This window comes from Burkholderia sp. BCC1993 (assembly GCF_905339865.1).
Lineage (GTDB): Bacteria > Pseudomonadota > Gammaproteobacteria > Burkholderiales > Burkholderiaceae > Burkholderia.
Genome location: NZ_CAJPGZ010000021.1, coordinates 115,344 through 171,098 on the forward strand (window position 1 = coordinate 115,344; position 55,755 = coordinate 171,098).

52 protein-coding genes, 1 pseudogene and 1 riboswitch (2 of these 54 running past the window's edge) are annotated in these 55,755 nt (G+C 68.2%); of the genes and pseudogenes, 33 read left to right on the forward strand and 20 right to left on the reverse strand.

The window, feature by feature from the left end; all coding sequences use genetic code 11:
- Window positions 1-598: the 3' portion of an IclR family transcriptional regulator gene (locus U4Y91_RS30745; protein WP_124485494.1), read on the forward strand. Its footprint begins 146 nt before the window's first position; the window shows 598 of its 744 coding nt (coding positions 147-744); its start codon lies beyond the left edge, outside the window; it ends in the stop codon at window positions 596-598.
- A gap of 82 nt (window positions 599-680) precedes the next feature.
- Here U4Y91_RS30745 and U4Y91_RS30750 read toward each other — a convergent pair.
- A pseudogene (locus U4Y91_RS30750) lies at window positions 681-923 on the reverse strand (chitinase); the annotation flags it as partial.
- Between the two features lie 162 nt (window positions 924-1,085).
- Between U4Y91_RS30750 and U4Y91_RS30755 the strand changes: the two are divergent.
- The gene (locus U4Y91_RS30755) at window positions 1,086-2,231 is read left to right on the forward strand and encodes a lipid II-degrading bacteriocin (RefSeq protein ID WP_321808212.1); all 1,146 of its coding nucleotides are present in this window, start codon (window positions 1,086-1,088) and stop codon (window positions 2,229-2,231) included.
- A gap of 58 nt (window positions 2,232-2,289) precedes the next feature.
- Entirely contained in the window at window positions 2,290-2,625 is a 336-nt protein-coding gene (locus U4Y91_RS30760) for a hypothetical protein (protein ID WP_321808213.1), read from the forward strand.
- A gap of 204 nt (window positions 2,626-2,829) precedes the next feature.
- Here the strand turns inward: U4Y91_RS30760 and cobJ are convergent, their stop codons facing one another.
- The 4 genes from cobJ to cobG are packed head-to-tail and all read right to left on the reverse strand — an operon-like array spanning window position 2,830 to window position 7,277.
- A complete protein-coding gene (gene cobJ, locus U4Y91_RS30765; RefSeq protein ID WP_321808214.1) occupies window positions 2,830-4,569 on the reverse strand; it encodes a precorrin-3B C(17)-methyltransferase in 1,740 nt (579 codons plus the stop codon).
- Window positions 4,566-5,300 carry a precorrin-2 C(20)-methyltransferase gene (locus U4Y91_RS30770; protein ID WP_044843548.1) on the reverse strand — a complete coding sequence of 245 codons (735 nt, stop codon included), beginning with the start codon at window positions 5,298-5,300 and terminating at the stop codon, window positions 4,566-4,568. The genes cobJ and U4Y91_RS30770 overlap by 4 nt, the downstream gene beginning before the upstream one ends.
- The gene (locus tag U4Y91_RS30775; RefSeq protein WP_321808215.1) at window positions 5,297-5,923 is read right to left on the reverse strand and encodes a precorrin-8X methylmutase; all 627 of its coding nucleotides are present in this window, start codon (window positions 5,921-5,923) and stop codon (window positions 5,297-5,299) included. The genes U4Y91_RS30770 and U4Y91_RS30775 overlap by 4 nt, the downstream gene beginning before the upstream one ends.
- Entirely contained in the window at window positions 5,916-7,277 is a 1,362-nt protein-coding gene (cobG, locus tag U4Y91_RS30780; protein ID WP_321808258.1) for a precorrin-3B synthase, read from the reverse strand. The genes U4Y91_RS30775 and cobG overlap by 8 nt, the downstream gene beginning before the upstream one ends.
- Window positions 7,278-7,383: 106 nt before the next feature.
- Window positions 7,384-7,576: riboswitch (cobalamin riboswitch) on the reverse strand.
- A gap of 215 nt (window positions 7,577-7,791) precedes the next feature.
- Between cobG and cbiE the strand changes: the two genes are divergently transcribed.
- The 4 genes from cbiE to cobM are packed head-to-tail and all read left to right on the forward strand — an operon-like array spanning window position 7,792 to window position 11,616.
- Complete coding sequence (gene cbiE, locus U4Y91_RS30785) at window positions 7,792-9,027, forward strand: precorrin-6y C5,15-methyltransferase (decarboxylating) subunit CbiE (protein WP_321808216.1); 1,236 nt, start codon at window positions 7,792-7,794, stop codon at window positions 9,025-9,027.
- The gene (locus U4Y91_RS30790; RefSeq protein ID WP_321808217.1) at window positions 9,027-10,115 is read left to right on the forward strand and encodes a cobalt-precorrin-5B (C(1))-methyltransferase; all 1,089 of its coding nucleotides are present in this window, start codon (window positions 9,027-9,029) and stop codon (window positions 10,113-10,115) included. Before cbiE ends, U4Y91_RS30790 begins: the two co-directional genes overlap by 1 nt.
- Window positions 10,112-10,843, forward strand: a complete 732-nt coding sequence (locus U4Y91_RS30795) for a cobalt-precorrin-6A reductase (RefSeq protein ID WP_321808218.1) — start codon at window positions 10,112-10,114, stop codon at window positions 10,841-10,843. The genes U4Y91_RS30790 and U4Y91_RS30795 overlap by 4 nt, the downstream gene beginning before the upstream one ends.
- Window positions 10,844-10,887: 44 nt before the next feature.
- Entirely contained in the window at window positions 10,888-11,616 is a 729-nt protein-coding gene (cobM, locus tag U4Y91_RS30800; RefSeq protein WP_321808219.1) for a precorrin-4 C(11)-methyltransferase, read from the forward strand.
- Between the two features lie 262 nt (window positions 11,617-11,878).
- Here cobM and U4Y91_RS30805 read toward each other — a convergent pair whose 3' ends face one another.
- Window positions 11,879-13,063, reverse strand: a complete 1,185-nt coding sequence (locus U4Y91_RS30805; protein WP_321808220.1) for an MFS transporter — start codon at window positions 13,061-13,063, stop codon at window positions 11,879-11,881.
- A 135-nt stretch (window positions 13,064-13,198) separates the two neighbouring features.
- On the opposite strand from U4Y91_RS30805, the gene U4Y91_RS30810 reads away from it, so the two are divergent.
- A complete protein-coding gene (locus tag U4Y91_RS30810; protein ID WP_321808221.1) occupies window positions 13,199-13,711 on the forward strand; it encodes a MarR family transcriptional regulator in 513 nt (170 codons plus the stop codon).
- Window positions 13,712-13,862: 151 nt separating this feature from the next.
- Here U4Y91_RS30810 and U4Y91_RS30815 read toward each other — a convergent pair whose 3' ends face one another.
- The 3 genes from U4Y91_RS30815 to U4Y91_RS30825 form a co-directional block, all read right to left on the reverse strand.
- The gene (locus tag U4Y91_RS30815; protein WP_321808222.1) at window positions 13,863-14,567 is read right to left on the reverse strand and encodes a glutathione S-transferase N-terminal domain-containing protein; all 705 of its coding nucleotides are present in this window, start codon (window positions 14,565-14,567) and stop codon (window positions 13,863-13,865) included.
- 323 nt (window positions 14,568-14,890) lie between these two features.
- Window positions 14,891-16,015, reverse strand: a complete 1,125-nt coding sequence (locus U4Y91_RS30820) for a porin (protein ID WP_321808223.1) — start codon at window positions 16,013-16,015, stop codon at window positions 14,891-14,893.
- A 290-nt stretch (window positions 16,016-16,305) separates the two neighbouring features.
- Window positions 16,306-18,999, reverse strand: a complete 2,694-nt coding sequence (locus U4Y91_RS30825) for a LuxR C-terminal-related transcriptional regulator (protein ID WP_321808224.1) — start codon at window positions 18,997-18,999, stop codon at window positions 16,306-16,308.
- A 254-nt stretch (window positions 19,000-19,253) separates the two neighbouring features.
- Between U4Y91_RS30825 and U4Y91_RS30830 the strand changes: the two genes are divergently transcribed.
- The 12 genes from U4Y91_RS30830 to U4Y91_RS30885 all read left to right on the forward strand — a co-directional run bounded on the left by U4Y91_RS30830 (window position 19,254) and on the right by U4Y91_RS30885 (window position 31,011).
- Window positions 19,254-20,189, forward strand: a complete 936-nt coding sequence (locus U4Y91_RS30830; protein WP_321808225.1) for a universal stress protein — start codon at window positions 19,254-19,256, stop codon at window positions 20,187-20,189.
- A 33-nt stretch (window positions 20,190-20,222) separates the two neighbouring features.
- On the forward strand, window positions 20,223-21,203 hold the full coding sequence (locus U4Y91_RS30835; RefSeq protein WP_321808226.1) for a quinone oxidoreductase: 981 nt from the start codon (window positions 20,223-20,225) through the stop codon (window positions 21,201-21,203).
- A gap of 10 nt (window positions 21,204-21,213) precedes the next feature.
- The gene (locus U4Y91_RS30840) at window positions 21,214-22,062 is read left to right on the forward strand and encodes a TauD/TfdA dioxygenase family protein (protein WP_321808227.1); all 849 of its coding nucleotides are present in this window, start codon (window positions 21,214-21,216) and stop codon (window positions 22,060-22,062) included.
- Between the two features lie 120 nt (window positions 22,063-22,182).
- Complete coding sequence (locus U4Y91_RS30845) at window positions 22,183-23,238, forward strand: 3-keto-5-aminohexanoate cleavage protein (protein ID WP_321808228.1); 1,056 nt, start codon at window positions 22,183-22,185, stop codon at window positions 23,236-23,238.
- A 164-nt stretch (window positions 23,239-23,402) separates the two neighbouring features.
- Window positions 23,403-24,731, forward strand: coding sequence for an MFS transporter (locus U4Y91_RS30850; protein WP_321808229.1), 1,329 nt, complete (start codon window positions 23,403-23,405; stop codon window positions 24,729-24,731).
- 22 nt (window positions 24,732-24,753) lie between these two features.
- Window positions 24,754-25,329 carry an RBBP9/YdeN family alpha/beta hydrolase gene (locus U4Y91_RS30855; protein ID WP_321808230.1) on the forward strand — a complete coding sequence of 192 codons (576 nt, stop codon included), beginning with the start codon at window positions 24,754-24,756 and terminating at the stop codon, window positions 25,327-25,329.
- 279 nt (window positions 25,330-25,608) lie between these two features.
- Window positions 25,609-26,775: an ABC transporter substrate-binding protein gene (locus U4Y91_RS30860; RefSeq protein WP_321808231.1), complete on the forward strand. Its 1,167-nt coding sequence runs from the start codon at window positions 25,609-25,611 to the stop codon at window positions 26,773-26,775.
- A 49-nt stretch (window positions 26,776-26,824) separates the two neighbouring features.
- Entirely contained in the window at window positions 26,825-27,904 is a 1,080-nt protein-coding gene (locus U4Y91_RS30865) for an ABC transporter ATP-binding protein (RefSeq protein ID WP_321808232.1), read from the forward strand.
- Between the two features lie 145 nt (window positions 27,905-28,049).
- Window positions 28,050-28,922, forward strand: a complete 873-nt coding sequence (locus tag U4Y91_RS30870) for a sugar ABC transporter permease (protein WP_321808233.1) — start codon at window positions 28,050-28,052, stop codon at window positions 28,920-28,922.
- Window positions 28,922-29,845, forward strand: a complete 924-nt coding sequence (locus U4Y91_RS30875) for an ABC transporter permease (RefSeq protein WP_321808234.1) — start codon at window positions 28,922-28,924, stop codon at window positions 29,843-29,845. The genes U4Y91_RS30870 and U4Y91_RS30875 overlap by 1 nt, the downstream gene beginning before the upstream one ends.
- Window positions 29,846-30,073: 228 nt before the next feature.
- Window positions 30,074-30,511, forward strand: coding sequence for a hypothetical protein (locus U4Y91_RS30880; protein WP_124485474.1), 438 nt, complete (start codon window positions 30,074-30,076; stop codon window positions 30,509-30,511).
- A 287-nt stretch (window positions 30,512-30,798) separates the two neighbouring features.
- Window positions 30,799-31,011: a hypothetical protein gene (locus tag U4Y91_RS30885; protein WP_044843526.1), complete on the forward strand. Its 213-nt coding sequence runs from the start codon at window positions 30,799-30,801 to the stop codon at window positions 31,009-31,011.
- A gap of 344 nt (window positions 31,012-31,355) precedes the next feature.
- Here U4Y91_RS30885 and U4Y91_RS30890 read toward each other — a convergent pair whose 3' ends face one another.
- Complete coding sequence (locus tag U4Y91_RS30890; RefSeq protein WP_321808235.1) at window positions 31,356-32,321, reverse strand: D-2-hydroxyacid dehydrogenase; 966 nt, start codon at window positions 32,319-32,321, stop codon at window positions 31,356-31,358.
- Window positions 32,322-32,697: 376 nt separating this feature from the next.
- On the opposite strand from U4Y91_RS30890, the gene U4Y91_RS30895 reads away from it, so the two are divergent.
- The 5 genes from U4Y91_RS30895 to U4Y91_RS30915 all read left to right on the forward strand — a co-directional run bounded on the left by U4Y91_RS30895 (window position 32,698) and on the right by U4Y91_RS30915 (window position 37,420).
- Window positions 32,698-33,888, forward strand: a complete 1,191-nt coding sequence (locus U4Y91_RS30895) for a CoA transferase (RefSeq protein ID WP_321808236.1) — start codon at window positions 32,698-32,700, stop codon at window positions 33,886-33,888.
- 29 nt (window positions 33,889-33,917) lie between these two features.
- Window positions 33,918-34,883 carry a hydroxymethylglutaryl-CoA lyase gene (locus tag U4Y91_RS30900; RefSeq protein WP_321808237.1) on the forward strand — a complete coding sequence of 322 codons (966 nt, stop codon included), beginning with the start codon at window positions 33,918-33,920 and terminating at the stop codon, window positions 34,881-34,883.
- A gap of 15 nt (window positions 34,884-34,898) precedes the next feature.
- A complete protein-coding gene (locus U4Y91_RS30905; RefSeq protein WP_044843522.1) occupies window positions 34,899-35,282 on the forward strand; it encodes a VOC family protein in 384 nt (127 codons plus the stop codon).
- A 296-nt stretch (window positions 35,283-35,578) separates the two neighbouring features.
- A complete protein-coding gene (locus tag U4Y91_RS30910; protein ID WP_321808238.1) occupies window positions 35,579-36,406 on the forward strand; it encodes an alpha/beta hydrolase in 828 nt (275 codons plus the stop codon).
- Between the two features lie 120 nt (window positions 36,407-36,526).
- Complete coding sequence (locus U4Y91_RS30915) at window positions 36,527-37,420, forward strand: LysR family transcriptional regulator (protein ID WP_321808239.1); 894 nt, start codon at window positions 36,527-36,529, stop codon at window positions 37,418-37,420.
- Window positions 37,421-37,515: 95 nt separating this feature from the next.
- Here the strand turns inward: U4Y91_RS30915 and U4Y91_RS30920 are convergent, their stop codons facing one another.
- Window positions 37,516-38,973: an MFS transporter gene (locus U4Y91_RS30920; RefSeq protein ID WP_321808240.1), complete on the reverse strand. Its 1,458-nt coding sequence runs from the start codon at window positions 38,971-38,973 to the stop codon at window positions 37,516-37,518.
- 469 nt (window positions 38,974-39,442) lie between these two features.
- The gene (locus U4Y91_RS30925; protein ID WP_321808241.1) at window positions 39,443-40,615 is read right to left on the reverse strand and encodes a hypothetical protein; all 1,173 of its coding nucleotides are present in this window, start codon (window positions 40,613-40,615) and stop codon (window positions 39,443-39,445) included.
- 205 nt (window positions 40,616-40,820) lie between these two features.
- On the opposite strand from U4Y91_RS30925, the gene U4Y91_RS30930 reads away from it, so the two are divergent.
- The 4 genes from U4Y91_RS30930 to U4Y91_RS30945 all read left to right on the forward strand — a co-directional run bounded on the left by U4Y91_RS30930 (window position 40,821) and on the right by U4Y91_RS30945 (window position 43,215).
- A complete protein-coding gene (locus tag U4Y91_RS30930; RefSeq protein WP_321808242.1) occupies window positions 40,821-41,921 on the forward strand; it encodes a nitronate monooxygenase in 1,101 nt (366 codons plus the stop codon).
- A gap of 200 nt (window positions 41,922-42,121) precedes the next feature.
- Complete coding sequence (locus tag U4Y91_RS30935) at window positions 42,122-42,493, forward strand: GFA family protein (RefSeq protein WP_321808243.1); 372 nt, start codon at window positions 42,122-42,124, stop codon at window positions 42,491-42,493.
- Window positions 42,490-42,633 (forward strand): hypothetical protein, encoded by a 144-nt coding sequence (locus U4Y91_RS30940; RefSeq protein WP_321808244.1) that lies wholly within the window; start codon window positions 42,490-42,492, stop codon window positions 42,631-42,633. Before U4Y91_RS30935 ends, U4Y91_RS30940 begins: the two co-directional genes overlap by 4 nt.
- Before the next feature lie 126 nt (window positions 42,634-42,759).
- On the forward strand, window positions 42,760-43,215 hold the full coding sequence (locus U4Y91_RS30945) for a MarR family transcriptional regulator (RefSeq protein ID WP_321808245.1): 456 nt from the start codon (window positions 42,760-42,762) through the stop codon (window positions 43,213-43,215).
- A 118-nt stretch (window positions 43,216-43,333) separates the two neighbouring features.
- Here U4Y91_RS30945 and U4Y91_RS30950 read toward each other — a convergent pair whose 3' ends face one another.
- From U4Y91_RS30950 to U4Y91_RS30975, 6 genes are all read right to left on the reverse strand, one after another.
- Window positions 43,334-44,077, reverse strand: coding sequence for a GNAT family N-acetyltransferase (locus tag U4Y91_RS30950; RefSeq protein WP_321808259.1), 744 nt, complete (start codon window positions 44,075-44,077; stop codon window positions 43,334-43,336).
- A gap of 139 nt (window positions 44,078-44,216) precedes the next feature.
- Window positions 44,217-44,546: a DUF4148 domain-containing protein gene (locus U4Y91_RS30955; protein ID WP_321808246.1), complete on the reverse strand. Its 330-nt coding sequence runs from the start codon at window positions 44,544-44,546 to the stop codon at window positions 44,217-44,219.
- A 72-nt stretch (window positions 44,547-44,618) separates the two neighbouring features.
- A complete protein-coding gene (locus tag U4Y91_RS30960) occupies window positions 44,619-44,945 on the reverse strand; it encodes a DUF4148 domain-containing protein (RefSeq protein WP_321808260.1) in 327 nt (108 codons plus the stop codon).
- 90 nt (window positions 44,946-45,035) lie between these two features.
- On the reverse strand, window positions 45,036-45,362 hold the full coding sequence (locus tag U4Y91_RS30965) for a DUF4148 domain-containing protein (RefSeq protein ID WP_321808261.1): 327 nt from the start codon (window positions 45,360-45,362) through the stop codon (window positions 45,036-45,038).
- Window positions 45,363-45,428: 66 nt separating this feature from the next.
- Entirely contained in the window at window positions 45,429-45,848 is a 420-nt protein-coding gene (locus tag U4Y91_RS30970; RefSeq protein WP_321808247.1) for an organic hydroperoxide resistance protein, read from the reverse strand.
- A 271-nt stretch (window positions 45,849-46,119) separates the two neighbouring features.
- Window positions 46,120-46,584: a RidA family protein gene (locus U4Y91_RS30975; RefSeq protein ID WP_321808248.1), complete on the reverse strand. Its 465-nt coding sequence runs from the start codon at window positions 46,582-46,584 to the stop codon at window positions 46,120-46,122.
- 340 nt (window positions 46,585-46,924) lie between these two features.
- Between U4Y91_RS30975 and U4Y91_RS30980 the strand changes: the two genes are divergently transcribed.
- Entirely contained in the window at window positions 46,925-47,857 is a 933-nt protein-coding gene (locus U4Y91_RS30980) for a LysR family transcriptional regulator (RefSeq protein WP_321808249.1), read from the forward strand.
- A 192-nt stretch (window positions 47,858-48,049) separates the two neighbouring features.
- On the opposite strand, the gene U4Y91_RS30985 is transcribed toward U4Y91_RS30980, so the two are convergent.
- Together U4Y91_RS30985 and U4Y91_RS30990 are read right to left on the reverse strand one after the other, a co-directional pair.
- Window positions 48,050-48,757 carry an SDR family NAD(P)-dependent oxidoreductase gene (locus tag U4Y91_RS30985; protein ID WP_321808250.1) on the reverse strand — a complete coding sequence of 236 codons (708 nt, stop codon included), beginning with the start codon at window positions 48,755-48,757 and terminating at the stop codon, window positions 48,050-48,052.
- Window positions 48,758-49,622: 865 nt separating this feature from the next.
- Entirely contained in the window at window positions 49,623-51,089 is a 1,467-nt protein-coding gene (locus tag U4Y91_RS30990; RefSeq protein ID WP_321808262.1) for an efflux transporter outer membrane subunit, read from the reverse strand.
- Window positions 51,090-51,187: 98 nt separating this feature from the next.
- On the opposite strand from U4Y91_RS30990, the gene U4Y91_RS30995 reads away from it, so the two are divergent.
- From U4Y91_RS30995 to U4Y91_RS31005, 3 genes are all read left to right on the forward strand, one after another.
- Window positions 51,188-51,805 carry a TetR/AcrR family transcriptional regulator gene (locus U4Y91_RS30995; protein WP_321808251.1) on the forward strand — a complete coding sequence of 206 codons (618 nt, stop codon included), beginning with the start codon at window positions 51,188-51,190 and terminating at the stop codon, window positions 51,803-51,805.
- 76 nt (window positions 51,806-51,881) lie between these two features.
- Complete coding sequence (locus U4Y91_RS31000; protein WP_321808252.1) at window positions 51,882-53,009, forward strand: efflux RND transporter periplasmic adaptor subunit; 1,128 nt, start codon at window positions 51,882-51,884, stop codon at window positions 53,007-53,009.
- Window positions 53,006-55,755: the 5' portion of an efflux RND transporter permease subunit gene (locus U4Y91_RS31005; RefSeq protein ID WP_321808253.1), read on the forward strand. It continues 349 nt past the right edge of the window; 2,750 of the gene's 3,099 nt are visible here — the first part of the coding sequence; the start codon lies at window positions 53,006-53,008; the stop codon falls past the right edge of the window. Before U4Y91_RS31000 ends, U4Y91_RS31005 begins: the two co-directional genes overlap by 4 nt.

A 55,755-nucleotide genomic window follows, 5' to 3' on the forward strand; every position in this document is an offset into this window, starting at 1 on the left:
CGGCTATCTGTACGAGGTGCGCAAGCGCGGCGGCTACTATCCGACGCGGCGCCTGCAGACGATCGCCGCCGCGATCGACGCGACCGATCCCGTCGTCGACATCGTGCATCCGCATCTCGTCGCGCTGCGCGACGCGAGCCGCGAGACGGCCGTGCTCGGCAAGATCCAGGGCGCGTCGGTCACGTATCTCGACGTCGTCGAGTCGGAGCAGGCGATCCGCTATACGCGCCAGCCGGGCGAGCTGCGCCCGCTGCATGCGAACTCGATCGGCAAGGCGATCTTCGCGGAACTCGCGAGCGACGCGCAGCAAGCGCTCGGCGCGCAGTTGTCGTTCGAGCGCTTCACCGATGCGACGGTGGCCGACCTGCCGGCGCTCGTCGCGCAAACCGCGCGGTTTCGTGAACTCGGCTGGGCCGAGAACTTCGGCGAGAGCGCGCCCGAGCTGTCGGCGATCGCGGTCGCGCTGACGCTCGACGGCGACTGGTACGGGCTGTCGGTCGTCGGGCCGACCGAGCGGATCCGCCAGCATCGCGACACGCATGCGGCGCTGCTGGTCGATGCGAAGGCGCGGCTGCTGGCCGAGCAGGGGCGCGGGTAGCAAGGACCGCGAAGCGGGGCAGGGGCGCTTGCTTCGCTTCGCGGCCCGTTCACTGCGATGCAGGATGGCACCTGGGAGGGGTCGCATTCAGCGTGACATGCGCATTCGCGAGCGTGAATGTTTCGCCCTGAACGTCACTCATCCCGATCATCGGCGTAACGCCCACCATCTGCCGCAGTTGCGCATCAGTCTTCGGCTGGCCCGCCGACTTGATGCCGCGTCGAGTTGCGCGTAGATCGCTTGCGCGTCGCTGGTCACGGTCGCGCCCATGTCAGGGGGCGAGACCGTAGTCCGTCGTCATCAGATTCACCGCGTCGAGCGCGACAATCACGAAACTCGAAAAATCACAAAAAAATGATGACAAGTCGAAGTGACGCGTATACATTACATCGAGATTGCTCGACAATAATTATATAAACGATCCCCATATTTGCTTCCAAAACAAAGCTATTGAAGCATGAATTTTTTATGTGATATGGGGAACACAATGGCCGAAAAGAGAAACTCGTTGCTCGAAATTGATCACATGCCCAATGTTGCGAGGAAGCGGCGCAAATTGTTGGGTATGTCGATTGTCACCCCCGCAACCATGATGTTGAGCCCGCTGCGGAGCTGGGCCCAAGGCCATGGTCCCGCCGATGACATGATGCCTCCAATCAATATAACGGCGCCCCATGATTACAGCCTTCCAATGGCAACTCCGAATGGCCCCGCCGGCGGATATGTTTGGGCTCCTGGCATGGAAGATATTCGCGGTGGAATTTGGCAAATCGGGCAGTTCAGGCTGGTGAACGGAAAGAGGGTTTTTGAAGCCGCCGCCGCGAAAGATCCACTTGAAATGTTGCGCCAATTCGCATACGGCATTGAATTGGCAAGCAACCGCGTCATTCGAGCTCAAATTGCGACCTATGGTCTTTTTACGCAATGGTTGGCCAATAACGGCTGGCAGAGCATTGCTGGAGCCAGCCAGTACGAGCTCTCCAATATGCAAATAGGTGGCTTGACGACGGCATTTGGTATTTTTAGCAATTATTATTTCAGCCACCTTCCTTCGCCGCCGATATCCGATTTCAAGTTTTACGCTACGCCATTTTTCCCGTTGGCCGCATACGACTATTGGATTCGAGGAGACGGCAGCCCGAGATCCGTTGATTTGAGGTCCCTCCATCTCAAAATCGGAGCCGCCGAAATTGGTCCAATTCGAAGCATCATCGTTAACGACGGAATGGGACCCGGAACATACCCAATAGATGCGGCGTTCAGCACAAATCTTCTTAGCGATCACGAGTACATAGTCGGGTCGGCGTTAGGCCGAGTCAGCGGGCATGTTACCGGGCAGCTAACATTAGATATCGACGGAAGCTTCAATTTCAACGGGGAATATACACTCAACCCTGACAAATTCGATTTTGATGCATCGAATTCTCGGCCAGCGGTTCAGGAGGCGCTCACCACACTGATTCGAGTAATTGGCTCATTTACCGGGCATCACGATTATATGATTTACTTCACTGGTTCTCAGCCGTTGAACATTCGAGGCACCAGGGCCAGCATAAGAGCAACGAACCCCGGCGGTGGCGCAGTACACGTTCCCTCCATAGGGCGCGGACGAGAAAGGCCGTCAATCAATTAATTAATAATTTTTCAGAAATGTCGAATTACTGCTTCGATTTTTGATTGATGGAGGTGTGATGCCGAAAGCATATTTCTCCAAATTCTTTAAATTCATGCTCGCCGCTGTTTTTTTGATTGCGCTGCTAGCTGCATTACTGATAGGCGTTATGGCATATATTCGAGATGATGGAGGTGACGCGGCCTGCCCAAATCTCTCCACGTCCCAGATGCGGGCTTATCTAAGCAAGTATGCCAAGCATAACAATTTGTCGAATGTAACGTTTGATGAGGCTGCGGAGTATTTGGTGGATCTGCAGCAATGGAAAATTCCTTACCGCGTCGACAATCATCGTTATGTAGCAAAAATGACCTGCAAAGGCTTTGTGGTTGACAATGTAGGTCCTTTTGATTGACCCCCCAAAAAAACGTGGATTGACGAGTTCGGGGATATCGAATCGCCCGTTCAACTTCATGGCCTCCATGCATCATGGAGGGGCGGGCGAGCGACGAGCGGGAGGCATCGATTGGCAGAGATTCTTGCGCCCAAGCAACTGTCGCCGGACGATTCCACTAGCTAAGGGCGCAAGGCGGGACTGTCGCTCCATCCGCATCGAAGTTCAGCGATACCAGCGCGGCGTATAAACCCACTCACGCCCGTCGCCGATCGCGAAACGCCGCGTCGTCGACGAACCGACGATCACCATCGTGCGCATGTCCACCTGATCGCTGCGCAGCGCGCCGAGCGTCGTCGTCACGAGCGTCGCGCCGGGCCGGCCGATGTCGCGGCCGAGCACGACGACCGTGTCGGCCGCGCGGTGCGCGCGCACCGCATCGAGCGCACGATCGAGCTGCCACGGCCGCGCACGCGAGATCGGGTTGTAGAACGCCATCACCAGATCGGCTTGCGCCGCGTGCCGCAGGCGCGTCTCGATCACGTCCCACGGCTTCAGGTTGTCCGACAGCGAGATCGCGCAGAAATCGTGGCCGAGCGGCGCGCCGGCCTGCGCGGCGGTCGCGAGCGATGCCGATACGCCGGGTTCGATGCGCAGTTCGACCGCGGCCCAGCGCGGATTGCGCGCTTCGTCTAGTGCTTCGAGCACGGCCGCGGCCATCGCGAACACGCCGGGATCGCCCGACGAGACGACAGCGACGCGCCGGCCCTGGGCCGCCAGTTCGAACGCATGACGCGCGCGCTGCATTTCCTCGCGATTGTCGGTGCCGTGCACGCGCTGCTCCGCGCGGAACGGGCCGGCCATCGTCACGTAGGTCGTATAGCCGAGGATATCGGTGGCGTCCGCGAGCGCGCCGCGCGCCGCGGGCGTGAGCCACGCGGCGTCGCCCGGGCCGAGGCCGAGCACCGTCAGGCGGCCGCGTGCACGGCCGAGCGTGGCGGGGTCGACCGGTTGCGCCGCGACCGCGCAGGCGAGGCCATCGGACGTTGCGCGCAACGTATGCGCGACACGCAACGTGCTGCCGAGCAAGGCGGCCGCATCGGTGTCTCCAGCGCCATCGCTATTGCCATCGACATCGACATCGACATCGACAAAGCGCAGCGGCACGTCCAGCGCTCGAGCCGCCGCTTCAACCCGTGCATCGCCGAGCAACGTCGCCGGTGCGACGAGCGCGGCAAGCGCCAGCCGCGCGAGGCCGTGCGCGTCGAGCAGCGCGTCGATGCGTTCGGCAAGCGACGGCGCCGCGTCCGCCCGCACGCCGCGCGCATCGACACCGACCACCACGCTGCGCGGATGGATCACGAGTTCGTCGCGCGCGCCGCGCCATGCATCGGGCGTCACGCGGATCGCATGCGCGGCCGCGTCGTCGCGCGGCAGCGCGACGTCGTCGAGCCACGGCGCCGCGCCGTCGACGCGCGTGGCTGCGCCCGCGAGCAGGTCGGACACGAAGCGCTTGCCTTGCTGGAGATCGGCGAGCGCATAGCCGTCGGGCGGATTGAGCACGCACGCGCCGAAGCGCAGCTCGCCGCTCGTGGTGATCGCCGGCGCGACGCCGAGGCATGCGGCGATTTCGCGCGCGATCACGTTGACGCCCGTCAGCCCGCCGAGCAGCGGCACGACGGCCGAACCGTCTTCCGCGACCGCGAGCACCGGCGGCTCGACACCCTTGTCGGCGAGTGCCGGCGCGACGCAACGGATCACGATGCCGGCCGCACACAACGCGACGATCGGCAAGCCGCGCGCGTAGAGCGCGCGCAGGTGCGCGCCGAGCTCGTCGAACGGCACGTCGGCCTCGACGCGCGACGCGAGCCCGTGCACGGCGGCGCCCGGATAACGCGCCTGGATGCGCCGCGCGGTATCGAGCGCGCCCGCGCCGAGAATCACGATCGCGGGCGGAGTCGTCATCCTTGCCATTTTTCCCCCGGGACGACGAGCAGCGAGAAATACGGCGACGCCATCGGATCGACTTCGTCGAGCGGCACGATGCGCTGGGCCGCCATCGTCGCGCGCTCGACGTACAGCGCGCGCTTCGCGAGCCCCAGTTCGTCGAGCACGCGCCGCACCTTGTCGAAGTTGCGGCCGAGCTTCATCACGACGGCCGCGTCGGCCTGCGCGAGCCGCGCGCGCAATTCGTCCTCCGGCAGCACGCCGGACAGCACCGACAGGCTCTGGTTGCGATAGACGAGCGGCTGGCCGAGCACGGCCGTGCCGCCGAGCATCGCGCACACGCCCGGGATCACTTCGGTGTCGTAGCGCGGCGCAAGGCGATCGTGCAGGTACATGTACGACCCGTAGAAGAACGGGTCGCCTTCGCAGATCACCGCGACGTCGCGTCCGGCGTCGAGATGCGACGCGACGATCTCGGCCGCCGTGTCGTAGAAGTCGGCAATCACGGTCTCGTAGCAAAGCGGCGGCGCCAGCGCCTCGGTCGTCACCGGATAGACGAGCGGCAGTTGCGTCTGCGCGTCGCGCAGGTGCGCCTCGACGATTCCGTACGCATTGCCCTTCTTGCCCTTCGCGACGAAATACGCGACCACCGGCGCGGCCTGCAGCACGCGCAGCGCCTTGATCGTCATCAGTTCTGGATCGCCGGGGCCGACGCCGACCCCGAACAGGCGTCCGCGCGGGGCCGTCATTCGGCCTCCGTCGCGAGTGCGTTGACCGCGGCAGCGGCCATCGCGCTGCCGCCGCGCCGGCCGAGCAGCGCGACGTACGGCACGCCGCGGCTGTCGGCGTCGAGCGCCGCCTTCGATTCGGCCGCGCCGATGAAGCCGACCGGAAAGCCGAGGATCAGCGCGGGGCGCGGCGCACCGGCGTCGATCATGTCGAGCAGGTGGAACAGCGCGGTCGGCGCATTGCCGATCACGACGACGCTGCCGGCCAGATGCGGGCGCCACAGTTCGAGCGCCGCGGCCGAGCGCGTGTTGCCGAGATGCCGCGCGAGGTCGGGCACTTCCGGTTCGCCGAGTGTGCAGATCACGCGATTGCCGGCCGGCAGCCGCGCGCGCGTGATGCCTTCGGCAACCATCTTCGCGTCGCACAGGATCGGCGCGCCAGCCGCGAGCGCCGTACGGCCCGCCGTGCCAGCGCCGGCCGAGAAGCGCAGGTCGTAGGCGACATCGACCATCCCGCACGCGTGGATCACGCGCACCGCGAGTTTCTCGAGATCGGGCGGAACCTGCGACAGGTCGGCCTCGGCGCGGATCGTCGCGAACGACTGGCGGTAGATTTCCTGCCCGTCGCGAATGTAGTCAAGCATCGGTGGTGTCCTGGCTGTGGCGCGCGCCCGTCAGTCGGGCCGCGGCCTGGTCAATCGTCAGATGGCGCGCGAGCGGGGCGCCGAGGCCCGCGGCAGCATCGCGCCGGTAAAGGTCGTAGCGCGCGGGCGCGACCGCGACGAGCGTATGCGTCGCGGGGTGCGGCAGCGCACAGTGGCGCTCGCAGCCGGTCAGGTGCACGTCGACCGGATGGCCGACGCGCGCGGCCAGCGCGAGCGCATCGCGTTTCGTATCGGCGCGCGACTTCGCGCAGCCCGCGCTGCCGGTGCAGGCGACCAGCGCCGCCAGCGGGTCGGATGTCGTGCACACGAGCCCGAGCGACGCGAGCGCGTCGAGCACGGCCGGCGCACGTTCGTGCCGCACGCCGTGCACGAACACGCCTTGCCACGGCGTCATCGACAGCGTGCCGTCGCCGTCGGCGTCGGCCAGCGCCGCGAGCCGTTCCAGTTGCGACGCGTCGAGCCGGCCGAGCACGAACTGCGCGCCGACGCTGCAGCGATCCGCGTCGCGCGACGGCCGTGCACCGAAACGCAGCGCGGCATCCGCTTGCGTGCGCCGCCAGCCGGCCAGTGCCGGATCGGCTTCGAGCGGGAAGGGTACGTAATGCTGCGCGCGCTCGCGCAACGCGCGTGCGCCGCCGGTCGCGAGCCACGCGCGCATCCGCGTGACGTCGGCCGGCGCGAGATCGAGGAACGCCAGCAGCAACGCGCGGACGAGCGCGACGGTCTGGTCCGGCGCCACGTCGAACGCAGCGGGCGGATCGCCGGGCGCGACCGGCGGACAGCCGGCCAGGCCCGCGGCGATGCGGACCGCGCCGTCGCCGCGACGCCACGCGGCGAGCCAGATGTCGTGCGGATGATCGAGCGCCGCGACCGATTCGCCGCCGTCGAGCTGGATCGAGAATTTCGGCGACAGTTCGCCGCGGCGCGGCTCGTGCGTCAGCATGTCGAGCAGCGCAAGCGCGAGTGCGCGGCTGTCGAGCAGCGCGTCGGGATCGCGCCCCGCAAGCGGGCTGAGCATCAGGTTGCGGACGTCGTCGCTTGCGGCGAGCGCGGCGCGGTCGTCAGCGGCATCGCCCGCGTTGATGCGCGGGCCCAGGCCCGCGTCGAGCAACGCGTCGACCAGCGTATCGGCCGTGCCGTCGCGAATGCCGCGCAGCTGGAGATTCGCGCGATTGGTCGAGTCGATCGCGCCGGAGCCGCAGGCACGCGCGACGGCGGCGATCGCGCGCGCCTGCCGCGCGTCGAGCCGGCCGCCCGGCAGCTTGATCCGGCACAGCCCGCCGTCGGCGGCCGCGACGACGCGCACGAGCCCCGGGCAAGCCGAAGGGCGCACGACGGGCGAAGCAGGATTCGAATCGGGGGCGGATCTCAACGGGATACCGGGACAGTGTCGCGCCGCGGCCAACGCATCGGTACACCCCGCCCGACGCCGACTGGCACGCACGCACTTTCAGGCCGGCAGGTCTCCTGGCTGACAGGTCGGCGCCGGCTCCCGGCCTTCCCGGTGAAACCAGTGGCATGAGGGGGGAGATCGGCTCGCTGTCTACAGTTGCGGGGGCAGCCACAGCGGCGCGCGGCGCGCCCTGTGTTCCCTCTTCGGCCCCGAAGGGCACCGGCGAACGAACGGCCGTAGGATACCCGATTTCACCGGCGTTTCGGGACCCCCAGGCGACCGCCGGGCAGGCGCCGTGGCCGACGCGAAACGCGGCCCGGCGTCGGCTGCGCCGCAGATGAAACGCGCGGTGGAACACGGTACCATGCCGACTTTCGCAATGCGGACGGCCGCATCGGCGCCTTCATGGCCGCCGTGCGACGACTCGATGGAATCGGACGAAGGGGAAGGGTGCATGACGGCGTGGCTGACGGTAGTGGGCATCGGCGACGACGGCTACGCGGGGCTCGGGCGCGGCGCGCGACGCGCGCTGCTCGAAGCGAAGCGGGTCGTCGGCGCGAAGCGGCACCTCGACATGCTGCCCGCGCGGCTGCCGGCCGAACGCGCCGCGTGGCCGTCGCCGTTCGACCTGTCGGGCCTGCTCGCGCAGCGCGGTTCGCCCGTCTGCGTACTGGCGAGCGGCGACCCGATGCTGTTCGGCGTCGGCGCGACGCTCGCGCGCGAACTGTCCCCCGACGAATGGCGCGTGCTGCCCGCACCGTCGTCGCTGTCGCTGGCGGCCGCGCGGCTCGGCTGGGCGTTGCAGGACGTCGGCGCGGTGTCGCTCGTCGGCCGGCCGCTCGCGACGCTGGCGCGTCACCTGCTGCCGGGCCGGCGCCTGTTCGTGCTGAGCGCCGACGGCCGCACGCCGGCCACGGTCGCCGCCGAACTCGCCGCGCGCGGCTTCGGCCCGACGCGCATCAGCGTGTTCGAGCACCTCGGCGGCCCGCTCGAGCGGCGCATCGACGGGCTCGCGCAAGACTGGCACATCGACGAAACCGCCGCGCTCAATCTCGTCGCGCTGGACTGCCAGGCCGGCCCCGATGCGCCGCGCCGCGCACTCACGCCCGGCCTGCCCGACGACGCGTACCGCCACGACGGCCAGCTCACCAAGCGCGACATGCGCGCGCTGACGCTCGGACGCCTCGCGCCTGCCCCCGGCGAACTGTTGTGGGACGTCGGCGCGGGCAGCGGCTCGATCGGCATCGAGTGGATGCGCGCGCATCCGTCGTGCCAGGCGATCGCGATCGAGTCGCATGCGGAGCGGCAGCGCTTCATCGAGCACAACCGCGACGCGCTCGGCGTACCGGGCCTGCAACTCGTCGTGGGGCGCGCACCCGATGCGCTCGCGGGGCTCGCCGCGCCCGACGCGATCTTCATCGGCGGTGGCGCAACTGCAGCCGGCGTGCTCGACGCGTGCTGGTCGGCGCTGAAACCCGGCGGCCGGCTCGTCGCGAACGCGGTCACGCTGCAGGGCGAGCTGGCGCTCGCCGCCTGGCGCGACGCGCACGGCGGCACGCTCACGCGCGTATCGCTCGCGCACGCCGAGCCGCTCGGCCGCTTCGACACGTGGCGGCAGCCGTTGCCCGTCACGCTGTACGACGTGCGCAAGCCCGCTTCCACGTCGACCGACCTCGCGGACCCTGCCTGATGCGCGACGAAACCCCCGAACAACCGGCACCGCTGCGGTTCGGCTATACGACCGGCAGCTGCGCGACCGCGACGTCGCTCGCCGCCGCACGCCTGCTGCTCGCGGGCCGCGCGGACGATGCGGTCGAGATCGTGTTGCCGAAGGGGCAGCGCGTGATGATGCGGCTCGCGTTCTGCCGGGCCACGGCCGACGGTGCGGAAGCCGGCACGATCAAGGATGCCGGCGACGATCCGGACGTCACGCACGGCGCGCTGATCTTCGCGCGGGTCGCGCTCGCCGCCGCGCCCGGCGTGCGTTTTCACGCAGGGCCGGGGGTCGGCACCGTCACGCGCGCGGGGCTCACGCTGCCGGTCGGCGAACCGGCGATCAATCCGGTGCCGCGCCAGATGATGACCGCGCACCTCGACGCGCTCGCGGCCGAATACGGCTACCCGGGCGGCTTCGACGTGACGATCGGCGTCGAGGGCGGCGAGGCGCTCGCGCTGAAGACGATGAACCCGCGGCTGGGCATCGTCGGCGGCTTGTCGATTCTCGGCACGACCGGCATCGTGCGGCCGTTCTCGTGCTCGGCGTACATCGCGTCGATCCATCAGGGCATCGACGTCGCGCGCGCGAACGGGATCGCGCACATCGCCGCGTGCACGGGCAACGCGAGCGAGGATGCGATGCGTGCGCACTACGGCCTGCCCGACATGGCACTGATCGAAATGGGCGATTTCGCCGGCGCGGTGCTCAAGCACCTGCGCCGCGCGCCGGTCGCGCGCCTGTCGATGTGCGGCGGCTTCGGCAAGCTCAGCAAGCTCGCGGCCGGCCATCTCGACCTGCACAGCCGCCATTCGAGCATCGACCTGCCGCTGCTCGCGCAGTGGGCGGCCGAGGCGGGCGCGAACGACGCGCTGCAGGCCGCGATGCGCGCGGCGAACACCAGCCAGGAAGCGCTGAAGCTCGCGCAGGCCGAAGGCGTGCCGCTCGGCGACCTCGTCTGCGCGCACGCGCTGCGGGTCGCGCGCGACATCGTGCCGCCATCGGTTGCCGTCGAGATGTTCGCGATCGACCGGCAGGGCCGCTTCGTCGGGATCGCACGATGAGCGCGCGGATCCTGCTGCTCGGCGGCACCGGCGACGCGCTGAAGATCGCACGCGCGCTCGGCCCGGAACACGTCTATAGCCTCGCGGGGCTCGGCAAGGTGCCCGACGACTTGCGCTGCGAAGTACGCGTCGGCGGCTTCGGCGGGGCGGCCGGGCTCGCCGCGTATCTGCGCAGTGCCGGCATCGGCCTCGTGATCGACGCCACGCATCCGTATGCCGCGCGCATCAGCGCGAACGCGGCGGCGGCCGCGCGCGACGCAGGCGTGCCGCTGTGGGCGCTGCGCCGCGCGCCGTGGGCGCCGCAGCCCGGCGACGACTGGCGGATGGTCGACGACTGGGCCGGCATCGAGGCGGCGCTCGCGCCGTTCCGGCGGCCGCTGTTCACGCTCGGCCGCGAACCGCTCGCGCATCTCGACGCGATCCCGCCGCACCAGTTCTGGCTGGTGCGCTGCCTCGATGCGCATCCCGGCAACGCGCGCGCGCAGATCGTCGCCGCGCGCGGGCCGTTCACGCTCGAGAATGAACGCGCGCTGTTCGCGCTCGCGGGCATCGACGTCGTCGTCAGCAAGAACAGCGGCGGCGCCGCGACCGAAGCCAAGCTCGACGTCGCGCGCGAACGCCGGCTGCCGGTCGTGATGCTGCGCCGGCCGCCGCTGCCCGACGCCGACCGCGCGTTCGACTCGGCCGCCGCGCTGCTCGATGCACTCGACCCGGCCGCGCGTGCTTGATGTCGCGCGACCCGGCTGACCCATGAATTGACGGAGATTTTTCGATGACGGTGTATTTCATCGGCGCGGGCCCCGGCGACCCGGAGCTGATCACGGTAAAGGGCCAGCGCCTCGTGCGCACGTGCCCGGTGATCCTGTATGCAGGGTCGCTCGTGCCGCCGGCCGTGCTTGACGGCCATCGCGCGGAACAGGTCGTCAATACCGCCGAGCTCGACCTCGACGCGATCGTCGCGCTGCTCGCCGATGCGCATGCGAAAGGGCAGGACGTCGCGCGCGTGCATTCGGGCGATCCGTCGCTGTACGGTGCGATCGGCGAACAGATCCGCCGGCTGAAAGCGCTCGGGATTCCCTATGAAATCGTGCCGGGCGTGACGGCCACGGCCGCCTGCGCGGCGACGCTCGGGGTCGAGCTGACGCTGCCCGGTGTCGCGCAGACGGTGATCCTCACGCGCTTCGCGGGCAAGACGACGATGCCGGAAGGCGAAGCGCTCGGCGCGCTCGCTGCGCATCGCGCGACGCTCGCGATTCACCTCGGCGTGCGGCATCTCGCGCGGATCGTCGACGAAGTGCTGCCGCATTACGGGCCCGCGTGCCCGGTCGCGGTGATCTACCGCGCGAGCTGGCCCGACGAGGAACGCGTGACCGGCACGCTGGCCGACATCGTCGGCAAGGTGCAGGGCACGCAGATCGAACGCACCGCGCTGATCCTGATCGGGCGCGTGCTCGATGCGGAAGGGTTCGCGGATTCGACGCTGTACGCGAGCGGGGGGTGATTACACGTGTACAGAACGCAACGCATTGCGCGTTGCGAGGCATCGCGACAATGGGTTGCCTCGCGCGCCGGGCCGCCGATCAATACCCATCGTCGAACGGCGCTCACCGCATGAACCGGCGCGACCGAATGACAACGGGCAACCCCGCGAGCCGGCCACCGATCAATATCCATCGTCGAACGGCACTGCATGAACCGGCAACGGGCAACCGCGCGCCGGCCACGAACCGGGGCACTCCTTCACGCGCCGCGTCTGAGCGGCGCTACGCGCGCGCGACACGCCGCGCAAACTGCGGCGCGAAGCCGGCCGCCAGCGCGAACAGCACGACGCACAGGCATGCCATCGCGATCCATGCCGGCGTCAGATCCGCGAGATGCTGGCGCACGATGCCGGCCGTGAACGGAAACAACCCGGCGACCAGATAGCCGACGCCCTGCACGAACCCCGTCAGCGATGCCGCATCGGCCGGCGTCGCCGCATGATCGACCGTGACGATCAGCGACAGCGGAAACAGCGCGCCGATCCCCGCACCGAGCAGCAGCGCGGCCGGCATCGCGAGCGTGTCGGGCGCGGCCAGCATCACCAGCAATCCGACGAACAGCGACGCGATCGCCGCGTGCAGCGCGGGCCGGCGGTCGGGCAGGCGGTCGATCGTCGCCGAGATCGCCAGCCCCGCGACGACTTCCGCGAGCGTCACGCCGCCGAGCAGGCTGCCGGCCGCGGTCGGCGACCAGCCGAGCCGCATGTAGTACGGCGGCAGCCATGCGAGCACGAGGGTGTAGGCACCCGTCGCGATCCCGAAGAACATCGCGAGCCGCCAGGCCCGCGGCGAGCGCGACGGCCGCACCTGCATCGGCGGCGCGGCCGTCGGCCCGGACGCCGGTGCGTCGCCGCCACGACTGGCCAGCGGCCACGCGAGCGCCGCGACCGCGGCCGGCAGCGCCCAGCCCGCGAGCGCGACCAGCCAGCCCCAGCGGGCCGCGGCGAACGGCGCGACGACGCTCGCGAGCACCGCGCCGCCCATGATCGACGTCGAATAGACGCCCATGGCGCCGCCGATGCGCGTCGCGAAATGCGCCTTCACGAACCCCGGCAGCAGCGCCTGCACCATCGCGATCCCGATGCCCGCGCAACATGCGCTCGCGAGCAGCAGCCACGCGTGCTGCGCGCCGAACCGCGACGCGCACGCGAGCCCGATCAGCATGACGCCGAGCCATACGCCGCCGGCTATCCCCGTCACGCGCTGCAGCCGCCGCGCGCCGAGCGCGCCCAGGCCCATCAGCAGGATCGGAATCGTGGTCAGCAGGCTCGCCGCGCCGTCGCCGATGCCGGTCGCACGCTGGATCATGTCGAGCAGCGGACCGATCGCGGCCAGCGCGGGCCGCAGGTTCAACCCGACCAGTACGACGGCGGCCAGCCGCCAGCCGGGGGAAATGAAGCGATTCATGATGGAGTGGCCCTCGATATCGGAGCACGACACCTCCGTCAGGCGCGCCGTGCGTTTTCATGTAAAGTATCTCGACATCAAGATAAATGCGTATTTATCTCGACGTCAAGATAACTGGTGAGCCAAGGAGGGTTAATGGATCGAGCCGCGCATGCGCTCGCGCAATGGCGCGTCGAGCGTCCGGATCTGGATGCGTCGTCGATGCTCGTGATGGGACGGCTGCAGGAAGCCGCGCTCGTGATCGCGCGCGACGGTCTCAATCCGCTGTTTGCGCGCTACGGGATGCAGCCGGGCGAATTCGACGTGCTGGCGACGCTGCGGCGCAGCGGCGCGCCGTTCGCGCTGACACCGACCGCGCTGTACGACGCGCTGATGATGTCGTCGGGCGGGATGACCGCGCGCATCGACCGGCTGCAGAAGGCCGGCTGGGTCGAGCGCCGGCCGAACCCGGCCGACGGCCGCGGCACGCTCGTCGCGCTGACCGACGCCGGCCGCGCGCTGATCGACGATGCGGTGGTCGCGCACGTCGACAATCAGCGCGCGATGCTGGCCGCGCTGTCGGAGGCGGAGCAGGCGCAACTTGCGGCATTGCTCGAAAAGCTGCTGGCGGGATTGGGAGGAGAAGCGTCGGCGTCGGCTGCCAGGTAGCGCCGCCGCATCGTCACGAAGAACGAACGCGACGAGCGGGACATGGAAACACCGAAAGGAAGCGCGCGAAAGGAAGCGAGAGAACCGCCCGCCGCGCGCTGCGGCGGGCCGGACAAACGGCGGGCCGCACCGGGTGCGCCCGCCGCGCGGCTCAGCCGCGTGCCGGGATGTTGAGCCCGCGCGCGACGGCCGGACGCGCGACGAACGCGTCGAGCGCCCGCGCGACATGCCGGAACTCGCTGAAGCCGACGAGATCGCCCGCCTCGTAGAACCCGACCAGGTTGCGCACCCACGGGAAGATCGCGATGTCGGCAATCGTGTACGTATCGCCCATCACCCACTTGCGGTTCGCGAGATGCGCGTCGAGCACGCCGAGCAGGCGCTTCGATTCGGCGACGTAGCGGTCGCGCGGACGCTTGTCCTCGTAGTCGCGGCCCGCGAACTTGTGGAAGAAGCCGACCTGGCCGAACATCGGGCCGATGCCGCCCATCTGGAACATTACCCACTGGATCGTCTCGTAGCGGCCCGCCAGATCCTTCGGGATCAGCTGGCCCGTCTTGTCCGCGAGATAGATCAGGATCGCGCCGGATTCGAACAGCGCCAGCGGCCGGCCGTCGGGGCCGTTCGGATCGATGATCGCCGGGATCTTGTTGTTCGGGTTCAGCGACAGGAATTCGGGCGACAGCTGGTCGTTCGTGTCGAAGCGCACGAGGTGCGGCTCGTACGGCAGGCCGGTTTCCTCGAGCATGATCGACACCTTGACGCCGTTCGGCGTCGGCAGCGAGTACAGCTGGAGACGGTCGGGATGCTGGGCCGGCCATTTTTTCGTGATCGGGAAGGCGGACAGATCGGGCATGGAGGTTCGCTCGTCAACGTGGAGGATCCGCGCCCCGTCGGCCTGCCGCGCGTCGCCGGCAGCCCCTGACACGGCGGCAGGAACGGGGCGAAACGCATCGACCGGCGGGCGGGGCGCGCCGAAGACGCCCACTGTAGCCGATCCCCGCGATCGCTGCAGACGGCGGCCGCGCGTCGTGTCCGTGCGCCGCCGCGCACATCGCGCCTGCCTATTTCGATCAGCCGCCCCAACAGACGACGCATCGACGTGTCGCGAACAGATGCCTGTGGACATAACGCCAAGCCCTACGCGCTGCGGCACCCGTGCCACACCGCACCGCACCGTCAGAAGTTGTGTCGCAGCCCGACCATCGCCGCGGTCGTGCCGACCCCGGGCGCGACCGGCTGTCCGTACACGAGCATCTGGTTCATCGTGCCGCGGTTGTTCACGTGGCCGACCTGCGCATAGACCATCGACCGCTTCGACAGGCTGTAGTCGGCCGTGAGCACGACGGCCGTCGAGCGGTTTTCAGAACGGTTGCGGTCCTTCAGGTAATACACCGCCGACGTCACCTGCAACGTGGGCGTGAACCGATAGCCGACGCCCGCCGACAGCATGTCGAGGTTCACCTTGTCCGCATGCGACGGATTCCGGCCGTTGCCGTACGACGCCGACACCGAGAAATCGCGGATCGTGTATTTCGCGCCGACGTAGATGAAGCGGTTGTTGTCGACGCCGGTCGGCGCGACACCCGGCGCCGGATTCGTGTCGTGGCCGTTGTAGTAGACGGCCGACGCGTTGAGCCCGTAGTTCGAATACCGCAGCACGACCGATTCGCGCGTGCCGCCCTGGAACTGCCCGGCGACGCCGCCGGGCGCGTATTCGAGCGCGATCGACGCGCCCGCGAACGTCGGCGACTGATAGACGAGCGCATTGCTGTCGTACAGCGCGCCGATCGCGCCGTTGGTGCTCGTCCCCGGCCAGCCGGCCGCGGTGTTCAGGCCGAGCCACGCGGTCAGCACGCTGCCGAAGAACTGCGCGTTGCGCACGTCGGTGTCGGCCATCGCGTAGATCATCGGCACGATCTGCCGGCCGGCCGTGAAGGTGCCGAACGGCCCGGACACGCCGAGCGATGCAACCTGGTTGAAGATCGCGACAGCGCCCGGCGTGTCGCTCAGCTGCATCCTGCCGGTGCCGCTGTCGAACGAGCCCTGCAGCTTGAAGTTGACCTTGTAGCCGCCGCCGATGTCCTCGCTGCCCTTGATGCCCCAGAAGCTCGAATAGATGCCGCCGTCCTTCATGCGGAACACCTTGCCGGTGTTCGGCGCGTTCGGGCCGAACGACGCGGCCGACGTGCTCTGGTACAGCAGGCCCGTGTCGACCACCCCGTACAGCGTGACGGAGGATTGCGCGTGCGCGAGCGCCGCACTGCCGGCAAGCGCCGCGAGCGCGGCCAGTTTCGTCTTCATCGAAGTCTCCAGGATCGTAATGGACCGCACGGGATCGAGCCCGGGCGGGTAAAGCGGGGGAAGCATCGAGGCAGGCGGGAAGGCGCGGGATGCGGCGCCGGTGCGAGCCGTGCGGAAAGACTACGCAACGGCGCGCGGCCGCTCCCCCCCATGCGCGGGGGGCAGGGTTGCGGAGAATCGGAGGGGGGCCCGGGCGACGCGGTTGTCATCAACGGCCGGGCAAGGCCGATCAAGGCCAGTTCAGGCGAGTTGAGGCCGGTTCGGACGTGCGCAGGCGGGCAACGCGCGCGTCAAGGCGCGCTTTCGAGCAACCCGAGCACCAGCGCGCGGCGCACCGCGTGCTTGCGCGAGCTGGCGTCCAGCTTGCCGAACAGGTTCTTCAGGTGCCACTTCACGGTTTCCTCGCCGACGGCGAGCGCCACCGCGATCTCCTTGTTCGACAGGTTGCGCGCGAGCAGCTCGAGGATCGCGCGCTCCTTGGGCGTCAGCACGACGCTCGGCACCGCGCGCGGGCTGGCCGTGCGGCGCGGCGCGGGCGGCACGATGCGCGGCTGCGGCTGCGCGGGCCGGGCGGGTCCGTCGCCCGCGGCCGTCTCGTCGCCGATGCGGCGCGCCCAGTCGGCGACGGCCGGATGCGCGTCGGCAAGTGTGCGCGTGAGGCCGAACATGTCCGCGAGGTTCATCGCCTCGTCGAGCAGCGCGCGGCCGCCGTGCCCGGACTGTTCGAGCGCGAACGCGCTGAGCGCCATGATCTCGATGCGCTCGCGTCCCATGCTCATTTCGCGGGCCAGCACGGCGGCTTCGTCGAGCGCCGCGCATGCATCGTCCCAGCGGCGCGCGGCAAGCGCGGCGCCCGCGTGCGCCATCGCCTGCAGCAGCACGACGGGGCGCCGCCACAGCGGCCCGTGCGACGGAAACTCGGCCGCGGCGATCGCATCGATCCGCTCGACCAGCGCATGGCAGGTCGCCTCGCGATAGCGCGCCGCGTGAATGCGCACCTGCTCCGCGAGGCTCGCGACCGACAGGCGCGGCAGCCGGCGCGCGACGCCCATCGCGTCGAGCGCCTCGAGCAGGTCGATCGCGCGATGCTCGACGCCGCGCAGCAGCGCAATGCGCGCGGCCGTCCGGTAGCCGAGCAGCACGGTGTCGGGCGTGCCCGCGTGCTCGAGCACGTCGAGCCGGTTCGCGAGCAGCGCGGCGGCCTGGTCGACGCGATCGGCTTCGCAGGCGATCGCCGCGCACATCGCCGCGAGCATGCAGGTCAGCGGATGGCGGCGCCCCAGATCGGCTTCCGCGCGCGCGAGCGCCGGCGACAACGCGTCGTCCGCGAGCCGGATCTGGCCTTCGCGCAGGTAGCTCAGGCCGGTGATCAGCTCGCCCCAGCGCGCGACGTAGCCGAACCCGGCCGCCGTCGCGCCGCGCGGCGCGGCCTGCTGGAAGCGGCGCGCCTGCGCCGGTTCGCCGACGATGATCGCGCGCGCCGACAGGCGGTTCGCATGCATCTGCGCAAGCCACGTCGCCGCGGGCGGCGTGAAGTCGGCCCACGGTTCGAACAGCTCGACGAAATGGTCGATTTCGTCCGCGTAGTAGGCCGCCGCACTGAGGATCAGCGCGCATTCGTAGCGCATCGCGGCCGGCGTGCCGGGGTCGGCCAGGATGCCGGCGATCTGGCGCCGCGCCTCGACATGGCGCTCGCCGAGCGCCAGCGCCCACGCGACCGCGATCCGCAGCGTCGGACGCTTGTCGAGTTCCGCAGCGGGCAGCAGCGCGAGCCAGTCGAGCACGTCGTTGATGCGGCCCTGCTTGATCGCGCCCTCGAGGCAGCGCTGTGCGAGCGCGTATGCCGTCTCGAACTGGCCGGCCGCATACGCGTGGCGCGCCGCTTCCTCCGTCATCCCGTGCGCGTCGAGCCACGCGGCCGCGCGTGCGTGCAGCGCGCTGCGGTCCGCTTCGGCGCTCGCCGTCAGACGGTCGCGCAGCGTATCGCGCACGAGCGGATGCAGCCGGCACCAGTCGGAAGCGTCGGACGCGATGAACAGCGGCGTGTCCCGCGCGAGCCGTGCGAGCCGGTTGGGGGCAGCCGCGTCGTCGAGCAGCGCGGCGCACAGCGACGGATGCAGGCGGTCGGCAACGCTCGTGCGTGTCAGGAACGCGGTGTCGTCGGCCGACAAATTCGCGAGCAGCAGTTCGACGAGCCGGTCGCGGGTGCCGTCCATGCGCGCGGCGAGCGCATCGACGGCCTGGCGCGGATCGGCCGAGCGCGCCATCGCGGCCATCGCGAGCTGCAGCCCGAGCGGCCAGCCGTCGACGCGCTCGAACAGCCGCGCGCACGCGTCGGCATCGACCCGCTGCGCAAAGCGCGCGCCGACCAGCGCGATCGTCTCGTCGAGCGTGAAGCGCAGCCAGTCGGGGCCCGCGAGCGTGCATTGCCCGCCGGCGAGCAGGTCGCCGGCCGCGTGATCGAGCCCGCGCCGGGCCGCGACGACCACCCGCAGGTTCTGCGGCGCGTTGTGCAGCACGTAGGTCAGCGCGTCGAGGCCGGCGGCGGGCAGCCGCTCCGCGTCGTCGACGATCAGCAGCGCGTCGATCGACAGTTGCGCGACTTCGGCCAGCCACGCGGTCAGCCCCTCCAGCGCGCGGGCCGCGCCGTCCGGAATCAGGCGCCCGAAGGCGGGCCGCACGCAACCGGTGCGCACCGCCTGCACGAGCCCCTGCAGCAGGCGCGGCGCGTCGTCGCGCTCGTCGGCGGACAGCCACACGACCGCGCGGCCGAGCGCGAGCGATTCGCGCCGCCATTGCGCGAGCAGCGAAGTCTTGCCGTAGCCGGCCGGCGCCTGCACGAGCGTGACGGGCCGGGCGTCGAACGCCGCCGCGGCGAGGCTCAGCCGCGCGCGCGCGAGCAACTGCGCCGGCACGCGCGGCGCGGTCGTCTTCAGCACGAGTTCGGTGGGGGGCGCGTCGGCGCGATCGGGTGGGTGGGCCATCGGGGCAGCAGTCGGAATCCGGCGCTGCCGTGCAGGCCGGCGTCCGGGGTGGGCGTGGGGGGAAGGATCGGCCGAACCGCGTTCGCGCGTCAATCCCCCCCGCGGCGAGTGGGGCCGCGCCGCCGCCCGGCCGATAGCATGGGTTCCGAGGCGTGACGAACGCGATTGACGAATGCAACGGGGAGGGGCCATGAACATCGTATCGACCGGCGCGCGCCGCAGCGCGCCGAGCGCCGGATAAACGGAGCGGCACGATGTATCGCCATCTGCTCGTGACGGTCGACGGCGTGCCCGGCGGCATCGACGCGATCGGCCATGCGCTCGAACTGGCGCGTGCGGTCGGCGCGCGGGTCACGTTCGTGCTGTCCGGCGCGGCGCCGCAATCGCCCGGCTCCGACTCGCGTTTATCCGGAGCGCGGATGCCGGAACACGGTGCGAAAGTGGAAGCCGCCGCACGGGCGCAGGGCCTGTCCCATTCGATCGCGGCGGCCGGCGATCCGGCGGCCGGCCGCACGTCGCCCGCCACGCTCGCCGGCGAGCTCGGCTGCGACCTGATCGGCGTCGCGGCGCTGCCGCACGATGCCGATGCCGGCGCGGCCGCGCAACGGCGGTTGCTGCTCGCGTCGAGCGGCGTGCCGGTGCTCGTGTGCCCGGCACGGCGTGCGCCGGCAGAGGCGCGCGTGATGGCCCGCTGTCTCGCCGCGCATCGCGCGCTCGGCGCGCAGTTGCAGGCGCTGACGATGGTGAGCGAAGACCCGGACACGACAACGCGGCCGGCCGCCGACGCAGACCGCACGCTGGCGGTGCGTGCCGCGTTGGCGTCGCTCGCGGCGCTGCAGGACGCGCGTTTCGGCACGTCCGCCGAAGCACGCCTGTGCGCGGCATTGCGCAGGCGGACGGAGAGCAGCGCGGCCGAACTCGACGAGCTCGACCGCCAGCGGCGCCGCGATGCGCACGCGCTCGACGCGCTGGCGCGGCTCGCCGCCGACGGCTTGCCGTCGGCCGCGTTCGATGCCGCGCTCGCCGTCTATGCGCGCGGCGCGTTCGAGCAGATGGGGCGCATGGAAGGCGTGATTTTCCCGGCCGCGCGGCGCTATTTGGGCGACGCCGACTGGACCGAACTGGACGCGCCCCCGGCGAGCGGCTCAGCCGCGACGACGCCGGGCGCGGACGAACCCGACGATGCGTGACGCGCATCCGACTGAAACCCTACGGAGAACCAGATGGCACATGCAGTGCGATTCCACGAAACCGGCGGCCCCGACGTGCTGCGCTGCGAAGCGGTCGAAGTCGGCGACCCGGGCGCGGGGCAGGTCCGCCTGCGGCACGAGGCCGTCGGCCTGAACTTCGCCGACACGTATTTCCGCAGCGGCCTGTATCCGGTGCCGCTGCCGGCCGGCATCGGCGTCGAGGCCGCCGGCGTGGTCGAAGCCGTCGGCCCCGGCGTGACGAACGTCGCCGCCGGCGACCGGGTGACCTACACCGGCTTCCTGAACACGCTCGGCGCGTACAGCACCGAACGGCTGATCGCCGCCGCGCCGCTCGTGAAGCTGCCGGCCGGGATCGCCTGCGAAACGGCCGCGGCGATGACGATGCGCGGCCTGACGTCGGCCTACCTGTTGCGCCGCATCCACGCGTTCGCGCCGGGCGACACGATCCTGCTGCACGCGGCCGCGGGCGGCGTCGGGCTGATCGTGTCGCAATGGGCGAAGCTGCTCGGGCTCACGGTGATCGGCACCGTGTCGAGCGAACGCAAGGCCGCGATCGCCCGCGCACACGGCTGCGACCATACGATCGACTACAGCCGCGAGGACGTCGCGAAGCGCGTGCGCGAACTGACTGGCGGCGCGGGCGTCGACGTCGTGTTCGACAGCGTCGGCAAGGACACCTTCGAAGGCTCGCTCGATTCGCTGAAGCGGCGCGGGCTGATGGTCTGCGTCGGCACCGCGTCGGGCCCGATCCCGCCGTTCGACCCGCAGCGCCTCGCGATGAAGGGTTCGCTGTACCTGACGCGCCCGGCGCTGGCCGACTACATCGCCGATCCGGCCGAGAAGAACGACCTGGCCGGCGAGCTGTTCGCGCACGTCGCGGCCGGCCGCATCCGGATCGAGATCAACCAGCGTTATGCGCTGCAGGACGCGGCGCAGGCGCACCGCGATCTCGAGTCGCGCAAGACGACCGGCTCGTCGGTATTCATCGTCTGAGGAGACGCGCATGCGAGTCGAACCCCTGACCTGTGCGATCGGCGCGGAGCTGCTGGACGTGAGCCTCGCCGACGCCGTGCACGACGACGGCCTGTTCGCCGAAATCCGCACGCAGCTGCTGCGCCATCGCGTGCTGTTCCTGCGCGACCAGGACATCACGCGTGCCGAGCACGTCGCGTTCGCGCGCCGCTTCGGCGAGCTCGAGGATCATCCGGTCGCCGGCAGCGACCCCGAGCACCCGGGGCTCGTGCGGATCTACAAGTCGCCCGACCAACCGAACGACCGCTACGAGAATGCGTGGCACAGCGATGCGAGCTGGCGCGTGGCGCCGCCGTTCGGCTGCGTGCTGCGCTGCATCGACGGTCCGCCGGTTGGCGGCGACACGATGTGGGCGAACATGGTGCTCGCGTACGCGCACCTGCCGGAACACGTGAAGCAGCAGATCGAAGACTTGCGCGCGCGTCACAGCATCGAGGCGAGCTTCGGCGCGGCGATGCCGATCGACCGGCGCCTCGCGCTGAAGGCGCAATACCCGGACGCCGAGCATCCGGTCGTGCGCACGCATCCCGAAACCGGCGAGAAGGTGCTGTACGTGAACGCGTTCACCACGCATTTCACGAACTTCCATACTCCCGCGCGCGTGCGCGTCGGGCAGGACGCGAATCCGGGCGCCGGCCAGCTGCTGCAGTACCTGATCAGCCAGGCTTACATCCCCGAATACCAGGTGCGCTGGCGCTGGAAGAAGAACAGCGTCGCGATCTGGGACAACCGCAGCACCCAGCATTACGCGGTGATGGACTACCCGCCGTGCGTGCGCAGGATGGAGCGCGCGGGCATCGTCGGCGACGTGCCGTTCTGAGCGCGCCCGCACCTTAACCGACTCGCAACCCTGTACACGACGCGCCGGGCCCGCCGCCCGGCACGGCGGGATACGCACGCCCGTACGCCCCGAACACAACGATTCCCACTGGAGGACGACATGCAATTTCTCGACGATTCGCTGCACCCGGAAAACCAGGACAAGGTAGTCATCACGGTCGCGCCGTACGGCCCAGAATGGATGCCCGCCGATTTTCCGGAAGACATTCCGGTGACGATGGACGAGCACGTGCAGAAGGCCGTCGACTGCTACAACGCGGGCGCGACGGTGCTGCACCTGCACGTGCGCGAGCTCGACGGCAAGGGCAGCAAGCGGCTGTCGAAATTCAACGAGTTGCTCGGCCGGCTGCGCGAGGCGGTGCCCGACATGATCCTGCAGGTCGGCGGCTCGATCTCGTTCGCGCCGGAAGGCGACGGCGCCGAGGCGAAATGGCTGTCCGACGACACGCGCCACATGCTCGCCGAGCTGACGCCGAAGCCCGACCAGGTGACGGTCGCGATCAACACCGTGCAGATGAACATCACCGAGCTGATGAACCGCAAGGACATCGCCGGCACCTCGCTGAACGACGCCGCACTGTGGGACGCGTACCGCGAGATGACCGTGCCGGCCGGCCCCGGCTGGGTCGACGAGCACCTGCGCCGGCTGCAGGCGGCCGGCATCCAGCCGCATTTCCAGCTCACCGGCATGCACGCGCTCGAGACGCTCGAGCGGATCATCCGCCGCGGCGTCTATCGCGGGCCGCTGAACGTCACGTGGGTCGGCATCGGCGGCGGCTTCGACGGCCCGAATCCGTACAACTTCATGGAATTCGTGCGGCGCTGCCCGGACGGCGCGTGCATCACGCTCGAATCGCTGATGAAGAACGTGCTGCCGATCAACACGGTCGCGATGGCGCTGGGCCTGCATCCGCGCTGCGGGATCGAGGACACGATCATCGACCAGAAGGGCAACCGGATGACGTCGGTGCAGCAGGTCGAGCAGTGCGCGCGGATCGCGCGCGAACTCGGGCGCGAGATCGCCACCGGCAAGGAGGCGAAGGCGATCTACCGGATCGGCGTGCAGTACGACGGCGTCGACGAGACGCTCGCGCAGCTCGGGATGGCACCGAACCGCCGGCCGGGCCAGCTGAGCGTGCCGCTGCGCGCGGCCTGACGCACCGGGCAACCGTGCAACCGGGCGGCCCGCGAGCGCCGCCCGCCGATCGATGTGGCGCGGCACCCACCCTCGCGCCGTGCGCGAGGCAAGCTCCGACGAACGGAGCGGGGCCGCGCAAGCCGCGCCGGCGCGTTGCCGCACCGGTGCCGGAGGAGACACGCATGCTGATTCATCACGTCGAGCCGTCGCTGCAGGACGTGGCGGCCACCGGGCGGCGCGCGCCGGCCTATGCCTGGCTCGTGTTCGGGCTGACCGTCGGCCTGCTGCTGTCGGACTACATGTCGCGGCAGGTGCTCAATGCCGTGTTTCCGCTGCTCAAGCACGCGTGGGGACTGTCGGACACGCAGCTGGGCTCGCTGTCCGGCGTCGTCGCGCTGCTGGTCGGCCTGCTGACGTTTCCGCTGTCGGTGCTCGCGGACCGCTTCGGCCGCGTGCGCAGCATCGTGCTGATGGCCGCGCTGTGGAGCGTCGCGACACTCGGCTGCGCGCTGTCGACCAACTACGCCGAAATGCTCGTGTCGCGCGGCCTCGTCGGGCTCGGCGAAGCCGCGTACGGCAGCGTCGGCGTCGCGCTGATCCTCAGCATCTTTCCGGCCCGGCTGCGCGCGACGCTGACCGGTGCGTTCATGGCCGGCGGCGCGTTCGGCTCCGTGTTCGGGATGGCGCTCGGCGGCCTCGTCGGCGCGCATCTCGGCTGGCGCTGGTCGTTCGGCGTGATGGCTGCGCTCGGCATCGTGCTGCTCGTCGCGTACCGCGGCGTGGTCACCGAACGGCGGCTCGCGGCCTGCCGCATCGAACCGTGCCGGCCCCATGCCGATGCGCCGCGCGACCTGCGCGGCAGTGTGCACGCGCTGATGTCGGGGCTGTTTGCATCGCGCTCGGTGATCTGCGCGTATGTCGGCAGCGGGCTGCACCTGTTCGTGCCCGGCGCGCTGTTCGCGTGGCTGCCGAGCTACCTGAACCGTTATTACGCGATGGCGCCGGACCGCGCCGCGGTGCTCGCGGCCGGCTTCGTGCTGCTGTCGGGCGTCGGGATGGTCGGCTGCGGGATCGTCACCGACCGTGTCGGCAAGACCGACGGCAAGCGCAAGTGGCTGACCGCGATCGCGTATTGCGTGCTGACCGGCGTGTGCCTCGCGATCGCGTTCCGGCTGCCGCCCGGGCCGCTGCAACTCGCGCTGATCTGCGCGGGCATGCTGGTCGGTGCGGGCGCGTCCGGCGCATCGGGCGCGATGGTCGCGAACCTGACGCCCGCCGCGATCCACGCATCGGCGTTCGCGACGCTCACGCTCGCCAACAACCTGCTCGGCATGGCGCCGGGCCCGCTGCTGACGGGGTGGGTCGCCGATCGCGCCGGCCTCGTCGGCGCACTGCAATGGATTCCCGTCGTACCGTTCGCGGCCGCCGTGCTGTTCGCGCTCGGACGCGTGAGCTACGCGGCCGATCTCGCGCGCGTCGAACGCGAACGGCGCGCGTCCCACCTTTCCTGAACCGAACCCTCCCGGAGGCTGCATGACCCTGGCGACCGCGCCCACCATCCTGATCGTGCCCGGCTTGCGCGATCACGTCGAAGACCATTGGCAAACACATCTGCAACGACGCCTGCCGAACGCACGGTCCGTCGCGCCGCTCGAAGCCGACAAGCTGAGCCGCGCGGCGCGCGTCGCGGCGCTCGATGCGGCGCTGGCCGCGATCGACGGCCCCGTGATTCTGGTCGCGCACAGCGCGGGGGTGATGATTACGGTGCACTGGGCACGGCAGGCCACGCGCAAGATCCACGGCGCGCTGCTCGCGGCGCCGGCCGATCTCGATACGCCGATGCCAGCTGGTTATCCGGCGCCGGAAGCGATCGCCGCGAATGGCTGGACGCCGGTACCGACCGGGCGGCTGCCGTTTCCGAGCCTCGTCGCCGCGAGCCGCAACGATCCGCTCGCGCGCTTCGAACGCGTCGAAGTGCTGGCGGCAGGGTGGGGCAGCAAGCTCGTCGATCTCGGCGAGGTGGGGCACCTTAATCCGGCGTCCGGGTACGGCGAGTGGCGGGATGCGGAGCGGCTGATCGGGGAGGTGATCGCGCTCGGTGCGGCCTGAGCGCCATCGGCAACGCGCCGCGCACGATTCCCTGCCGGCGCGTCCATGTGAACCGATTCCATTTGAGCGCCCATTGATATACGACGTCCTAACACGCCGCGTGTCCGTCGCCATGTCGCGCCACGAAATCCTTCAATCAGCAAATCCTCGGCAAACGGAAGGTTTCTGTTAGGGAAATTCCCGCCCCGCGCCAGTCGGTTTTTTGTTGACCGACATCGTATAACACCGTCATGATTTCCTGAAAAGAAAGGTCCCATCCACCGACCGAAGTGAGGAGACATGAACGCCACCCCGATCGCTCGCCGTGTCCGCCGGATCGCACTCGCCCTGGGTTTCACGCTGTCGGCCGCGGCAGCCGTTGCCGCACCCGTATCGCTGAACGTCGTCGACGTCGCGGGCAACCTGCAGCTCACGCAGAAGGCCATCGAGGCGTTCAAGGAGAAGAACCCGAATCTCGTCGCGAACGTCACGTTCACGAACGCGCCCGCGCCGCAGCTGCCGGGCAAGATCAAGGCGATGCAGGCGGTGGGGCGCGCCGACATCGATCTCGTGCTGACCGGCACCGACGCGCTGGCCGCCGGCATCGAGCAGAACCTGTGGCTGAAGCTGCTGCCCGACAACGCTGGCGCGTTCCCCGGCGTGCTCGACCGGTACGCGCCCGGCCCGCGCAAGATGCAGGATGTCGCGCAGGGCTTCGGCCTCGAAGTGACCTACATGCCGGCCGGCCCGCTGCTCGAATACAACCCGGCGAAGGTCAGCGACCCGCCGAAGACGCCCGAACAGCTGCTCGCGTGGTGCAAGGCGCATCCGAACAAGCTGATCTACGCGCGCCCGGCGAACTCGGGCCCCGGCCGCACGTTCCTGATGGGGCTGCCGTACGTGCTCGGCGACAAGAACCCGCAGGATCCGATCAACGGCTGGGACAAGACCTGGGCGTTCCTGAAGCAGCTCAACGACTGCGTGCCGTACTACCCGGGCGGCACGTCGGCGGTGATGAAGGAGCTCGGCGAAGGCACGCGCGACATGACCGTGACCGTCACCGGCTGGGACCTCAACCCGCGCGCGCTCGGCATCGTGCCGGCCGAGTTCCGGATCCAGGCGTTCGACAACATGACGTGGGTCAACGACGCGCACTACATGGTGATTCCGAAGGGCGTGGCGAAGGACAAGCTCGACGTGCTGTTCAAGCTGATGAACTTCCTGCTCGAACCGGCGCAGCAGGCGATGACCTACGACGACGGCTACTTCTATCCGGGCCCGGCGGTGAAGGGCGTGACGCTCGAGATGGCGCCCGCGCACAGCCAGGAAGTGATCAGGAAGTTCGGCCGCCCCGAGTACGCGAAGCTGCTCGCGGAGCGTCCGCACGTGCAGCCGCTCAACGCGCAGGCGATGGTCGCCGCGTTCCAGAAGTGGGACCGCGAGATCGGGTCGCAGAAGTCGAAATGACGGATGAACCCGCGGGCGCCGCGGCGCCCGCGCCGACGGAGTTCGCGTAATGAAGCACAGTTTCGAACGGTTGCGGCTCGACGGCGTGTGCCGCAGCTTCACCAATGCGGAGGGCGCGCAGGTCGCCGCACTGAGCGGGCTCGATCTCGACATCCGGCGCGGCGAGTTCATCGCGCTGCTCGGTCCGTCGGGCTGCGGCAAGTCGACCGCGCTGAACTGCATCGCCGGGCTGCAGCCGCTCACGAGCGGCGGCATCTGGCTCGACGACACGCGCATCGACGTGCTGCCGCCCGAGCGCCGCGGCTTCGGCATGGTGTTCCAGAACTACGCGCTGTTTCCGCACATGTCGGTGCTCGAGAACGTCGGCTTCGGGCTGAAGATGCGCGGCGTGCCGAAGCAGGAAACGCGGCGGCGCGCGCAGCAGGCGCTCGAACTCGTGCAACTCGTCGGCCACGAGGGCAAGCTGCCCGGGCAGCTGTCGGGCGGGCAGCAGCAGCGCGTCGCGATCGCGCGCGCGATCGTCATCGAGCCGCCGCTGGTGCTGATGGACGAGCCGCTGTCGAACCTCGACACGAAGCTGCGCATCGAGATGCGCGCCGAGATCCGCCGCATCCACACGCAACTCGAACGCGCGACGATCTACGTGACGCACGACCAGGACGAGGCGCTGTCGATGGCCGACCGGATCGTCGTGATGAAGGAGGGCGTCGTGCAGCAGGTCGCGTCGCCGAAGGACGTGTACACGCGCCCGCACAACCTGCACGTCGCGCGCTTCATGGGCTATCGCAACGTGCTGCCGTTCACGCTCGAAGGCATGGCCGGCGATTACGTGAACGTCGCCGCCGCGGGTGTGCGCATCACCGGCGTGCCGATGGCGGGCTTCGACGGCAAGGACGTCGTGGTCGCGCTGCGCCCCGACGACATCGAGCGCGCGGAAGCAGGGGCCGACAACGCCTTCGACGCGACCGTCGAAACGGTCGAATACGGCGGCCGCGACTCGCTCATTCGCGCGCTCACGCCGTTCGGCCCGATCTGGGCGCGCGTCGCCGGCGAATTCGCGGAGGGCGAACGGCTGCGGCTGCGCGTGAGCCCGGCGCGCACGCTCGTCTATGCAGGAGACGCGCGATGAACGGCCGCGGCGCCGCGTGCGCGGCAGCGCGCGCCCGGGAGGCCAGCATGAAAACCATCCCCGATCGCCGCCGGACTCACATTCTTGCGCAACGGAATGCTTCTGTCGGGCACTGTCGAAACAGCACTTGCAAAGGCAGGGCCGCATGAGCACGCTCGCGACTGGCGGCGCGCCGCGCGACGCGAAGGCGTGGCTCGTCACGCCCGCGCTCGCGTTCATCGTCGCGCTGTTCATCTATCCGTTCGCGTACGGCCTCGTGCTGTCGTTCCAGCCGACGAACGGCGGCGGCGTGCTCGCGAACTACGTGCAGTTCTTCACCGACACCGCGATGTGGCCGACCGTGCTCGTCACGCTGAAGCTCGCGGTGCCGGCGACGCTGATCAACGTCGGCATCGCGGTGCCCGTCGCGTTCGCGCTGCGCCGCAACTCGCCGTACCAGAAGTTCGTCACGACGCTGCTCGTGATTCCCGTCACGCTCGGCACGGTGCTCGTCGCCGACGGGATGCTCACGTACTTCGGCCCGAACGGCTGGTTCCCGCAGGCGCTGCAAGGGCTGCACCTGTACACCGACGAGGTGCGCCTCACGCACAACTACTGGGGCGTGCTGCTGTCGCTGATCGTGTCGGGCTTTCCGTTCGCGTTCCTGCTGATGCTGTCGTACATCAGCGGCATCGACCCGACGCTCGCGCGCGCCGCGGCCACGCTCGGCGCGAACCCGTGGCAGCAGTTCCGGCGGATCTACCTGCCGCTGCTCGTGCCGGGGCTCACGATGGCCGCGTGCCTGTCGTTCGTGCAGGCGTTCTCGGTGTTCCCGTCGGCCGTGCTGCTCGGCGCGCCGGCCGGGCCGACGCGAGTGATCTCGATCGCGGCCGCCGAAGCCGCGTTCGAGAGCTACGACTATTCGCTCGCGTCGGCGATCGCGATCGTGATGGGCTTCGTGCAGCTGCTGGTGGTCGCGGCGATGCTCGGCGCGCGCCGCTTCTTCTATACCGGACCGGTCACGGGAGGCAAGGGCTGATGGCGACCGACAATCATGCCGCGCCGGCGTGGCCGCCGAAGCACAGCCCGCCCGGCGCGCAGCCCGTCAACGCGATGAAGCCGCGCAAGCTGCGCGGCAGCCTCGCCGGCCGCGCGTGGCAGGCGCTCGTGTGGGGGCTGATGGCGTTCTTCCTGCTGAACGTGATGCTGCTGATCGCGACCGTCGCGGTGAACTCGGTCGCGACGCGCTGGTTCGGCACACCGCTGCCGCAGGGCTTCACGCTGCACTGGTATGCGAAGGCGTGGGAAGACTTCCAGCTCGCGAGCGTGCTGTGGGTGACGGTCGAAGTGGTCGGCGCGGTGGTGCTGCTGTCGGTCGCGCTCGGCGTGCCGGCCGCCTATGCGCTCGCGCGCGTGCAATTTCGCGGCAAGCGCTTCGCGCTGCTGGTGTTCCTGCTGCCGCTGATGGTGCCGCCCGTCACGTACGGGATTCCGATGGCGACCGTGATGTACAAGGTCGGGCTCGCGGGCACGCTGCCGGGCGTGATCCTCGCGAACCTGGTACCGGCGCTGCCGTTCGTGATCCTCGTGATGACGCCGTTCATCGAGCAGATCGATCCGAACCTCGAGGCCGCCGCGCGCATCTTCGGCGCGAACACGTGGCGCTATTTCCGCTACGTGCTGCTGCCGCTGCTGGTGCCCGGCATGCTCGCGGCAGGGTTGCTCGTGCTGGTGCGCACGATCGGAATGTTCGAGCTGACCTTCTTCACCGCGGGCCCGAGCACGCAGACGCTTGTCGTCGCGCTGTATTACGCGGTGTTCTCGACCGGCGTGCGCGCGCCGCAGTCGATCGACGCGATGGCGATGATCTACATGGCCATCACGCTCGTGTGGGTCGTGATCGCGCTGCAGTTCGTGAGCCCGACGCAGCTCGTGAGTCGCGTGAAGCAGGAGCGGCAGTAGGCGTCCACGTGTGGTGGCGTGCGTTAACGCGACTCAACGCGAAGGACAGCGGCGGCGCAGCGATGCAGGCGGTGCGCCGATGCTTGCGCGCGCCATCCGTGCAATTGGTTACAAATGGATACCGCGAACCCTGCACGGACGTTGCAGACTACGCAGCGTACCGGCCCGGCGATACGTTCGCTCGCATCGCCGCATGCCGCCCGACGTTCACCCGATTCGCGGAGTTCCATGAAGTTTCCCACGCTGCTGACGCTCGGCTGTGCCGCCACGCTGCTTGCCGCCTGCAACCTGCTCCACGACGGCCCCGGATCGAGCGACGTTGATGCCGCGGTGCGCCGCGCGCTCGAAGCGGAAAACCACGGCGGCCTGAATGCGCTGTTCGGCCAGCCGCTTCCCGTGTCGGCCGACGTGATCTCCGCGAAACCCGACGGCGACTGCAGGAAGGTCGGTGAACGGACCTACACGTGCGACGTCGTGGTCACGTGGCGCAACCACGATTACGCGCCGTCGCGCGCGAACCTGACCTTCGTCAAGGCCGCCGACGGTTCGTGGCAGACCTCGGGCGTCGACGCGGCCATCGCGACCGGCGCCGCCAAATCGCTGATCGACAGGATCGGCAAGGCGTGGCCCGGCAACGCGGCGAGCGGCGCATCGGCGCCGCAGTGACGCGGCCGGCGACGGGCTTCGTCGCGCTTTCTTCAGAGGACGGTCCCGGCGAGCGGGACCGTAGCGTTCTCCACCGGACCGCTGGCGGACTGCGCGAACGGCCCGGCGGGCGCCGCGACCGCGGCGGCGCCCCATCTTGTTCGACCCGCGCTTGAGCCCGGATTAGCGGCAAAAAAGGGCACAAACGCGACCGGGTATCGGTCGAACCCATCCTCGGTATGCGGATCGACATATAGGGAAAACCCTTAATTCGAGCTATAATCACGGCCTAGAAGAAAGGTCGAACCATGCCCGAACGTCTCCAATCCCTTGAAAAATTTGTGTTTTCCCTGGTCGTGATGTCCGCGGTCTTCTGCTCCGCATTCCTCGCGTACGAGCGTCACCCCGAGATCAAGATCGCGCTGCACGAAGGCGAAGCGCTGATGCGCGAAAGCGCCAAGTATTCGGTCATCTGCTCGCCGTCCAAGGTCGATCCTTGCGTCGAGATGTCCGCTTACTGATCGATCTTCGCGTCGAGGCTCGCGCGCCGGTCGGCGCGCGGCAACGAACGGCGTCCTGGGCACCATTTCATCAGTTTCGGACTCGTCCTACAGATTTGGCGGCCTGAATTCCTTGAAGTAGAGCCCGTCAGGAATTCAGAAACCGGCCGCAAGATAGGGCGGATGCACGAACCCGTAACGTGCCGAGTCGCTGGCGTAAGCAGCGCCCATTCCGTCGGCCCCGCTTCGAGCGATCGAGCGGGGCCGCTCCATTTGCACGGCCCATCTGCGCACCCCATTTACACGGCCCTGATTGCACGGCCCGAATTCGCGCGGTCCGCAGGTTCGGTCCGCAGCGACAGGCGTCACACCACGTGCCGCGGTTCGCCGCGCGCGAACGCGGCAACGTTGTCGACGAGCTGGTCGGCCAGTGCCCGCATCGCTTCGTCGCTCGCCCACGCGACATGCGGCGTCAGGATGAACGCCGGATGCGACAGGATCGCGTGGAACGGATGCGCGGCCGGCAGCGGCTCCTGCGTGACCACGTCGAAGCCGGCGCCTGAAATCTGCCCCGACTGCAGCGCGTCGACGAGTGCGCCTTCATCCACGAGCCCGCCGCGTGCGGTGTTGATCAGCAGCGGCCGGCGCGCCATCCGCGCGAACGCGGCCGCGTTGATCAGACCGCGGGTCGCCGGCGTGAGCGGGCAGTGCAGCGTGATCACGTCGCTGTCGTGCAGCAGCGTGTCGAGCGGCACATGCCCGGCGCCCCGCGCATCGCCGTGCGCGGCGAACAGCACGCGCATGCCGAGCGCGCGGGCGATGCCGGCCACCGCACGGCCGAGCACGCCGTCACCGACGATCCCGAGCGTCGCGCCGGCCAGGTCGCGGATCGGATGATCGAAGAAGCAGAACTGTCCGCTCTCGAGCCAGCGCCCCGCGCGCACCGCGTCGCGATACGCGACGAGGCTGCGCCGCAGCGCGAAGATCAGCGCGAACGTGTGCTCGGGCACCGTGCGCACCGCATACCCGCGAATGTTGCTGACGACGATGCCGCGCGCGGCGCACGCATCGAGATCGACGATGTCGGTACCCGTCGCGGCGATCGCGATCATTTTCAGGTGCGGCGCACGGTCGAGCGCCGTCGCGTCAAGCCGGACCTTGTTGGTCACGACGATGTCCGCGTCGCCGATACGCGCGGCCACTTCGTCCGCGGCCGTCCGTTCGAAGGTCCGGAGCGCGTGCGGAAACGGAAACGGCTTCAGCACGGTCTGCGGCGACAGCGTCGCGCGGTCGAGAAACACGATCTGCGCGGGAGAGGAACTGGAAAACATGGCGGGCCTCGCTGACGGGCGCCCGGCGGGCGCGCAACGGCAACGATTCTGCCAACGGCGCACGCGATCGGGCTTGCGCATTGCGCGAGCGCGCTTTCCCGCGAGGAAAGGTCGGTGGCATCCGTGCACGGCCGGCCCGACGCCTTGCCGGTTCACTGTTCCGTCGCGCGGGCCGCTGTGGCGGCGCCCCGTCGTGCTGCTGCAGGCGATGGCGTACGCGGGCGCGGCGCTCGACGAAGCCGCCGTGCTGGCCCGCGAAATGAGCCATGCGCCCCTTTCCGTCCGGGAAAGGCTGGTTGAGCATCGATCGATTTTCGCCGGATACGAACGCCGTCATGATCGCCGTCATCGACAACACGATTTTCAGGAGACAGTCATGACGCGCCCCCTGGACGGTATCCGCGTGCTGGAACTCGGCCAACTGATCGCCGGGCCGTTCGCGGGCCGGATGCTCGCCGAATTCGGCGCGGACGTGATCAAGGTGGAGCCGCCCGGCGTCGGCGACCCGCTGCGCAAATGGCGGCTGCTGCACGACGGCACGTCGGTCTGGTGGGCCGCGCAGTCGCGCAACAAGCGCTCGCTCGCGCTCGACCTGCGCACGCCCGAAGGGCAGGACGTCGTGCGCCGCCTCGTCGCCGGGACCGACGTGCTGATCGAGAACTTCCGGCCCGGCACGCTCGAAGGCTGGGGGCTCGACTGGGAGACGCTGTCCGCGATCAATCCGGGACTCGTGATGCTGCGCGTATCGGGCTTCGGCCAGACCGGCCCGTATCGCGACCGGCCCGGCTTCGGCGTGATCGCCGAAGCGATGGGCGGCCTGCGCCACCTGACCGGCGAGCCGGGCCGCACGCCGGTGCGCGTCGGCGTGTCGCTCGGCGATTCGCTGTCGGCGCTGCATGGCGTGATCGGCATCCTGCTCGCGCTGCGCCATCGCGAACAGCAGGGCGGCAAGGGGCAGGTCGTCGACGTCGCGCTGTACGAATCCGTCTTCAACATGATGGAAAGCCTGCTGCCCGAATACTCGGCGTTCGGCGCGGTGCGCGAGCCGGCCGGCAGCAGCCTGCCGGGCATCGCGCCGACCAACGCGTATCGCTGCCGCGACGGCAGGTACGCGCTGATCGCCGGCAACGGCGACAGCATCTTCCGGCGCCTGATGGCGTTGATCGGGCGCCCCGATCTCGGCGACGATCCCGCGCTCGCGCACAACGACGGGCGCGTCGCGCAGGTCGCGCGCATCGACGCGGCGATCGGCGAATGGAGCGCGCGGCACGATCTCGACGACGTGCTGGCCGCACTGCACGACGCACGCATCCCGTCCGGGCGCATCTACGACGTCGCGGACATCGCGGCCGATCCGCATTACCGCGCACGCGACATGATCGTCGACGCCGCGCTGCCCGACGGCACGCCCGTGCTCGTGCCGGGCATCGTGCCGAAACTCGGCGCGACGCCGGGATGCATCGAGCGTCCGGCGCCCGCGCTCGGCGCCGATACCGACGCGGTACTCGAATCGATCGGCATCGATGCCGCGACGCGCGACGACTGGCGCGCGCGCAGCGTGATCTGAAGCAACCAACCAGCCACCGGGACGACGACATGAACCAGCCCCATCCCCAACGACTTTATATTCACGAAGTCGCGACACGCGACGGTTTCCAGAATGAAGCGGCGTTCGTCGACACCGACGACAAGATCACGCTCGTCGACGCGTTGAGCGCGTGCGGCTACGCGAAGATCGAGGTCACGTCGTTCACGTCGCCGAAGGCGATCCCCGCGCTGCGCGACGCGGAGGCCGTGATGCACGGCATCGTGCGCGCGCCGGGCGTCGTCTATACGGTGCTCGTGCCGAATGTGCGCGGCGCGGAACGCGCGCTGTCGTGCGGCGTCGACGAGGTGAACCTCGTGATGTCGACGAGCGAGAGCCACAACCGCACGAACCTGCGGATGACCCGCGAGCAGTCGTTCGCCCAACTGCGCGACGTGATCGACACGGTGCGCGGCACGGGTGTCGCGATCAACGTGTCGCTGTCGACCGCGATGGGCTGCCCGATGGAAGGCGACGTGCGCGCGGAAACCGTACTTGCGTGGATGCAGCGCTTCGCGGATCTCGGCGTGCACGGCTTCACGCTGTGCGACACGACCGGGATGGCGTATCCGTCCCAGGTACGCGACCTGGCCGAACGCGCGCGCGAACGCTTCGGTGCGCTGCAGCTCACGCTGCACTTTCACAACACGCGCGGGATGGCGCTCGCGAACACGCTCGCCGCGCTCGACGCCGGCATCGACCGCTTCGACGCGTCGCTCGGCGGGCTCGGCGGCTGCCCGTACGCGCCGGGCGCGACCGGCAACGCGTGCACCGAGGAGCTCGTGCACATGCTCGCGCTCGACGGCTACGATACGGGCGTCGACCTCGCGGGCGTGCTCGCCGCGGCCGCGCGGCTGCCCGCGCTGATCTGGCACGACGTGCCGAGCCAGATCCTGAAGGCCGGGCGCCGCTCGGACCTTCATCCGCCGCCGCGCGCCGAAGCCGGCCACATGCCGGCGCAACGGGCTTTCTCGTGAACAGGAGCGAATCACATGGCACTGATTGACCACCTCGACCACCTCGTGCTGACCTGCGTCGATCCGGAGCGGACGAAGCACTTCTATACCGAAGTGCTGCAGATGCAGCTCGAAACCTTCGGCGCGGGCCGGCTCGCGTTTCGCTTCGGCAACCAGAAGATCAACCTGCACGTGCGCGGCGCGGAGTTCGAGCCGAAGGCGCACGTGCCGGTGCCCGGCGCGCTCGACCTGTGCTTCATCGCGTCGGTGCCGCTCGACGACGTGATCGCGCATCTGCACCGCGTCGAATGGCCTATCGTCGAAGGGCCCGTCGAGCGCACCGGTGCGACGCAAAAGATCCGGTCGGTGTACGTGCGCGACCCGGACCTGAACCTGATCGAGATCTCCGAGTTGATCTGAGTTGCGTTGAATTGAATTGCACGGGCGCGCGCGGCGGTCATGCCGACCGGTCGTGCGGCGTTGGCGCAGCGTCGCATCGGTTCTGCCGATTCGCGCATGCGCCGGCGCGATACGCCCGCCACGCAGCAATCCTCCGCCGAAAGCGGACAGGCGCGTACCGCACCCGCCGATTCCGGATAGGCGGGCTGCGTTGCACTGCGGATAATGGCGTGCATCGGCGCCGGTCTGTCCGCCGCCTTCGCAGCGGGCACCACGCGTGTCCCGCGGATTCGCAATCCGACCCACGCACATTCCGAATGACGATCCTCTATCGCGGCATGGACCGCGCGGCGCTCGACGCCGCCTACCTGAACACGAAGGCCATTCCCGACTTCCCCGCGGTACTCGCGTCCTGCCAGGCGCGCAGTGCCGCGCTTTACGCCGCGACGCCCGCGCAGCGCGACCTGCGTTACGGCCCGCGCCCCGCGCAGCGCTTCGACTGGCTGCGCTGCGGCCGGGCCGACGCGCCGCTGTTCGTGTTCATTCACGGCGGCTACTGGCAGCATTGCGCGAAGGAGGATTTCGCGTATGCGGCCGCCGGGCCGCTCGCACGCGGGTTCGACGTCGTGCTCGTCGAATACACGCTCGCGCCGGCTGCCTCGATGACCGACATCGTCGGCGAGATCGGCGCGTTGCTCGATCATCTCGCGGCCGATCCCGATGGCATCGGCACCGCTGGACGCCCGATCCACCTGAGCGGGCACTCGGCCGGCGGCCACCTGACGGCCGTGCATCGCGCGCATCCGGCGGTCGTGTCGGCGCTCGCGATCAGCCCGCTCGTCGATCTCGAGCCGATCGCGCTGTGCGTGCTCGGCGAGAAGCTTCAACTCACCACGCAGGAAATCGCCGCCTACAGCCCGCTGCGTCATGTCGGACCCGGTGCGCCGACCGTCGTCGCGGTCGGCTCGGCCGAGTTGCCGGAGCTTGTGCGCCATGCACATGAATACGCGGACGCATGCGAAGCGGCCGGCGAGCCGGTTGCGCGCGCGTGGCTGCCGGGCATGCAGCACTTCACGGTACTCGACGATCTCGCGCGACCGGACAGCGCGATGCTCGCCGCACTGCAGGCGATCGCGCCGCGCTGAGTGCGCCGTCCTGCGTCGTTTCGCACGATTTCGCTGCGTGCACGGCCGGGCGTATGATCGGCATCAGGCCGGTCGGGCGCCGTTCGCGCGCGCCGCACGACACACCCCAGGATCCTCGTCATGGTGAACCCGCTTCATTTCGATCTGCAGTCGCTGCGCGTGTTCGCGCTCGTCGCCGAGCACGGCAGCCTGACCAAGGCGGCCGAACACGGCCAGCTCACGTTGTCCGCGGTCAGCAAGCGGATCGCCGAACTCGAGAGCGTGACCGGCAGCGCGCTGTTCGTGCGGCATGCGCGCGGCGTCGAGCTGACGCCCGCGGGCCGCGCGCTGCTCGACCATGCGGCGAAGGTGATCGAGCAGGTCAACCGGATGGCGCACGAGATGAGCGATTACGTCGCCGGTGTGCGCGGCCACATTCACGTGTGGACCAATACGTCGGCGATCGTCCAGTTCCTGCCGGCCGATCTCGCCGCGTTCCTCACCGACAACCCGGGCATCAAGGTCAGTCTCGAGGAAAGGCTGAGTCACGAGATCGTCGATGCGCTCGCGTCCGGCAAGGCCGATCTCGGCGTGTTCGCGGACAACGTGCCGGCGCCCGGCATCGAACGCCGGCTGTACCGGCGCGACGAGCTCGTGCTGCTCGTGCCGCGCGGGCATCGCTTCGCCGCGCACGCCAGCATCCGCTTCGCGGATACGCTCGATGAAGACTACGTCGGCCTGAGCGACGGCAGTTCGCTGCTCGCACGGATGACCGACGCCGCATTCGCGGCCGAGCGCTCGCTGAAGCTGCGCATCCAGGTATCGAATTTCGATGGCGTGAGCCGGATGATCGAGGCCGGGCTCGGGATCGGCGTGCTGCCGCGCGATGCTGTGACGGGCGAGCGCGCGGCGCGGCTCGGCGTCGTGACGCTCGACGACGCGTGGGCGACGCGCACGCTGTGGGTCGGCGTGAAGGCCGGCACCGTGCTGACCACGGACATCGCGAAGCTGTTCGATTTCATGTCGGCGCGCTGAATGCGAGGAATGCGCTGAATGCGCGACCTGCGTTCAACGCGCGCCAGGCGCGACGCACGGGGCACGCATGCGCATGCCCCGTGCCGCATACCGCGTCATACCGGGTTGATGTCGTCCTGGCTGCGCCGCGTGGTCAGCGGCCCGAGCACGCGCAGCGTGACCGCGACGATGCCGAGCGCGACCGAGATCACGCCGAACATCGCACCCGCACCGTGCTCGACCAGCACCGGCAGCAGCACGAACGGCAGCGCGCCGCTGACGACGCGCGACAGCGAGTAGGTACTGCCGATCGCGGTCGAGCGCACGCGCGCCGGGAAGATCTCCGCCTGATACACGTGATACGCGTTGCTGAACACGTTCGATGCACATGTCGTCAGGAAACCGAAACAGACGATCAGCGCCGTATTGCCCGAATACGCGAAGCACAGCCCGAACGCGGCGATCGACAGGATCGACACGATCACGAGCGTGCGGCGCTCGATCCAGTTCAGCAGCGGAATCGACAGCAGCGAGCCGATCGGATAACCGATGAACGACAGTGCGATGAACAGCGTGCTGTCGGTCACGTCGAACCCGCGGCTCTTGACGACCGTGCTCGCGAGCGTACCGAAGCCGTAATAGCCGAAGCCCTGGAACAAGTGAAACACCGCGAGCATCAGGTAGCGCGCGCCGTAGGGCCGGCGGCGCAGCAGTGCGATGCGCTCGCCGACGCGCAGCGGCCGCTGCGGTTCGGCCGATGCGGCGAACTGGTCGGGTACGCGCACGCCGGCGCTGTCCGCGAAGCGCCGTGCAGCGGCATGCGCATCCGCGGTGCGGCCCTGCGCGAGCAGCCAGCGCGGGCTTTCCGGCATCCGGTGCTGGACCAGCAGCACGTACACGGCGCCGAGGCTGCCGATCGCGAGAATGATGCGCCAGCCCGCCACGCCCGCGACATGCAGCGGATTCAGCCACAGCGCGAGGAAGCCGACCAGCGGCACCGCAACGTACGAAGTCGTATAGGCCCATGCGGCAAGCCGCCCGCGCTTGTCCTTCGGCAGGATTTCGGACAGGAAGCTGTCGGCGACCGGGTAGATGGCGCCAACGCCGATACCCGTCAGGAAGCGGCATGCGACGAGCATGTCGGCGTTCACGGAGAACGCGCCGATCAGCGAGAACGCGCTGTACCAGACGAGCGTCATCAGGAACGCCTTGCGCCGGCCGATGCGGTCGGCGAGGCTGCCGAGACACAGCGCGCCGACGAACATCCCGATGAATGCCGACGCCAGCAGCAGCTTGAAATCGGCGCTTTGCCGGCTGAGCCCGTATTCGTGCTGCAGCGCGGAGCCGATCGTGCTGACGAGGAAGATCTCGTACATGTCGAAGAACAGCCCGATGCCGATCACCCAGACGACGAACCGGTGCAGCGCACCGACCGGCAGGTCGTCCATGAATTCGCCGAGCGTGATGCCGCGGGCGGGAAGGGCCGTCGCATCGGCGCCGGCCCGGGCCGCGGACGATGCGGCGGACGCGGGGCCGCCCGCGGTGCCGCCAAGGTCGAGGGATTGGCTGTTCATCGTGTCTCCTGATTATCGATTTGCCGTGGCGCGATGCCCGGCCGTTCGCGGCCGGCATCACGGGCCCGGTCGCGCGACGCGACGCACGTGCCCGCAAGGCCCGCGAATGGCCGGATGCGCGGGATGGCGCCGATCGTCCGAAACATGGTCGGCGAATTTGCGCGACGCGATAATTGCGGATGCTTCAAGCATCCTTTCCTGTGCAGAAAGGCTGCGAAACGCCCGCGGGGCGGGCGTCGGATGGGCGGCGGGCCGCGGCGGGAAGGTCAGGGCAGGGAAAACGATAGGCCGCGCTGCGCGGATTCGGCGGCCGGTGGTGGCGTATCGCGCGGTTCGGTATCCTCAGGCAGTCCACCGACGCCGCGCGACGAACGGCGGAGCGACACCGCAGGACCTTGCGTTCGTCAGCGTTTATCGATCGCTGCGACGCACGGAATGTGCAGCGCCGCCGCTCGTCCGCACATCCGGCTCATTGCGACGCGCACGGATCGGAGCGTCCGTCTGTCGCCGCCGCACCGACATTGGTGCCGGCCCCGACGTCGGCCCGTTCATGCCGCGCCGTCTCCGACGCAACAGCCTGCAGCTTCACCGTCAGGTCCGGCGCGATGCCGAGCTGCGCGGCTGCTTGCTCCCGCGCGCCCAGGGTGCGCACGTCCACGCCGGCGATCTGCTGGAACAGCACGAGCGCGCTGAGGTAAGCGCCCGTCACGCCCGGATGCTGATAATCGGGCCGCGAGACCGGCGGGTCGCTCCGCGCGCGCATGCCGTACCACAGCAGCGGCGCGCCGGACGGCGCATACGGATCGGGATCGGCGACGCCCGCCATCCACGCGCGCTGCCATGCGCGGCCGACCGGCGCGACGGCCACGATCGACGGATCGGTCCGGCGGGCGCGTTCGAATGCATCGCGATACGCGGCGACGAGGTCGGCGAGACGCTCGACGTAGCGCGCGTGAAAGCCGGCGCTGCCCGGCTTGCCCGCCAGCGCCTTCGCGAGATCGGCGCCCGGCCAGGTCTCGTACAGATAGACGCGCGCTTGCGGTGCAGCAGCGCGAATGCCGCGCGCGATCTTCGCGACGCTCGCGCAGAAGGCGGCCGGATCGCTGGCACGGCTATGGGTGAGCGCGAACGGCAGCGGCTTCGCGCTCAACTCCTGCAGCACGACCGCGTCCCAGACAGGCCGGTCGATCACGTCCGATGCAACGCGGTCGTGTTTGGCGAGACTCGTCGCCGACATCGCTTCCAGATGGACGTCATAGTCGAGCCCGGCTTCGACGGCAAACCGCGCGAAGATGCCCGGAATCCCGCCCCACGGGCCCGACTCGCGTTCCGCGCGGGCGCCGGTCTGCCCGAAGTTCTCGTCGATCACCTGCGCCGCGGCGGCGCCTGCGGCCTGGCGGCCGGCATGCATCGCACCGTACGAACGCACGGGCGTGTAACGGCCGTGCGTGAGGCTGTCGCCGACGAACAGGATGCGTTGCGGCGAGCGCGTTGCCGGTACGGGCGACCCGCTCGGCGAGTCCGTGGCATCCGTGGCCGAGGCAGCCGCCGCCGGCCCGGCGACCAGCAACGCCACGACGCACGTCAGCACGAAACGCATGATCGGGCAACAGAACGAGGGCATCGCGGGCATTTCGGTCATCACGGGGTTCCGCTGGGACGCGTGGCCGCAGTATTTCACGAAGCGGCTCGACGGGGCATATGCCGTTCGGCAGACTTGGATACGTTTTACCGGTCCGCTATCCTGAGCGCTGAACTTTTGAACCGCGGGCCCGCCGGCACGTCCCACGTGCCACCCACAGCACGCTTCCCGTTTGCGTTCACGCCGCCCACAGGAGACGCACGACATGATTCCCTCGACCGACAACCGGACGCTGTTGCGCACGCTCGGCGTCCGCATTCCGATCATCCAGGCGCCGATGGCCGGCGTCAGCACGCCCGCGCTGGCGGCTGCCGTGTCGAACGCGGGCGGGCTCGGCTCGCTCGGCGTCGGCGCGACGAACGCCGACGGCGCGCGCAAGATGATCCGCGACACGCGCACGCTCACCGACCGGCCGTTCAACATCAACCTGTTCTGCCACCAGCCGGCCCGTGCCGATGCCGCCGTCGAACGCGCGTGGCTCGAGTGGCTCGCGCCGGTGTTCCGCGAATACGGCGCGACGCCGCCGGCGTCACTGTCGGAGATCTACACGAGCTTCGTCGCGGACGATGCGATGCTCGCGATGCTGCTCGAGGAAAAACCGGCGGTCGTGAGCTTTCATTTCGGGTTGCCGTCCGACGAGGCGATTGCGATGCTCAAGCGCGCCGGCATCACGCTGTTCGCGTCCGCGACGCATCCCGACGAAGCCCGGCAGATTGCCGCGGCCGGCATCGATGCGATCGTCGCGCAGGGCATCGAGGCCGGCGGGCACCGCGGCGTATTCGACTCGACGGCGCACGACGACCGGCTCGGCACGTTCGCGCTGACGCGACTGCTCGTGCGCGAATGCGCGCTGCCGGTGATCGCCGCCGGCGGCATCATGGACGGCGACGGCATCGCCGCGGCGCTCGCGCTCGGCGCGCAGGCCGCGCAACTCGGCACGGCGTTCGTCGCGTGTCCGGAAACATCGATCGACGACGGTTATCGCCGCGCGATTCTCGGCGACGCGGCGCACCGCACGACCTTCACGACCGCGATCTCCGGCCGTGTCGCGCGCGGCATCGCGAACCGGCTGACGGCGCTCGGCGACGATCCGCACGCCCCGGCGACGCCCGCCTATCCGATCGCGTACGACGCCGGCAAGGCGCTGCATGCGGCCGCGAAGGCGAAAGGCGAGTTCGGCTACGGCGCGCAGTGGGCAGGGCAGGCGGCGCCGCTCGTGCGGTCGCTGCCGGCGGCGGAACTGTTCGCGACGCTCGAGCGCGAGACGCGGGCGGCCATCGCGCGGCTGCAGCACGCGCTGGACTGAGCGCCGGATCACGCGATGCGCACGCCGGCGCGCAGCGGAAGTGCCGGAAGACGCCGGAATGCGCCGGAATGCGCTGAAATCCGCACCGTCCGCGACCAAATTGCAATGCTCTGTGTCTGCGCGCCGCGCGGATACAGAGCGATACAACGCGTCCGCCCGGGTTCGTTATAAAGCAGACATCCCCTCTCGAGGAGCACGACATGTCTGCTACATGGTTCAACGGATCCTGCCATTGCGGCGCCGTGAAATTCCAGGTCCGGACCGCGCTTGCGCCGGCCGTTCGCTGCAACTGCAGCCTTTGCCGCCGTCGCGGCGCGTTGATGAGCCCGATGTTCGCCGCAGCCGACCTGAAGATCGTCGCAGGCGAGGACGCGCTGACGACCTACCGTTTCAACACGCGCACGGCCCGTCACTTTTTCTGCAGCCGGTGCGGCGTCTACCCGTTTCATCAGACGCGCAAGGATCCCGCGTGCTGGCGCGTCAATCTCGGCTGCCTCGAAGGCGTCGATCCGTATGCGCTCGACGCGACCGTCGCCGACGGCGCGAGCCTGTCCGTCGTGGAGGATGCATGAAACGCTGGCTGATGATCCTGCTGTTCGCCGCGGGCGGCCTCGCGACCGAAATAGCGCATCCGGTGCAGTGTTCGCTGCTGTCAATCAGCCGGCAGCGGCACGGCAAGCGCCGGGGCCGGAACGACGGCGATCGAGACTGAGCGTGAGCCGGCATCGCACGCATCGCACACTGTCGATCGGAAGCGATAATCATGCTTCCGATAAGATCGCACGCGATATATAATGCATTCGTCTGCGACACGCTCCCGTGTCGATGGAGGATGCTCATGAAACCGACCGAAACCCAATCGCCCGCCACGCCGAAGCTGTCCGAGTTCCTGTGCTTTGCGATCTACTCGACGAACCTCGCGTTCGGCAAGGCCTACAAGCCGATCCTCGAGGAGCTCGGCCTCACTTACACGCAATACATCACGATCATTGCGCTGTGGGAGGAGGGCGACCAGACGGTCGGGCAGCTCGGCGAAAAGCTGTTCCTCGAATCGAACACGCTGACGCCGATCCTGAAGAAGCTCGAGGCGATGGGTTATCTGGAACGGCGCCGCGATCCGTCGGACGAGCGTCAGGTGGTCGTGAGCCTGACGAAAAGCGGTCGCCGCGTACGCGAGAAGGGGCTCGACATGAATCTCGTCGAAGCCACCGGGCTCAAACCCGACGAATTCGCGAAGATGCAGAAGGCGATCGTCACGCTGCGCGGCAACCTGATCGATTCGATCGACGAGTAAACGCGAACAACCGCCGGTTCGAAGTCGCGCCGGCGACGCGACTGCCGCCGGCTTCCTCCGCAATGTCCATCCTTTTCCGGCCGTCCGGACCGACTTTTGCAACGCTGCGGTCGGTTGCTTACGGCTGACGCGCCGGCTGGCCCGTCCCGGCCTCCTCACGCCCCAACACCAGCAATTGCATGTCGCGACGGATCGTAAAACCGAGCGCCATATAGCGCTCGATTGCGACGCGATTCGACGACAGCACATGCAGAAACGGTGTTTCCGCCCGCGCGCGAATCGTCGCGATCAATGCGCGGATCAGTCCGGCCGCGAGGCCCTGGCCGCGAAAGGCGGGATCCACGCACACGGCACTGATCTCCGTATGGCCGCCGGCCCTCAGTCGCTGACCGGCCATCGCCACGAGCCGTCCTTCTCTGCGTACACCGAGATAGCCGCCGAATTCGATCGTGCGCGGACCGAACGGACCCGGCTCCGTCGCCGCGATCAGTTCGAGCATGGCCGGTACGTCGGTTTCAGTCAGCCGGACATGCTCCAGCGGCTGCGCATCGTCAAGCGTTCCGCGCCAGATCATCTGATGCAGCACCGCGCGCCAGACCACGGAACATCCGGCCGGCGTCGGGATCTCGTCAGGCGTGACCAGTGCTGCGGGCCCGTGCGTGTCGATCAATGCGCGCAACGCGTCGAAGGCGGCGGGGCTGCGGTCGGCCAGGCCGGCAAACGGCGCGAGTTCGGGAGGAAAGCGCCGCGTACGCTCGTCGCCGAGCGCAAAACGCTGCTGCTCGCCGGCGAGCGCATGCCACACGGCGTTGTCGAGCGGATGCGCTCCGCTTCCTTCGTTCCCCGTCGTTGCTTCCCGCATCGCGTGCTCCCTGATTGAAGTCGTTCGTCGCACAGCATAGACGCGATCGTCCACGCAGGTCACAAACGAATAAAAGCGTATGCGATTACATCGCATACGCTTTATTTGACGAAAGACGTCGTTGACTTCAGCACGGTGCTCAATGACCGAAGTAGATCGAGCGCTCCGCCGTGCGAATTGCGCTCCGGCTGCCGTATTGGGTCGCGCCGTTGGCGTCGCTGCCGTAACCGGATGCCTCGGTATCGGCCGTTGTCGCAGCGTTGTCGCGAACCCGCTTCAGCGCGGCCTGCAGATTCTCCGGATAGTTCGGATCGTTCGGGCGATTCGGCAGATAGCCGGCCTTCTGGAGCGCGGCCAGCTCTGCCCGCACCTGCGCGCGCGTGACGGTACTTTCGGTCGCGAATGCCGGTGCGGCAGCGGAAACGGACACGGCGACGAGCAAGGCAGCAATCAGTTGGGTCTTCATCATTTACCTCGACAGAAAAGAGTAATCGGAGTGTGAGCGTCGCACGCCGGCAACCGGCGCCGATCGCGATTTCGTTCAATGGCCGAAATAGATCGAGCGCTCGGCGACACGCGTGACGGGACGGCTGCCCGACTGCGTGCCGGCTGCCGCATCGCTGCCGTAACCGGACGTCGCCGTATCGGCTGCGGCGGTGTCGTTCGCATGGATCCGCGTCAGCGCGGCCTGCAGGTCGTCCGGATAGTGCGGATCGTTCGCGCGGCCCGGCACATAGCCGGCTTGCTGCAGCTGGACGAGCTCGGTACGCACTTGCGCACGCGTCACGACGGCTTCATTGGCAAAGGCGGGTGCGGCAACGGCAGCGGATACGGCAACGAGAAGGGCAGCAATCACTTGGGTTTTCATCATTTACCTCGACAGATTCAATGGAAAGAAACGAGGCGTTCAGGCGTGTGCGGCATGTCGGCGCGATTCGTCCGGAATCGCGGGCCGCGCTCAACGACCGAAATAGATCGAACGCTCGGCCATCTGCACGACCGCGCGTCGGCCCGACTGCGTCGACGCGACTGCGTCGACGCCGTAGCCCGCGTTCGACGGTGCGTTGGCCACCGCGTCGTCCGCGTGGATCTGCGTCAGCGCGGCCTGCAGGTTGTCCGGGTAGGTCGCGTCGCTGGCGCGGTTCAGCGGGTAGCCGGTCCGTTCGAGCTGCACGAGTTCGGCGCGCACTTGCGCGCGGGTCACGACGGCGTCACTGGCGAAGGCCGGCGCGGCAACGGCAGCGGACACGGCGACGAGCAGGGCGGCGATCAGTTGGGTCTTCATCATTTACCTCGACAAGAAAATGGCAGGAGATTCGGGAGGGCGGCGCCTGGCCGCCCGATTCAACGTTCAGACGATGCGGATCTCGACGTCGATGTTGCCGCGCGTCGCTTTCGAGTACGGGCAGGTCTGATGCGCGGTGTCGACGATGTGCTGCACGACGTCACGATCGAGCCCCGGCGCGCTCACGTTCAGGCGGGCCTGCAGGAAGTACGCGGTGCCGCCCATGCCCAGGTCCACTTCCGCGTCGACCGCGAGATCGGCCGGCAGCGTGACCTTCGCCGCACGCGCCGCGAGCTGCATCGCGCCGATGAAGCAGGCCGACCAGCCGGCCGCGAACAGTTGTTCCGGATTCGTGCCGGTGCCGGCAGTGCCCGGCGACGACAGCTGGATGTCGAGGCGGCCGTCGGAACTGCGCGCCGCGCCGTCGCGGCCGCCGGAAGTCGTATGCGTCTTGCCCGTGTACAGCACTTTTTCGATCTTGCTCATCGTTCACTCCGTCAGGTGGAAGGTTTTATCTGATGCGATTAGATCGCATGCGATGCAGTTTGGTCGAGACGTCGACCATCGTCAAGCGGATTCGATTAAATCGTATGCGATATTTTGTATTTCAATGTATCTGGATCGTGTACAGCCTTGTTGGGAAAGGGTTTGCTGCGTTCCATCCCTTATATCGAAAAAGATCGCGTGGCACGGAATTCCAGTCGCGGGCAGGGCTGCCGCCGTCGGAACGGCGGCTGCCCGTGCGACGGCAACGCGGCTACGCCGGGCGGAATTCGGCGATCACGACCAGAATCACGGCGGCGTCGGCCGGCAACTGGCGCTGGGAAAAGGCTGAGCGCGCGTGTCCGGCCTTGTCGCCGAGCACGGCGGCGAACAGGTCGGATGCGGCGTCGATCACGGCCGGCTGGCCGTAGAAACCGTCGGCCGACGCAACGTGCCCCTCGACACGCACGATGTGATGCAGGCGGTCGAACCCGCCGAGGTGCTTGCGGATCTGCGCGAGCACGTTCAGCGCCGCGAGCTGCGCCGCATGCCGCCCGTCATCGACGCTCAGCCGTTCGCCGACGCGGCCCGTATAGGCCACTTTGCCGTCGGCGAGCGGCAGTTGTCCGGAGACGAACAATAGATTGCCGGCTTCGCTGACGGCCGTATAGCTGCCGAGCGGTTGCGGCGGTTCGGGTAACGTGAGGCCGAGTTCGGCCAGCTTGTGTTCGATCGTCATCGCTTGCTCCTTCGGGGAAGATTGAGTGGCGCCCAGGCTCGGAAGATTCACTCGCACGGGTCTCTGTCAGTCACTCTATTGAGGCGGTCGACGCCGGTAAATATCGTTCGCGCAATTGAATCGACACGCGATGTAACGAATTGCGCGCGGCGCAACGCGGCGTGAACGGTTGCCGGTGACGTTCGTCGGTACGCTGGTTTCCCGGCCGGGATTCATGCACACTCGCTGCTTCAGCGTCACGCGACGAAACGGCGCGCGCCGGCTCGCCGCGAGCGCGATTCCGTGATGCCTACGTTCGCGTTGCCGGCCACGCCACGCACGAAGCAGCAGGAGCCGCCCCATGCAGAGAAAATTCGACGACCTGCTGCTCGGCAGCATCGAGCTGTTCTGCCTGGCCGCGGAACTCGGCAGCTTCACGCTCGCGGCGACGGCAGCGAGCGTCACGCCAGCCGCGGTCAGCCGGTCGGTCGCGCGCCTCGAGGAGCGTCTCGGCGTACGCCTGTTCGTGCGGACGACACGACAAATCCGCCTGACCGATTCCGGCCGGCGCTATTTCGAGCAATGCCGTGATGCGCTATCGCAGCTCGTCGACGCCGAGCGCGAAGCGACGGGCCAGCAGGCCACACCGGCCGGCGTGCTGCGCATCAGCATGCCGACGCCGTACGGACACTATCGGGTGTTGCCGCTGTTACCCGCGTTTCGCGAGCGATATCCGGACGTGCGCGTCGAAACGCATCTGAGCAACCGCAACATCGACTTCGCCGAGGAGGGTTTCGATCTTGCGATCCGCGGCCGCGCACCGGCGGATTCGAGCCTGGTCGCACGCAAGCTGGAGGATGCGGAACTCGTTGTCGTCGCGACGCCCGGCTACCTGAAACGCGCCGGCGTGCCGCGCGCCGTCGACGATCTGCACGCGCACGAATGCATCCAGTTCGAGCTCCCGAGCAGCGGCCGGCCGATTCCATGGTTGTTCAACGACGGCTCGGCGGAAATCGACGTCGCGACGACCGGCGGCTACGGCACGTCGGGCGACGTCCTCGCCGGCGTCACGCTCGCGCGCAGCGGTGCGGGCCTGTTCCAGACCTATCGCTTCATCGTCGACCAGGATCTGCGCGAAGGCACGCTCACGGAGGCGCTGTCCGGCCAGGGCGGCCGGTCGCGGCCGTTCATGCTGCTGTATCCCCATGCGCGCTACCTGTCTTCGCGCGTGCGCGTCTTCGTCGACTTTCTCGTCGAACATCTGCAACAGGCGCCCGGCAAGCGGGCGCGCTAGCAGCGTCCGGGGGGAATGCCGGCAACGGGGCAGAGCGGGGCGCGAATGACGCGGCTGCGCCGTTGCCGGGCGGCCACTCTCGGCGCTCCGCTCGCCGTTCGCGCCGTTCGCGCCGTTCGCGCCGTTCGCGCCGTTCGCGTTGTTCGCGTTGTTCGCGTTGTTCGCGTCAGCGCAGTCTCCCATCGTCGCCGCTCAATGCCCGGCGCTCTGACCGCCATCCACATGCAGGATCTCGCCGGTAACGAACGGCGCCGAATCCAGATACAGGATCGCGCCGACGATGTCGCTCATCTCGCCCATCCGGCCGACCGGATGCAGCGAGGCGAGCGTCGCGTGCGTGTCGGGCGCATGCATCGGCGACTTGATGATGCCGGGCGACACGGCGTTCACGCGGATGCCGGCCTTCGCGTACTCAATTGCGAGCGACTTCGTCGCCGCATTGAGTCCGCCTTTCGTCAGCGATGCGAGCACCGACGGCACGTTGCTGTTCGCGTGGTCGACGAGGCTCGTCGTGATGCTGACCACGTGTCCGCCGCCGTTGCGTTGCATCGCCGCGATCGCGCGCTGCGTGACGTGGAAGAAACCGTCCAGGTTCACGCGGGTGATGGCCGCATAGTCTTCCGCGGTGTATTGCGTAAACGGCTTCGCGATGAAGACGCCGGCGTTGTTGACGAGCGTGTCGACCCGGCCGAAGCGCTCGAGTGCGGTGTCGACCACGCGCCGCGCGACGGCCGGGTCGCCGATGTCGCCCGCGACGGTGACCAGGCCGGGATCGTCCGACGCGCCGATCGAACTGGACGTCGCGACCACCCGATGGCCCTGGGCGCGGAATGCTTTGACCGTCTCCGCGCCGATGCCTTGCGATGCGCCGGTGACGATGATGACTTTGGATGTGCTCATGATATGCCTCGACAGGTGACTGGTTTTCGGCGTTGGTGCCGACCGGATCGATGAATCCGATGAACCAGACTTTAGGCACGTCGGACCGGAGTTCGAATACCCACCGTGGACCAACAGTCTTGCGTCGCGGGAACAAATGCAGGAAAGAACCGGGACGGCCGCGACAGCGATCGTTGCGGCGGAAGGGGGATCGACGCGGCTGCGAACGAAGCTGTGAGCGAGGCTGCAATCGGGGGCGACACCGCGCGTCGAATCGCCGTGAAATCCGGGATTCGCGCGAGGAAATGCTGTCAATGCCGCGCGCGGATGTGCTCGGATGCGTCGGGCACTTCGATGGTTTATCGGAGCCATCCGGATAACTTTTCTTATCACAATAGCATCGATATGAATCGAAACCGGCGAATACGAAAACGCGTCTGACCTGACCTGCACACGCCTCCTGTGCCATCCGCGGCTCAGGCTTGCTCATCTATTGGCGTATCGAATCGAACTGCAATCATGGCAACGGCCCGTATGTCTCCTTTTTCTCGCCCACGTCCGCCTCCGACTCAAGCCTCGGAGAACAGTCGAGCAAAGTGCGGTTCGAGATCGGGGAAAGCATCTGCGTGCCGATCTCCAAGCCGGTCTGGCGTCGAGGGCTTTGGTTCAGCGACCAACCTGACTGATGTCTGACCGACCCGGTACCGCGGCGGATCTATGGACGACGCCTTGATCATCGCCATCGAGTTGCTGCACATCGCGTTCCGCGTGCGCTTTGGACGAAAGACCGAATCGCCCCGAGCAATCAAGTCGCCCGCGGTGCGCGATTGCGCGAACCAGGAACGTGCGCAGGCTCCATTGCACGCGCCAGTGCAGGGCGGCGGCGTCAGCGTGAGGTCAACGACGTCTGCGCATCGTGCGATGCCGGGTCCCAGCCGCCGCCGAGCGCCTTGAACGTCGAGATCGCTGCACGAGCGGATTCCGTCTGTGCCTGTGCACGCGCGTCGGCGGCCTGGAGCAGGGTCTCGTTGGCGTGCAATACGTCGATGAAACTCGCTGCACCGCTGCGGTACGCGGTCATCGAGGAATCCTTGGCGCGGGAAAACGACGACTCGGCATGCGACAGCGTGGCAGCCTGCACCTCTCGATTCACCAATGACGAGAGCGAGTTTTCGACGTCCTCGGAGGCGCGCAGTACGGCCTGCCGATATGCCGCGAGCGCTTGCGCGTCGGCGCCTTTCGCCTCGTCGACATCGGCACTGATGCGCGCGAAGTCGAACAGGCGCCAGCGCAGCCCGACGAGGCCGGCCGCCTGGCTGGCGCCGCCCGAGAACAACGTCCCGGCAGCGGCCGAAGTCGCGCTGCCGAGGAAGGCGTTCAGCGAGACCGTCGGGTAGTACTCGCCGATCGCAGCGCCGATGCGCGCATTGGCGGCAGCGAGGTGACGTTCGGCGGCGATCAGATCGGGACGTCTTTGCAGCAGATCGGCTGGCGTGCCCATTTCCGCGAGCGACCGCGCAACGGGGATCGGGGCAGGCGAGCCCAGCTCTGCCTGGTGCGTGCCGGGAGATGTACCGAGCATCACGTCGAGGGCGTTCGACGCCGCATCAAGCGCCGCGAGGAGGACGGGCACGCTGGCCTGCACCTGGTCGAGCGCACCTTGCGCCTGCTGAACCTGATAGTCGGCTGCCGCGCCCTTCGAATACAGAAGTTTCACATCTGCGAGAAGCGCCTGCTGCGTCTGCACCTGCCGGGTCGCGATATCCAGACGGGCCTGGAGCCCTCGGATCGTGACGTAGATATCCGCAGTCTGGGCCGCGACGGCAAGTCGGGTGGCGACCGCCGCCGCCTGCGTGGCCGAGTAATCGGCGAGCGCGGCTTCACGCTGACGGCGCAGACCGCCAAAAATGTCGATCTCCCAACCGGCCTCCAGGTTGGTTTCGTACGCGGTGCCCCAGCGCTCGTACCCCGGCGTGGCATTGAGTAATTGCCCCAACGGCGTATCGACAGACTGATAGGCTCGTGCCGCCGACGCGGAAACCGAGGCCGACGGCAGGAGCGCCGCGTTGGCCGTGCCGAGGCGCGCACGCGCCTGAGTGATTTGCGCGACGGCCTGGGCCAGGTCCAGGTTCTGGGCCAGCGCCAGCGAAACGTAATGCGTGAGCAGCGGGTCGTTGAAGCTTTCCCACCATGCGGACAGGTCGGCAACCGGCGCCTTTGCCGTGCGGGCGGGCGGTTGGGTCATGTAATGCTGCGCCAGCGGCGCATCCGGGCGGTGGTAGTCGGGACCCACGGCGCACGCCGAAAGGGCGGCGACGCTAGTCAGGAGAACAAGTGGACGGCGCAAGGGCATGATCATCTCGGGAGCGACAACGGGAGAGGAAATATAGTGACCAATATACAATATGGTCACTCGTTGTCAACTGGCGAGCGTGGGACTAAGCTTGAGGCATGAACAAACCGACTCCCTCCACCTCTTCGTCCCGTGGCCCCTCGGACCACGAAGTTCGCGCCCAGATCGTCGACGCGGCAACGGAATACTTCAGCCGCTACGGCTACGAAAAAACCACGGTCTCCGATCTCGCGAAGGAAATCGGGTTTTCAAAAGCCTATATTTACAAGTTTTTCGACTCCAAACAGGCGATCGGTCAAGTCATTTGCGCCAATCGGCTCGCCGCGATCGTGGCCGCAGTCAGCGAAAATGTCGACGGTGCGCGCAGTGCAACCGAGAAATTTCGCCGTATGTTCAAGACCTTGCTTACGTCTGGAAGCCAGCTTTTCTTCCAGGATCGCAAGCTCTACGATATCGCCGCCGAGGCGGCCGCGTCGCCTTGGCCCTCGATCAAAGGCTACGAGGACCAGATCCGGCAACTCGTCGCCGATATCCTGCGGCTCGGACGGGAAACCGGCGAATTCGAACGCAAGACGCCGCCAGACGAGGCGGTGAATGCGATCGTTCTGGTGATGAAGCCTTACTTCAATCCGTTGCTGCTCCAGTACAACCTCGATGGTGCGGAAGAGGCGACGGCCCAACTCGCGAGCCTGGTACTCAGAAGTCTCGCTCCTTGAATCTTGTTGTGACCATTGACTGATTTGGTCACTGGTATCAGAATGAGGTCTCCTGTTCTTTGCGAGAGGGGACCTCATGTTCCGGCACCATCGTTTTGTCTACACATTGGGCCTGGCTTCGCTTGCGCTCGCAGCATGCGGCGAGCATCCGGCTGCTGATCCGCGTACGGAGGCGCCACTTGTGCGTACAAGCGCCGTTCACGGCGCGGCGGGTGCGAGTCGGTCGTTTTCGGGTGTCGTGGGTGCCCGCGTTCAGAGCGATCTCGGTTTCCGGGTACAGGGTAAAGTCATCGAGCGACTGGTCGACGCAGGCCAAACGGTCAAGCGCGGCCAGCCCCTGATGCGCATCGATCCGATCGATCTGGGGCTGCAGGCCCGTGCGCAGCAGAAACTCGTGGACGCTGCGCAGGCGCGCGCGATGCAGACGGCTGCCGACGAGGCGCGGTATCGGGATCTCGTCGGGGCGGGCGCGGTGTCGGCATCGACCTACGACCAGCTCAAGGCGGCCGCCGATTCCGCCAGGGCCCAGCTCGTCGCAGCGCAGGCGCAGGCCGTGCTCGCCAACAATGCTTCCGGATACGCCGTCGTCATGGCGGACGCCGACGGCGTGGTGGTCGAGACGCTGGCGGAGCCGGGCCAGGTAGTCGCGCCGGGACAAATCGTCGTGCGGCTCGCGCATGCCGGACCCCGCGAGGCCGTCGTCCAGCTTCCCGAGACGTTGCGTCCTGCATCCGGCTCGATTGCCGAGGCGACGCTTTACGGCGCGGACCAGAAGCCTGTTCCCGCCGTCCTGCGCCAGCTCTCCGATTCTGCCGATCGGCTGACACGGACCTACGAGGCGAGGTACGTCCTCGAGGGCGCGCTCTCGAATGCGCCGCTCGGCGCGACCGTGACCATCGATCTCGCCGGCGATGCCGGCCGGACACAGGCCGGCGTGGTGGTGCCGGTCGGCGCCTTGTTCGATCCGGGCACGGGCGCCGGCACCGGTGTCTGGACCGTCGATCGATCCCAGTCGCGTGTGACCTGGCACAAGGTTCGTGTCACGGCATTGAGCGACGACAGTGCGACGGTGACTGGCGATCTTCGCGAAGGCGACCAGGTCGTCGCGCTCGGTGCCCAGTTATTGCACGACGGAGAGCGTGTGCGTCTCGCCAACGACAAGATGGCTGCGGCATCCGTCTCCACGCAAGGAGCGGCGCAATGAGCGGCTTCAATTTGTCGGCTCTTGCGGTGCGGGAGCGCTCGGTCACGCTGTTTCTGATCATCCTGATTTCGATCGCCGGCGTGATTGCCTTCCTGAAACTGGGGCGGGCCGAAGATCCACCGTTCACCGTCAAGTCGATGACGGTCATTACGGCATGGCCCGGCGCGACCGCGCAGGAAATGCAGGACCAGGTGGCCGAGCCGCTCGAAAAGCGCATGCAGGAGCTGCGCTGGTACGACCGGACCGAGACCTATACGCGTCCGGGGCTGGCCTTCACCACCGTGACCTTGCTCGACAGTACGCCGCCCGCGGACGTGCCCGAGGAGTTCTATCAGGCGCGCAAGAAGCTGCACGACGAGGCGGGCAACCTGCCGCCCGGGGTGATCGGCCCGCTCGTCAATGATGAGTATTCCGACGTAACGTTCGCGCTGTTCGCGCTCAAGGCGAAAGGCGAGCCGCAACGATCGCTGGTGCGCGACGCCGAGGGATTGCGCCAGCGGCTCCTTCATGTGGCGGGCGTCAAGAAGGTGAACATCATCGGCGAGCAGGCGGAACGGATCTATGTGTCGTTTTCGCACGACCGGCTCGCGACGCTCGGCGTGACGCCGCAGGAGATCTTTGCCGCGTTGAACAACCAGAACGTTCTGACGCCGGCTGGTTCGATCGATACGGCGGGCGCGCAGGTCTTCATTCGTGTCGAAGGCGCCTTCGACAAGCTGCAGACCATCCGCGACACGCCGATCGTCGTTCAGGGCCGCACGCTGAAGCTCTCCGATGTGGCGACCGTCGAACGCGGTTATGAAGACCCGGCCACGTTCCAGATTCGCAACAAAGGCGAACCGGCGTTGCTCCTCGGCGTCGTGATGCGGGACGGCTGGAACGGGCTCAACCTCGGCAAGGCGCTCGACGCGGAAGTCGCATCGATCAATGCCGGGCTGCCGCTGGGCGTGAGCCTCACGAAGGTGACCGACCAGGCCGTCAACATCCATTCGGCCATCGACGAATTCATGGTGAAGTTCTTTGTCGCGCTGCTCGTGGTGATGGTCGTGAGCTTCGCGAGCATGGGATGGCGCGTCGGCATCGTCGTGTCGGCGGCGGTGCCGCTGACACTCGCGGGCGTCTTCGTCGTCATGGCCGCAACGGGCAAGAGCTTCGACCGCATCACGCTCGGTTCGCTGATTCTCGCGCTCGGCCTGCTCGTTGACGACGCGATCATCGCCATCGAAATGATGGTCGTGAAAATGGAGGAGGGCTATAGCCGCGTCCAGGCGTCAGCTTACGCCTGGAGCCACACGGCCGCACCGATGCTGTCGGGCACGCTGGTCACGGCTGTCGGCTTCATGCCGAATGGCTTTGCGCGCTCGACGGCCGGCGAATACACCAGCAACATGTTCTGGATCGTCGGCATCGCGCTGGTCACCTCGTGGATCGTGGCCGTCGTCTTCACACCGTACCTCGGCGTCAAGCTGTTACCCGACATTGCCGTGATCGAAGGCGGCCACGAGGCGATCTACAACACGCCGAACTACCGGCGCTTTCGCCGCTTCCTCGGGCGCGTGGTCGCGCGCAAGTGGATGGTCGCGGGAATCGTGGTGGCATCGTTCGTGGTCGCCGTGATGGGCATGGGACTGGTGAAGAAGCAATTCTTCCCGACTTCCGATCGCCCGGAAGTGCTCGTCGAAGTACAGATGCCCTATGGGACTTCGATCGAGCAGACCGCGTCGGCAACAGAAAAAGTCGAGGCATGGCTCACGAAGCAGCCGGAAGCGAAGATCGTGACCTCGTACATCGGGCAGGGCGCTCCGCGCTTCTATCTGGCCATGTCACCGGAGCTGCCGGATTCGTCCTTCTCGAAGATCGTGATCCGCACGAATGACGAGCGCCAACGGGAAGCGCTCAAATTCCGTCTGCGCAAGGTCATCGCCGAAGGGTTGGTGCCCGGGGCGCAGGTTCGCGTCACGCAGCTGGTGTTCGGTCCTTACTCGCCTTACCCCGTTGCGTTCAGGGTCATGGGCCCGGACGCCCAGACGTTGCGCACCATCGCAGCACAGGTCGAACGGACCATGAACGCCAGCCCGATGATGCGAACGGTGAACGCCGACTGGGGGCCGCGCGTTCCCACCGTGCATTTCACGCTCGATCAAAATCGTCTCGGGGCGTTTGGACTGACGTCCAGCTCGGTCGCGCAACAACTGCAATTCCTGCTGACCGGCATTCCCGTCACGCACGTGCGCGAGGACATTCGTTCGGTGGAGCTTGTCGCGCGTTCGGCGGGAGACATCCGGCTCGATCCGCAACGGATCGAAGGATTCACGCTGATCGGCGCCGCAGGGCAGCGGGTGCCGCTCTCGCAGGTCGGCAAAGTCGACATCCGCATGGAGGATCCGATCCTGCGCCGGCGCGATCGAACGCCGACGATCACCGTGCGCGGCGATATCGCCGAAGGGTTGCAACCGCCCGATGTGTCGACCGCGATGCTCGCGCAGCTTCAGCCCATCATCGCGAAGCTGCCGGGCGGCTACCGGATCGAGGAGGCCGGCTCCATCGAGGAGGCCAACAAGGCGACAAATGCGCTCGCGCCGCTGTTCCCGATCATGATTGCGCTGACGCTGCTCATCATCATTTTTCAGACGCGCTCGATTTCCGCGACCATGATGGTGTTCGCGACCAGTCCGCTGGGTTTGATCGGCGTGGTGCCGACACTGCTGCTGTTCAATCAGGCCTTCGGCATCAACGCATTGGTGGG

Excerpts from the sequence above, each read along its gene's own strand:
- U4Y91_RS30755 (WP_321808212.1), top strand. The coding sequence starts at position 1,086 with ATGGCCGAAAAGAGAAACTCGTTGCTCGAAATTGATCACATGCCCAAT.
- U4Y91_RS30760 (WP_321808213.1), top strand. The coding sequence starts at position 2,290 with ATGCCGAAAGCATATTTCTCCAAATTCTTTAAATTCATGCTCGCCGCT.
- cobJ (WP_321808214.1), bottom strand. The coding sequence starts at position 4,569 with ATGACGACTCCGCCCGCGATCGTGATTCTCGGCGCGGGCGCGCTCGAT.
- U4Y91_RS30770 (WP_044843548.1), bottom strand. The coding sequence starts at position 5,300 with ATGACGGCCCCGCGCGGACGCCTGTTCGGGGTCGGCGTCGGCCCCGGC.
- U4Y91_RS30775 (WP_321808215.1), bottom strand. The coding sequence starts at position 5,923 with ATGCTTGACTACATTCGCGACGGGCAGGAAATCTACCGCCAGTCGTTC.
- cbiE (WP_321808216.1), top strand. The coding sequence starts at position 7,792 with ATGACGGCGTGGCTGACGGTAGTGGGCATCGGCGACGACGGCTACGCG.
- U4Y91_RS30790 (WP_321808217.1), top strand. The coding sequence starts at position 9,027 with ATGCGCGACGAAACCCCCGAACAACCGGCACCGCTGCGGTTCGGCTAT.
- U4Y91_RS30795 (WP_321808218.1), top strand. The coding sequence starts at position 10,112 with ATGAGCGCGCGGATCCTGCTGCTCGGCGGCACCGGCGACGCGCTGAAG.
- cobM (WP_321808219.1), top strand. The coding sequence starts at position 10,888 with ATGACGGTGTATTTCATCGGCGCGGGCCCCGGCGACCCGGAGCTGATC.
- U4Y91_RS30805 (WP_321808220.1), bottom strand. The coding sequence starts at position 13,063 with ATGAATCGCTTCATTTCCCCCGGCTGGCGGCTGGCCGCCGTCGTACTG.
- U4Y91_RS30810 (WP_321808221.1), top strand. The coding sequence starts at position 13,199 with ATGGATCGAGCCGCGCATGCGCTCGCGCAATGGCGCGTCGAGCGTCCG.
- U4Y91_RS30815 (WP_321808222.1), bottom strand. The coding sequence starts at position 14,567 with ATGCCCGATCTGTCCGCCTTCCCGATCACGAAAAAATGGCCGGCCCAG.
- U4Y91_RS30820 (WP_321808223.1), bottom strand. The coding sequence starts at position 16,015 with ATGAAGACGAAACTGGCCGCGCTCGCGGCGCTTGCCGGCAGTGCGGCG.
- U4Y91_RS30825 (WP_321808224.1), bottom strand. The coding sequence starts at position 18,999 with ATGGCCCACCCACCCGATCGCGCCGACGCGCCCCCCACCGAACTCGTG.
- U4Y91_RS30830 (WP_321808225.1), top strand. The coding sequence starts at position 19,254 with ATGTATCGCCATCTGCTCGTGACGGTCGACGGCGTGCCCGGCGGCATC.
- U4Y91_RS30835 (WP_321808226.1), top strand. The coding sequence starts at position 20,223 with ATGGCACATGCAGTGCGATTCCACGAAACCGGCGGCCCCGACGTGCTG.
- U4Y91_RS30840 (WP_321808227.1), top strand. The coding sequence starts at position 21,214 with ATGCGAGTCGAACCCCTGACCTGTGCGATCGGCGCGGAGCTGCTGGAC.
- U4Y91_RS30845 (WP_321808228.1), top strand. The coding sequence starts at position 22,183 with ATGCAATTTCTCGACGATTCGCTGCACCCGGAAAACCAGGACAAGGTA.
- U4Y91_RS30850 (WP_321808229.1), top strand. The coding sequence starts at position 23,403 with ATGCTGATTCATCACGTCGAGCCGTCGCTGCAGGACGTGGCGGCCACC.
- U4Y91_RS30855 (WP_321808230.1), top strand. The coding sequence starts at position 24,754 with ATGACCCTGGCGACCGCGCCCACCATCCTGATCGTGCCCGGCTTGCGC.
- U4Y91_RS30860 (WP_321808231.1), top strand. The coding sequence starts at position 25,609 with ATGAACGCCACCCCGATCGCTCGCCGTGTCCGCCGGATCGCACTCGCC.
- U4Y91_RS30865 (WP_321808232.1), top strand. The coding sequence starts at position 26,825 with ATGAAGCACAGTTTCGAACGGTTGCGGCTCGACGGCGTGTGCCGCAGC.
- U4Y91_RS30870 (WP_321808233.1), top strand. The coding sequence starts at position 28,050 with ATGAGCACGCTCGCGACTGGCGGCGCGCCGCGCGACGCGAAGGCGTGG.
- U4Y91_RS30875 (WP_321808234.1), top strand. The coding sequence starts at position 28,922 with ATGGCGACCGACAATCATGCCGCGCCGGCGTGGCCGCCGAAGCACAGC.
- U4Y91_RS30880 (WP_124485474.1), top strand. The coding sequence starts at position 30,074 with ATGAAGTTTCCCACGCTGCTGACGCTCGGCTGTGCCGCCACGCTGCTT.
- U4Y91_RS30885 (WP_044843526.1), top strand. The coding sequence starts at position 30,799 with ATGCCCGAACGTCTCCAATCCCTTGAAAAATTTGTGTTTTCCCTGGTC.
- U4Y91_RS30890 (WP_321808235.1), bottom strand. The coding sequence starts at position 32,321 with ATGTTTTCCAGTTCCTCTCCCGCGCAGATCGTGTTTCTCGACCGCGCG.
- U4Y91_RS30895 (WP_321808236.1), top strand. The coding sequence starts at position 32,698 with ATGACGCGCCCCCTGGACGGTATCCGCGTGCTGGAACTCGGCCAACTG.
- U4Y91_RS30900 (WP_321808237.1), top strand. The coding sequence starts at position 33,918 with ATGAACCAGCCCCATCCCCAACGACTTTATATTCACGAAGTCGCGACA.
- U4Y91_RS30905 (WP_044843522.1), top strand. The coding sequence starts at position 34,899 with ATGGCACTGATTGACCACCTCGACCACCTCGTGCTGACCTGCGTCGAT.
- U4Y91_RS30910 (WP_321808238.1), top strand. The coding sequence starts at position 35,579 with ATGACGATCCTCTATCGCGGCATGGACCGCGCGGCGCTCGACGCCGCC.
- U4Y91_RS30915 (WP_321808239.1), top strand. The coding sequence starts at position 36,527 with ATGGTGAACCCGCTTCATTTCGATCTGCAGTCGCTGCGCGTGTTCGCG.
- U4Y91_RS30920 (WP_321808240.1), bottom strand. The coding sequence starts at position 38,973 with ATGAACAGCCAATCCCTCGACCTTGGCGGCACCGCGGGCGGCCCCGCG.
- U4Y91_RS30925 (WP_321808241.1), bottom strand. The coding sequence starts at position 40,615 with ATGACCGAAATGCCCGCGATGCCCTCGTTCTGTTGCCCGATCATGCGT.
- U4Y91_RS30930 (WP_321808242.1), top strand. The coding sequence starts at position 40,821 with ATGATTCCCTCGACCGACAACCGGACGCTGTTGCGCACGCTCGGCGTC.
- U4Y91_RS30935 (WP_321808243.1), top strand. The coding sequence starts at position 42,122 with ATGTCTGCTACATGGTTCAACGGATCCTGCCATTGCGGCGCCGTGAAA.
- U4Y91_RS30940 (WP_321808244.1), top strand. The coding sequence starts at position 42,490 with ATGAAACGCTGGCTGATGATCCTGCTGTTCGCCGCGGGCGGCCTCGCG.
- U4Y91_RS30945 (WP_321808245.1), top strand. The coding sequence starts at position 42,760 with ATGAAACCGACCGAAACCCAATCGCCCGCCACGCCGAAGCTGTCCGAG.
- U4Y91_RS30950 (WP_321808259.1), bottom strand. The coding sequence starts at position 44,077 with ATGCGGGAAGCAACGACGGGGAACGAAGGAAGCGGAGCGCATCCGCTC.
- U4Y91_RS30955 (WP_321808246.1), bottom strand. The coding sequence starts at position 44,546 with ATGATGAAGACCCAACTGATTGCTGCCTTGCTCGTCGCCGTGTCCGTT.
- U4Y91_RS30960 (WP_321808260.1), bottom strand. The coding sequence starts at position 44,945 with ATGAAAACCCAAGTGATTGCTGCCCTTCTCGTTGCCGTATCCGCTGCC.
- U4Y91_RS30965 (WP_321808261.1), bottom strand. The coding sequence starts at position 45,362 with ATGAAGACCCAACTGATCGCCGCCCTGCTCGTCGCCGTGTCCGCTGCC.
- U4Y91_RS30970 (WP_321808247.1), bottom strand. The coding sequence starts at position 45,848 with ATGAGCAAGATCGAAAAAGTGCTGTACACGGGCAAGACGCATACGACT.
- U4Y91_RS30975 (WP_321808248.1), bottom strand. The coding sequence starts at position 46,584 with ATGACGATCGAACACAAGCTGGCCGAACTCGGCCTCACGTTACCCGAA.
- U4Y91_RS30980 (WP_321808249.1), top strand. The coding sequence starts at position 46,925 with ATGCAGAGAAAATTCGACGACCTGCTGCTCGGCAGCATCGAGCTGTTC.
- U4Y91_RS30985 (WP_321808250.1), bottom strand. The coding sequence starts at position 48,757 with ATGAGCACATCCAAAGTCATCATCGTCACCGGCGCATCGCAAGGCATC.
- U4Y91_RS30990 (WP_321808262.1), bottom strand. The coding sequence starts at position 51,089 with ATGCCCTTGCGCCGTCCACTTGTTCTCCTGACTAGCGTCGCCGCCCTT.
- U4Y91_RS30995 (WP_321808251.1), top strand. The coding sequence starts at position 51,188 with ATGAACAAACCGACTCCCTCCACCTCTTCGTCCCGTGGCCCCTCGGAC.
- U4Y91_RS31000 (WP_321808252.1), top strand. The coding sequence starts at position 51,882 with ATGTTCCGGCACCATCGTTTTGTCTACACATTGGGCCTGGCTTCGCTT.